Annotated in this window: 49 protein-coding genes; 10 read left to right on the forward strand and 39 right to left on the reverse strand. The window is 41.4% G+C overall.

Annotation, left to right across the window (positions count from 1 at the left end; all coding sequences use genetic code 11):
* Positions 1–197: 197 nt before the first annotated feature.
* Positions 198–1,529 carry a sugar porter family MFS transporter gene (locus P2W73_RS14590; RefSeq protein WP_276502800.1) on the reverse strand — a complete coding sequence of 444 codons (1,332 nt, stop codon included), beginning with the start codon at positions 1,527–1,529 and terminating at the stop codon, positions 198–200.
* A 341-nt stretch (positions 1,530–1,870) separates the two neighbouring features.
* Here P2W73_RS14590 and P2W73_RS14595 point away from each other — a divergent pair, with 341 nt between their 5' ends.
* Together P2W73_RS14595 and P2W73_RS14600 are read left to right on the forward strand one after the other, a co-directional pair.
* On the forward strand, positions 1,871–4,675 hold the full coding sequence (locus tag P2W73_RS14595) for a hybrid sensor histidine kinase/response regulator transcription factor (protein ID WP_276502801.1): 2,805 nt from the start codon (positions 1,871–1,873) through the stop codon (positions 4,673–4,675).
* Positions 4,676–5,171: 496 nt separating this feature from the next.
* The gene (locus P2W73_RS14600; protein WP_276502802.1) at positions 5,172–5,531 is read left to right on the forward strand and encodes a phage integrase SAM-like domain-containing protein; all 360 of its coding nucleotides are present in this window, start codon (positions 5,172–5,174) and stop codon (positions 5,529–5,531) included.
* An 83-nt stretch (positions 5,532–5,614) separates the two neighbouring features.
* Here P2W73_RS14600 and P2W73_RS14605 read toward each other — a convergent pair whose 3' ends face one another.
* The 16 genes from P2W73_RS14605 to P2W73_RS14680 all read right to left on the reverse strand — a co-directional run bounded on the left by P2W73_RS14605 (position 5,615) and on the right by P2W73_RS14680 (position 28,200).
* Positions 5,615–6,835, reverse strand: a complete 1,221-nt coding sequence (locus P2W73_RS14605) for a DUF2264 domain-containing protein (RefSeq protein ID WP_276502803.1) — start codon at positions 6,833–6,835, stop codon at positions 5,615–5,617.
* Positions 6,836–7,063: 228 nt separating this feature from the next.
* Entirely contained in the window at positions 7,064–9,244 is a 2,181-nt protein-coding gene (locus P2W73_RS14610; RefSeq protein ID WP_276502804.1) for a glycoside hydrolase family 43 protein, read from the reverse strand.
* A gap of 9 nt (positions 9,245–9,253) precedes the next feature.
* Complete coding sequence (locus P2W73_RS14615; RefSeq protein ID WP_276502805.1) at positions 9,254–10,045, reverse strand: glycoside hydrolase family 16 protein; 792 nt, start codon at positions 10,043–10,045, stop codon at positions 9,254–9,256.
* Between the two features lie 55 nt (positions 10,046–10,100).
* A complete protein-coding gene (locus P2W73_RS14620) occupies positions 10,101–11,249 on the reverse strand; it encodes a glycoside hydrolase family 88/105 protein (protein ID WP_276502806.1) in 1,149 nt (382 codons plus the stop codon).
* A gap of 18 nt (positions 11,250–11,267) precedes the next feature.
* Positions 11,268–12,584 (reverse strand): BNR repeat-containing protein, encoded by a 1,317-nt coding sequence (locus P2W73_RS14625; protein ID WP_276502807.1) that lies wholly within the window; start codon positions 12,582–12,584, stop codon positions 11,268–11,270.
* Positions 12,585–12,674: 90 nt separating this feature from the next.
* Complete coding sequence (gene iolG / locus P2W73_RS14630) at positions 12,675–13,709, reverse strand: inositol 2-dehydrogenase (RefSeq protein WP_276502808.1); 1,035 nt, start codon at positions 13,707–13,709, stop codon at positions 12,675–12,677.
* Between the two features lie 103 nt (positions 13,710–13,812).
* A complete protein-coding gene (locus tag P2W73_RS14635) occupies positions 13,813–14,730 on the reverse strand; it encodes a TIM barrel protein (RefSeq protein ID WP_276502809.1) in 918 nt (305 codons plus the stop codon).
* 23 nt (positions 14,731–14,753) lie between these two features.
* Complete coding sequence (locus P2W73_RS14640) at positions 14,754–16,226, reverse strand: CoA-acylating methylmalonate-semialdehyde dehydrogenase (protein ID WP_276502810.1); 1,473 nt, start codon at positions 16,224–16,226, stop codon at positions 14,754–14,756.
* Positions 16,227–16,247: 21 nt separating this feature from the next.
* Positions 16,248–17,822, reverse strand: coding sequence for a solute:sodium symporter family transporter (locus tag P2W73_RS14645; protein WP_276502811.1), 1,575 nt, complete (start codon positions 17,820–17,822; stop codon positions 16,248–16,250).
* Between the two features lie 17 nt (positions 17,823–17,839).
* Positions 17,840–19,705: a 3D-(3,5/4)-trihydroxycyclohexane-1,2-dione acylhydrolase (decyclizing) gene (gene iolD / locus P2W73_RS14650; protein ID WP_276502812.1), complete on the reverse strand. Its 1,866-nt coding sequence runs from the start codon at positions 19,703–19,705 to the stop codon at positions 17,840–17,842.
* A gap of 14 nt (positions 19,706–19,719) precedes the next feature.
* Positions 19,720–20,766, reverse strand: coding sequence for a 5-dehydro-2-deoxygluconokinase (gene iolC / locus P2W73_RS14655; RefSeq protein WP_276502813.1), 1,047 nt, complete (start codon positions 20,764–20,766; stop codon positions 19,720–19,722).
* Position 20,767: 1 nt separating this feature from the next.
* Entirely contained in the window at positions 20,768–21,649 is an 882-nt protein-coding gene (iolB, locus tag P2W73_RS14660) for a 5-deoxy-glucuronate isomerase (protein WP_276502814.1), read from the reverse strand.
* Positions 21,649–22,593: a class II fructose-bisphosphate aldolase gene (locus P2W73_RS14665; RefSeq protein ID WP_276502815.1), complete on the reverse strand. Its 945-nt coding sequence runs from the start codon at positions 22,591–22,593 to the stop codon at positions 21,649–21,651. The genes iolB and P2W73_RS14665 overlap by 1 nt, the downstream gene beginning before the upstream one ends.
* Before the next feature lie 55 nt (positions 22,594–22,648).
* On the reverse strand, positions 22,649–23,425 hold the full coding sequence (locus tag P2W73_RS14670; RefSeq protein ID WP_276502816.1) for a PI-PLC domain-containing protein: 777 nt from the start codon (positions 23,423–23,425) through the stop codon (positions 22,649–22,651).
* A 129-nt stretch (positions 23,426–23,554) separates the two neighbouring features.
* Positions 23,555–25,243, reverse strand: a complete 1,689-nt coding sequence (locus P2W73_RS14675; protein WP_276502817.1) for a RagB/SusD family nutrient uptake outer membrane protein — start codon at positions 25,241–25,243, stop codon at positions 23,555–23,557.
* Positions 25,244–25,254: 11 nt separating this feature from the next.
* Positions 25,255–28,200, reverse strand: a complete 2,946-nt coding sequence (locus P2W73_RS14680) for a SusC/RagA family TonB-linked outer membrane protein (protein WP_276502818.1) — start codon at positions 28,198–28,200, stop codon at positions 25,255–25,257.
* 263 nt (positions 28,201–28,463) lie between these two features.
* On the opposite strand from P2W73_RS14680, the gene P2W73_RS14685 reads away from it, so the two are divergent.
* Complete coding sequence (locus tag P2W73_RS14685; protein ID WP_276502819.1) at positions 28,464–29,477, forward strand: LacI family DNA-binding transcriptional regulator; 1,014 nt, start codon at positions 28,464–28,466, stop codon at positions 29,475–29,477.
* A gap of 18 nt (positions 29,478–29,495) precedes the next feature.
* Here P2W73_RS14685 and P2W73_RS14690 read toward each other — a convergent pair whose 3' ends face one another.
* The 8 genes from P2W73_RS14690 to P2W73_RS14725 form a co-directional block, all read right to left on the reverse strand.
* Positions 29,496–29,975, reverse strand: coding sequence for an RrF2 family transcriptional regulator (locus tag P2W73_RS14690; RefSeq protein ID WP_276502820.1), 480 nt, complete (start codon positions 29,973–29,975; stop codon positions 29,496–29,498).
* Positions 29,976–29,990: 15 nt separating this feature from the next.
* On the reverse strand, positions 29,991–30,305 hold the full coding sequence (locus P2W73_RS14695; protein WP_276502821.1) for a DUF59 domain-containing protein: 315 nt from the start codon (positions 30,303–30,305) through the stop codon (positions 29,991–29,993).
* On the reverse strand, positions 30,302–30,739 hold the full coding sequence (locus P2W73_RS14700) for a SufE family protein (RefSeq protein ID WP_276502822.1): 438 nt from the start codon (positions 30,737–30,739) through the stop codon (positions 30,302–30,304). Before P2W73_RS14700 ends, P2W73_RS14695 begins: the two co-directional genes overlap by 4 nt.
* A 2-nt stretch (positions 30,740–30,741) precedes the next feature.
* Positions 30,742–31,986, reverse strand: a complete 1,245-nt coding sequence (locus P2W73_RS14705; RefSeq protein ID WP_276502823.1) for a cysteine desulfurase — start codon at positions 31,984–31,986, stop codon at positions 30,742–30,744.
* A complete protein-coding gene (gene sufD / locus P2W73_RS14710) occupies positions 31,983–33,290 on the reverse strand; it encodes a Fe-S cluster assembly protein SufD (protein ID WP_276502824.1) in 1,308 nt (435 codons plus the stop codon). The genes P2W73_RS14705 and sufD overlap by 4 nt, the downstream gene beginning before the upstream one ends.
* A 19-nt stretch (positions 33,291–33,309) precedes the next feature.
* On the reverse strand, positions 33,310–34,074 hold the full coding sequence (gene sufC, locus P2W73_RS14715; protein WP_276502825.1) for a Fe-S cluster assembly ATPase SufC: 765 nt from the start codon (positions 34,072–34,074) through the stop codon (positions 33,310–33,312).
* Between the two features lie 36 nt (positions 34,075–34,110).
* Positions 34,111–35,595, reverse strand: a complete 1,485-nt coding sequence (gene sufB, locus P2W73_RS14720) for a Fe-S cluster assembly protein SufB (RefSeq protein ID WP_276502826.1) — start codon at positions 35,593–35,595, stop codon at positions 34,111–34,113.
* A gap of 204 nt (positions 35,596–35,799) precedes the next feature.
* On the reverse strand, positions 35,800–36,633 hold the full coding sequence (locus P2W73_RS14725) for an MBL fold metallo-hydrolase (protein ID WP_276502827.1): 834 nt from the start codon (positions 36,631–36,633) through the stop codon (positions 35,800–35,802).
* A 112-nt stretch (positions 36,634–36,745) separates the two neighbouring features.
* Between P2W73_RS14725 and P2W73_RS14730 the strand changes: the two genes are divergently transcribed.
* The 3 genes from P2W73_RS14730 (at position 36,746) to P2W73_RS14740 (ending at position 38,028) form a co-directional block, all read left to right on the forward strand.
* The gene (locus P2W73_RS14730; RefSeq protein ID WP_276502828.1) at positions 36,746–37,240 is read left to right on the forward strand and encodes a CinA family protein; all 495 of its coding nucleotides are present in this window, start codon (positions 36,746–36,748) and stop codon (positions 37,238–37,240) included.
* Between the two features lie 78 nt (positions 37,241–37,318).
* Entirely contained in the window at positions 37,319–37,648 is a 330-nt protein-coding gene (locus P2W73_RS14735; RefSeq protein ID WP_276502829.1) for a four-helix bundle copper-binding protein, read from the forward strand.
* A 113-nt stretch (positions 37,649–37,761) separates the two neighbouring features.
* Positions 37,762–38,028 carry a DUF6496 domain-containing protein gene (locus P2W73_RS14740; RefSeq protein ID WP_276502830.1) on the forward strand — a complete coding sequence of 89 codons (267 nt, stop codon included), beginning with the start codon at positions 37,762–37,764 and terminating at the stop codon, positions 38,026–38,028.
* Positions 38,029–38,126: 98 nt separating this feature from the next.
* Here P2W73_RS14740 and P2W73_RS14745 read toward each other — a convergent pair whose 3' ends face one another.
* From P2W73_RS14745 to P2W73_RS14765, 5 genes are all read right to left on the reverse strand, one after another.
* On the reverse strand, positions 38,127–38,708 hold the full coding sequence (locus P2W73_RS14745) for a DUF4136 domain-containing protein (protein ID WP_276502831.1): 582 nt from the start codon (positions 38,706–38,708) through the stop codon (positions 38,127–38,129).
* Positions 38,709–38,887: 179 nt separating this feature from the next.
* A complete protein-coding gene (locus tag P2W73_RS14750; protein ID WP_276502832.1) occupies positions 38,888–40,291 on the reverse strand; it encodes an MBL fold metallo-hydrolase RNA specificity domain-containing protein in 1,404 nt (467 codons plus the stop codon).
* A 58-nt stretch (positions 40,292–40,349) separates the two neighbouring features.
* On the reverse strand, positions 40,350–40,853 hold the full coding sequence (locus P2W73_RS14755) for a DUF4442 domain-containing protein (RefSeq protein ID WP_276502833.1): 504 nt from the start codon (positions 40,851–40,853) through the stop codon (positions 40,350–40,352).
* A 7-nt stretch (positions 40,854–40,860) separates the two neighbouring features.
* Complete coding sequence (locus tag P2W73_RS14760; RefSeq protein ID WP_276502834.1) at positions 40,861–41,358, reverse strand: thioredoxin family protein; 498 nt, start codon at positions 41,356–41,358, stop codon at positions 40,861–40,863.
* 119 nt (positions 41,359–41,477) lie between these two features.
* Positions 41,478–41,660, reverse strand: coding sequence for a hypothetical protein (locus P2W73_RS14765; RefSeq protein WP_276502835.1), 183 nt, complete (start codon positions 41,658–41,660; stop codon positions 41,478–41,480).
* A gap of 135 nt (positions 41,661–41,795) precedes the next feature.
* Here P2W73_RS14765 and P2W73_RS14770 point away from each other — a divergent pair, with 135 nt between their 5' ends.
* Both P2W73_RS14770 and P2W73_RS14775 read left to right on the forward strand, forming a co-directional pair.
* Positions 41,796–42,665, forward strand: coding sequence for a DUF6263 family protein (locus tag P2W73_RS14770; protein WP_276502836.1), 870 nt, complete (start codon positions 41,796–41,798; stop codon positions 42,663–42,665).
* Complete coding sequence (locus P2W73_RS14775) at positions 42,665–42,826, forward strand: hypothetical protein (protein WP_276502837.1); 162 nt, start codon at positions 42,665–42,667, stop codon at positions 42,824–42,826. Before P2W73_RS14770 ends, P2W73_RS14775 begins: the two co-directional genes overlap by 1 nt.
* 54 nt (positions 42,827–42,880) lie before the next feature.
* Here the strand turns inward: P2W73_RS14775 and lysA are convergent, their stop codons facing one another.
* From lysA to P2W73_RS14795, 4 genes are all read right to left on the reverse strand, one after another.
* Entirely contained in the window at positions 42,881–44,089 is a 1,209-nt protein-coding gene (gene lysA / locus P2W73_RS14780) for a diaminopimelate decarboxylase (protein WP_276502838.1), read from the reverse strand.
* Positions 44,090–44,273: 184 nt separating this feature from the next.
* Complete coding sequence (scpB, locus tag P2W73_RS14785; RefSeq protein ID WP_276502839.1) at positions 44,274–44,969, reverse strand: SMC-Scp complex subunit ScpB; 696 nt, start codon at positions 44,967–44,969, stop codon at positions 44,274–44,276.
* Positions 44,970–45,208: 239 nt separating this feature from the next.
* Positions 45,209–46,090 (reverse strand): ATP synthase F1 subunit gamma, encoded by an 882-nt coding sequence (atpG, locus tag P2W73_RS14790; RefSeq protein WP_276502840.1) that lies wholly within the window; start codon positions 46,088–46,090, stop codon positions 45,209–45,211.
* A 125-nt stretch (positions 46,091–46,215) separates the two neighbouring features.
* Positions 46,216–46,956 carry a hypothetical protein gene (locus P2W73_RS14795; protein ID WP_276502841.1) on the reverse strand — a complete coding sequence of 247 codons (741 nt, stop codon included), beginning with the start codon at positions 46,954–46,956 and terminating at the stop codon, positions 46,216–46,218.
* Positions 46,957–47,262: 306 nt separating this feature from the next.
* Between P2W73_RS14795 and secA the strand changes: the two genes are divergently transcribed.
* Complete coding sequence (gene secA / locus P2W73_RS14800; RefSeq protein WP_276502842.1) at positions 47,263–50,592, forward strand: preprotein translocase subunit SecA; 3,330 nt, start codon at positions 47,263–47,265, stop codon at positions 50,590–50,592.
* 95 nt (positions 50,593–50,687) lie between these two features.
* Here secA and P2W73_RS14805 read toward each other — a convergent pair whose 3' ends face one another.
* From P2W73_RS14805 to P2W73_RS14825, 5 genes are all read right to left on the reverse strand, one after another.
* Positions 50,688–50,948 (reverse strand): Txe/YoeB family addiction module toxin, encoded by a 261-nt coding sequence (locus tag P2W73_RS14805; RefSeq protein WP_276502843.1) that lies wholly within the window; start codon positions 50,946–50,948, stop codon positions 50,688–50,690.
* Position 50,949: 1 nt separating this feature from the next.
* The gene (locus P2W73_RS14810) at positions 50,950–51,204 is read right to left on the reverse strand and encodes a type II toxin-antitoxin system Phd/YefM family antitoxin (protein WP_276502844.1); all 255 of its coding nucleotides are present in this window, start codon (positions 51,202–51,204) and stop codon (positions 50,950–50,952) included.
* Between the two features lie 293 nt (positions 51,205–51,497).
* On the reverse strand, positions 51,498–52,814 hold the full coding sequence (locus P2W73_RS14815) for an amidohydrolase family protein (RefSeq protein WP_276502845.1): 1,317 nt from the start codon (positions 52,812–52,814) through the stop codon (positions 51,498–51,500).
* A 69-nt stretch (positions 52,815–52,883) separates the two neighbouring features.
* Positions 52,884–53,279: a four helix bundle protein gene (locus P2W73_RS14820; RefSeq protein WP_276502846.1), complete on the reverse strand. Its 396-nt coding sequence runs from the start codon at positions 53,277–53,279 to the stop codon at positions 52,884–52,886.
* 58 nt (positions 53,280–53,337) lie between these two features.
* A complete protein-coding gene (locus P2W73_RS14825; RefSeq protein ID WP_276502847.1) occupies positions 53,338–56,421 on the reverse strand; it encodes an amidohydrolase family protein in 3,084 nt (1,027 codons plus the stop codon).
* Between the two features lie 226 nt (positions 56,422–56,647).
* Between P2W73_RS14825 and deoC the strand changes: the two genes are divergently transcribed.
* A complete protein-coding gene (gene deoC, locus P2W73_RS14830) occupies positions 56,648–57,568 on the forward strand; it encodes a deoxyribose-phosphate aldolase (RefSeq protein ID WP_276502848.1) in 921 nt (306 codons plus the stop codon).
* Positions 57,569–57,671 lie beyond the last annotated feature (103 nt).

Raw genomic sequence — 57,671 nt, forward strand, 5'->3', positions numbered from 1 at the left:
AAAAAACAGTTTGCAGGTTTTATATTTTTTATATTTAAAGAGGGTGAAGCGGGTTGTTATTTCTCCTGTTTGATGCCGCAACGGGACCATTATAAACAGTATTCAAAATGCCCATGCTGAAGTTTCATCATGCATCACAGCGAGAATTAACCGCTGCTAGCTTTGAAAATAATGGCCCTGAAAAAAATCAAATAGCTCTAATGCGAAGTCAACCGATTCCCTATCTGCTCCAATGAGCTTCCTTTGGTTTCCGGCATAAACCGCCACACAAAAACCAATTGAATACACATCATTACAGAAAAGAAGAGAAAGATATTTCCCCCCCCCGCATTCTCCGCCAAGTAAGGAAATATGAATGCGATTAATGCGGCCATTATCCAATGTGTAGTACTTCCAAGCGTCTGTCCTTTAGCCCTTACCTGGTTGGGAAAAATTTCAGAAATGAATACCCATATCACGGCCCCCTGCGAAAAAGCAAAAAACCCAATATAGATGAATAAGTAGACGGGTACGGACCAACTATCAAACTGACTTTTATAAAATGAAAATGAAACAAGACTTAATGTTATTATCAGGCCAAATGACCCGATCATCATGAGAGTTCTTCGACCGACACGGTCAATAAACTTCATCGCCAGTAAGGTGAACAGAAAGTTTATAATGCCAATGCCAACTGTTGAAAGCAACGATGAGCCGGTTCCCAATCCGGTCATTTCAAAAATTCTCGGGGAATAGTAGATAATGGCATTGATACCGGATACCTGGTTAAAAAAGGCGAATAAAATTGCCAATAGAACCGGCGTTCTGTGTAGCATTGAAAATAAAATGGCGGCATTCCCGGTTTTTCCCTCATTTTCCGCATTTTGATAAATTGCTTTTACATCTTCCCGAAAAGTAAGCGGGTTGATAAGTTCGAGAATTTTTCCAGCCTGTTCCAGGTCACCCTTTTTTACAATCAGCCAACGTGGACTTTCGGGAACAAACCGCAACATTATTAAAAACAATAGGGATGGTATCGCCTGCACGCCGAGCATAATGCGCCAGGATATTTCTCCAAACTGTCCCAGCAGGTAATTAGAGAAATACGATAATAAGATGCCAAAAACAATGTTGAACTGAAAAAGGGCCACCAGTCTCCCCCGTTTTTCTGCGGGGGAGATCTCGGAAATATAAATAGGAGCAGTAACAGATGATGCACCGACACCTAAGCCCCCGATAAACCTGAATACAAGAAAAACATACCAGTTATCGGTTAATGCAGTCCCTAGCGATGAAAAAAGATATAATGCCCCGATAATATATAGAGTGGTTTTTCGACCTAATTTATCTGACGGAATTCCTCCCAGCAAAGAACCAATAACAGTACCCACGAGGGCGATAGAAATCGTAAAACCATGCTGAATGGAATCTAACTCCCAGTATTTTTGAATCGCCTTTTCAGCACCTGATATTACAGCTGTATCAAATCCGAAAAGAAAGCCCCCTAGTGCTACCACTATGGACCAGAAAATAAATTTGTCCTTTTTCATCTGGCGGTTATTTGCAATTGTTGAGGTGCTAACTTAGAGCCATAGCTGCTGGAAGCTTTGAATTTTTGTACTAATTGTTTGCAAATTTGTTTTTGATTCAGGGTAATTATAAGCACCTTGTTTACAACACCTTAAAAAATACGCTGCCTGCAACTTTTGTCATTTTATAAATTTTGTTTCAGCTTTTTGTACAATCATTTCCCGACAGATGCTTCAGGGTGAATAGTTAGCCTGGTTTTGATAACATACAGAAGAAAAATTTTACTATATAAGGAGGTTGCATAGTAAAATAAAATGCACTCTCATCAATTGTTTCAATAAAAAAATCCAGATTTGTAAGTATGAAGAGATATAGATTGATCATCGGCGGGTTGTTACTTTTACTTACTTTTTTTTTCATCGGATGCACTTCAGATAAAAATAAAAAAGCGGTTGTCATTGGATTTTCGCAAAATAGCGGAACCGCGGCCTGGAGAAAAATAATGCTTGATTGGATGAACCGGGAGCTGACTTTCTATCCTGAAGCTGAACTTATTTACAAAGATGCAAAAGGCAACAGTGAACTGCAGGTTAAACAAATCAGGGAATTACTATCGCAAGGCATCGACATCTTGCTGGTGTCACCAAATGAGCCGTATCCTTTAACACCGGTCATTGAAGAATGTTACAAAAAAGGTATTCCGGTTATAATTATTGAAAGAAAGACTGCTTCTTCCTTTTATTCCAGCTATGTTGGAGCTGATAATTATGAAATCGGCGTATTGGCAGGAAATTACATAAGAAATATCCTTAACGGGCATGGAAACATAGTGGAAATAACCGGTGTACCCCAGACAACCCCTGCCATTGAAAGACATAAAGGTTTGTTGGATGGAATTAAACCTGCGTCCGGTATTAAAATAATCGCCCAAGTTTCAGGTAGTTGGGAAAAAGATTCAGCAGCCCGGGAAATATCTAAAATAACAGCTAAACTTCAGCAGGCAGACCTGGTTTTTGCCCAGAACGATTTAATGGCTTTAGGAGCCCATGAAATTTATAAAAAAATGAAGATTGCCAGGAAAATAAAATTTATTGGGATTGATGGATTGCCAGGCCCTAATGGAGGTATTCAACTTGTTTCAGATAAAATTCTTGACGCCACTCTGCTTTATCCCACAGGAGGCACTGAAGCTATTCAAACCGCTTTCAAAATACTTCACAAAGAACCATATAGTAAAGAAAATAAGCTTCAGACACTGGTTATCGATTCATCAAACGTCCGGCTAATGAGTCTGCAACTGGATAAACTAAATAGCCAGCAATCAGATATAGAAAGACGGCAAAGACTGATTGATAAACAAATTGCTATTACCGAGAATCAAAGAATAATAATTTATATCACCTCTATAACACTTGCATTAGCCCTGATTCTAGGCTCAATTGCCTTTTATTTCCTGAATGAAAACAAAAAAATAAATAAAAGGCTGGAAAAGCAAAATGAGGAAATACTAGCTCAGCGAAATCAGTTAATTGATCAGAAAAATCAATTAATTGAAATGACTGCAAAAGCCAAAGAGGCGACTGAAGCTAAATTCAATTTTTTTACCAACATTTCACATGAATTCAGAACTCCCTTAACGCTGCTTCTTGGACCACTTGAACACTTATTAAATTCAGGTAAAATTCATTTTTCCCAGAAGGGTTATCTTGAAATTGCCCAAAAAAACACCTTTCGGTTGCTAAAGTTGGTGAACCAGTTAATTGATTATAGAAAACTGGAACAGGGGAAAATGAAACTCATGGCTTCAGAAAATGATCTTGTAAGCTTTATATATGAATTAGCCGATTCATTCCAGGAACTGGCCCGCAAACAAAATATAACCCTGCAAGTACGGTCGAAAGAAAGAAAACTAAATGTGTGGTTTGATGTAAACATGCTTGATAAGGTTATTTTCAATTTGCTATCCAATGCTTTCAAATTCACACCGGAAAATGGAACTATAATAATTTCAATCAGCAAATCCGAAAGCGACCAATGTGCGATAGTAAATGTAGAGGACTCAGGTATCGGCATGACACCTGAAACAATAGAGCATGCCTTTGATCCTTTTTTCCAGGGTAACCAGAGCAACTACAGGGGGTCAGGCCTTGGACTAAGCCTGTCAAATGAACTAATAAAACTCCACCATGGTTCAATTGCAGTAAAAAGTGAATTAAACAAAGGAAGCAATTTAGAAGTTCACCTGCCCTTGGGCGAACTGCATTTAACAACTGAAGAAAAAGTCAACAGACAGCAAAAAGATATGACTCCCGCCTATGAGGACCTGAAGATATATACAACGGAACTGAGCAAAATCGAAATGCCCAATACGGAACTTTCTCCAACAGACAAGGAGAATACGTTACTAATCATAGAGGACAATAACGATCTGAGGAATCTGCTGAAAGCAAGACTTGAACAGGAATATGAAATACTGGAATCCGCCAGGGGTGATGATGGCCTGAAGCTGGCTTATGAATCAATCCCGGACCTCATTTTATGTGACATCATACTCCCAGGTAAAGAAGGTATGCAAATAATAAATACGTTGAAAAACGATGTCCGCACTTCTCACATACCCATCATCCTTGTCACAGCAAAGGGAAGCATTGAAGAGCAAATCAAGGGCATGAAACAAAAGGCTGATGCATTTATTGTAAAACCCTTCAACCTGCAGTATCTCGAAGAAACAATAAAAAGTTTGCTGAAAAACAGAGAAATTCTTAAAGAACATTATACGAGTGAATTACCCATAGAGAGCAAATCCGAAACTCCTAAAAAAATTGACAGGAAATTTGTCAATGAATTTGTATCCATTATTGAAAGCAACTTATCAAACGAAAATTTTGGCGTGGATGACATTAGCAGGAAAATTGGAATTTCTCGTGTTCAATTGTATAGAAAAGTAAAAGCTTTGCTGGGTTATAACGTTAATGATTATATTATGACAGTGCGCCTGCAAAAAGCAAAATACCTTTTAGTCAACGAAGATTTATCAATCGCAGAAATAGCTTACCAGGTAGGTTTTTCTTCCCAGGCTTATTTTGCCAGGCTTTTCAAATCCAAATTTGGGACTACTCCCACAGAACACAGAGCCAAAAAAATCAGCGATAAACGAAATGAGTGATATAGGTTAGGGTAAGTATTGAGTAAATTATTATATTCACCCTGGAATTCAAATGAACTTAAATGAGGCGAATTGAAGCTGTTTCACTAATATTTCACCAAACTTTTAGCGCTTTGGTAAAATATTGAAAATGAATTAAAAAATTGCGAGGTTCGAATCCCGTACGGGCTACAAGAACAAATTCAGTACAACCCGGTACGACACGAAATCCCCGCAAACTCAATACAAGCGGGGATTTTTATTTCAATAGCCCCCACTTCGAAACGCTTCACGACCCATTTTGGTTCACCAGAGTTTCACCAAATTTTGTTGTTTCACCTAAAATTTACAATCGATGAAAGCGTCCATCTCTTACTTTCCAAATGAAGCAAAACGAAATTCTAAAACAGGGAAAATACCCGTTTATATAAGAATTTGCGTAAACAGAACCAAAGCAGAAAACAGATTGAAGGCTGAACCTTCCTCTGATCAACTATTAATATGAGATCCAATTACCATGCGCCTGAGCGAGAGAAACTCGCCGGTAAATCATCATCTAAATCGCCTGGATCAAAAATTTTCAGATTTTCTAATCCCTAATACGACATCACTGTCACAATTTACAGCAGGTGATATTCGTGATCAAATAATAGGCATTAGGTCTCAAAAGCCTGAGAAGGTGGCAGAATTCATCGATAACTATTTTGAAAAGACTATCGTGAGTAATATAAATTTTAGACCCGGAACAGTAAAACAATACCGTCGCGCAATCAACCATTTTAACCGGTTTTTAGAAATCAATAGCCAAAAAACTATCACTTTTCCGCAACTGGATTATGTCCTGGCAAGCGCATTTAATGGCTTGCGACCCCATTGAAATTATCACTTGCATTGATCACACAACTTTCATGATCCATCTTTATATTTTTTTTCTTTGCAACCAAATACCTGACGCTATCACTAATGAATATCAACGGCATGATCAGCTGCCACATTTTGGCCGCTCCAAACTTTTACGGCTGTCCATGGTTCAGCTGGCGATGACCAAAATTCATCTGTCTCTGGCAAACCTAGTGGCAGAAAAATATTGGCGCAGATATATAAACTGCCGGTGGTAATATAAAAATCAGCAAGATCCTGTTGGGCGCCATATAATCCTATCGAGAGAAAACCATCCTGATTATAGGTACCGCCAGCGTTCATTGTTTTTTTGATCACCGCCGTCAGCGCCGAACGAACCTGTGAGGGTTTTAATGATGGCGGCAATTGTTTTCTCAATGCTATATCAGCCAGGTGATGAAATGAGCCACCCCGATAAACAATGGACCGGCCAACAACGGGATAGGAACCATCAGCATTAATATTTCTTTCCTGGATCTCAGCATAACGCTTGTTGATCTTGTCAAGATTAGGAGCATACCATTGATATGCTTTATTTTTTGCATTGATGGTAGCGACGATTGTTGCGAGATAAGGATGAATCACTATACTGTTATAATAATCCATATGAAAATTCATTCCGTCTGAAAACAGACCGTCACCCACATACCAATGATTAGCAAATCCCCTTATGGCAAATTCGATCCGCACGGGATCATAATCCAATCCATACTTACAAAAGAATGCTTCGATCATCCCGGTAAATAAAACCCAGTTGGAATAAACAGGTACCGTGTTGCGTGTAGTTTTAAAAACAGCTATCACCTGCTGCTTTACTGTGGTATCAAGATTTTGCCACAACCATGGACAACGCACCAACCCTAAGGCAAAAAAAGAAGCATCCACTAGTGGCTGGCCTCCATTCCATTTCAAATAATCTTTAGCAGAAGGATTGACCGCATTAGCAATTCCCTTCAGGGACCACTGACGATATTGATTACGAAGGTTTATTTCTTCCTTTGAACCACCTTCTGAATTCAACCAGGGTGCAATGCCGCTTAATGTTCTGCCAAATGCTTCAAGATAAGAAACGGCAGTTCTATTGGCAGCATTATCGATATTTTTCGCCAACTCCACGGGCATCTTTTCTTTCAGTTTATTTTCTGCAAGATTGGATAGGATTGGTCTTGCCATTTTATCCATCTCCTTTAACCAAATTTGCCGGTCATTCGGATTTGTTTGCGCTTGTATTGTAACTATCGCAAAAAAGAAAACGGCAATTGCAAATAATTTTTTTATCATAGCTAAAACAATTCTGTAAGAAACATCTTTTCCCGGGATTGATTCTTATTACTGTCAAAGAATGCGCAGGAACAACCTGCTCAAATGATTTACTCAGTGATCTCACTTGTCCACCGCAACCACCACTGCGGTTGCTCAATACTGTTTTTCAAATGAGATGCATCCCATTAAAATTGCTGAGAAAAGAATTCCCTTTTTCATCATCGTTGTTATAAGATTATTTATCATTTATTTCGTTAATCCTGTTCCCTTGTGTGTCGGGATTGTTTGTTTAATGCTTCCATCAGTATTGAATTCCAATTTATCAATACAAACCTCCCGGTTATAACCAGCGGCCCATCCCATGTTGATGCCATTGGGATAATTGAAACGATGATAGACAATATACCATTCATCTTTACCGGGCACCTGGATGACGGAATGATGACCTGTAGCATAAATACCTGAAGCCACATCTTTTGCAATCACCAGGTTATTGGCAGACACCTTTATTTTTCCTGCTGGCGAATCCGAAGTACCATATCGTACCCTGTAATTTTCACTTCTTGTGTCATCCTCTGACCACATAAAATAATATATGCCGTTACGATAAAGGACATGAGTACCTTCTCTGAAAGTAGAATCCGGGGTAATGACCCTCGTGCTACCCTCTTTCAAAGAAACCATATCATCATTCAATTCAGCTACGGCCATATAACCATTGCCCCAATACAAATAATTCTTTCCAGTGGCAGGATCGGTAAAAACATCTGGGTCAATTTGCTGTCCCCTTGTGACGCCTTCAGGAAATTTATCGATTAACGGTTTTCCGGAATCAACGAATGGTCCTGTTGGATCATCCGCCACCGCTACACCGATCTTTTGCGCCGCGGTAAAATAGAAGTAGTATTTGTATTGGCCGCTTACCTTCTTTTCAATGATGCAGGGCGCCCAGGCATTTCTTTTTGCCCAGCTTACGTCTTTGTCAAGATCAAGAATAGTTCCTTCATCTTTCCAGTTGACAAGATCCGTTGATGAAAAAGTTTTGAAATAAGTTCCTGTCCAGTTGGTGAATCCATCACTGGTAGGGTAGATATAGTACTTGTTTGTTTTTTGGGAAGACAGGATATCAGGATCGGCGTAGTAACCATTCAACACGGGATTATTGTTAACATTTGCATACACACGCCAGGTTTCAGGTTGGCTTCCCTTTATGGAAATTTTGTAGGCCACGGGCCCTTTTGAAAAATTCTGCGCCGTAGTTGGATTGATAGTTACACCGGGTAATAAAATAAAAGAAGGATTGAAAGCCGACAAATTAGTTCCGGGCTTTACCGACAGGTAAAGCGACTTCTTCAACGTATCAATTTTCGTGTTTATTTTTTTGATAGCATTTGACGACGCTGAGCTCATGATATCTTCAACAGTTCCCCATTTAGTGATTAATCTTTCCGCTTCCTGCGAAGTAATGGGCATAACCGTTCCATGCCTTGGATGAAAGTTCATTTTTACTTCATGATCGATCACTGAAAAAGTTTTCAAATCCCTGCTTTTTGTAAACTGGTATCTGCCTTTTGTGTACACATCATACATCAGGATATAACCCTCGCCATTATTAAGTTTGAAAACACCGGCCCCTTCAACAGGATCTTTTGTTTGCTGAATGTACCGGTCCTCCAAAACATAACCACTGGTCAGTTTATTGGAAACCGCTATTTTGATACCTGCGCCTTCTCCTTCAGTCTTAAAAAATAAATTATACTTACCCTCTTTAAACACAATATCGCCATCAATACAAGCTCCATTGGTCGGGCTAAAAAAAAGTTGTTTTGGTTCAGTTGCCAGGTCTGTAAAATCTTTATTGACATAGGCATAATAAATTTTATCGGGATCCTTTCCATGCTTCATGGAAAAATAGATCATGTACCTGCCCGTATTCGCATCATAAATTGTTTGTGGCGCCCATACCCGGAGCAGGCTATCCTGGCCGGGATATTTTTTTTGAATGTTTACAATAGAAGAGGTCCAATTAACAAGATCGGTTGATTTCAACAGCACCATGGCACGGTTAGAATCCCAGCCATTAGCGGCAACCATATCGGTTGCCACCATGTAAAATGTTTTTCCATCATGACCCCGTAGAATATGCGGGTCACGAACGCCTCCGGTTTCGCTGATTTTTTCAGAGCTGATTACCGGCTTATTATTGTTTAATGCCCTGAAACTGTATCCATCTTTACTAAGGGCAAACCGAATCTGCTCGTCTTCCTTTGCATTACCCGTAAAATAGGTAAACAAATAGGCGTCATACTTTTCTTTTTTACCCACATATTTTTTTTGGGCCGGTGATGCGGAAGAAATAATAATGCATGTAAATAGCCATGCTGCGTTCGGTACAAATAATTTTAGTACCCCAAAAGAAAATTTCATTTATAGCAATTATTTAAGTTGATACACTCTCACATAATCCACTTCAAACTTACGGGGGAATTTGGTTCTTTCGGGATTACCACCGTTCGTTCCGCCAATAGCCAGGTTCAACAACATATAATGCGGTTGTTTGAAGGGATTGAAACCACTGTCATCTTTATTGATCAGTGAATCAACTGACACCTTGTTGAGCAAAACGTCATCTACATATAATGCGATAAAATCTTCTGTCCAATCCATTCGCCACACATGAAACTTCGACGACCAGTTAGTACCGCCCATCGAATCAACCGGGAATGTATTGCTGTACCATTCGGGCTTCCCGCCTTTTCCAAGGCAGGCAATATTTGCCAGCAATTTTCCATGGTAATATTCCATGATATCTATTTCTCCATTGGCGGGCCAGATTCCATCGTTGATATCAATCCGACCCCGCATTTCAAATCGTCCGTATTGCCAGTTTTTTTTGCCAGCAGTGATTAAACACGATGAAGTGTAATTGATTTCAGGTCTGTTTTTCCGCCAGCTTTTGTTATCTGCTTCGTAGTCTGGGTTTGGCTTGCGTTCCTTTTTTGCCTCAATGACTAAAAGGCCTTTATCACAGTTTGCATTTGAAGGTTGATACCATTGCAGCTCTTCATTGCGTACAAAACCATATTCATAGTTCCAGTTTGCAGTGTCAGGCATTCCCTCTTTATTAAACTCATCTGCCCACACCAATTTGTATTCGTTATTTCTTTCCTGGGCCTGCAAACGAAAAATACAAGTGGCAAAAATTCCTAAGAAAAATAATTTACGCATGTTTGTCGAATAACTTTTTTTCGAATGAAACTAAAGGTATCTAAATCTAAATCGGTTATTTTTTATCAAGGTATCGATACATTTCGCAGGCAGCTAATAGAAAGGCGCCCACGCCAAAATTAGCAGTTGAATTTTTATCAACTACCTGCCCCGGTATAGCTCTTTCACCAATTGGCTGTACATAGCCGATCCTTCCGTCCGGTTGCAATGCTACGTTAACCAGGTAATCCCAACTCTTTTTTACCACCGGCAAATAGTCCTTTTTCTTTAAATAACCATTATTGATCCCCCATAACAGTCCATACGTAAAGAATGCCGTTCCACTTGTTTCAGGACCTGGCGCATGACCAGCGTCCAATATGCTTCTTGTCCAATATCCCTCCTGCTGCTGTGACTTTTTTATTGCTTCAGCCATCCCTTTAAACTTTATAATATACTCATCCCTGTGCAGATCATCTTTGGGTAAATCTTTTAACACCTTCGCCAAACCAGCAAAGACCCAACCATCTCCCCTTGCCCAGAAGTCTTTTTTACCATTGGCACTTTTATGCTTTGGATAAACATATTTTGCATCGCGATAGTATATCTTCTCAACGCTATCATACATGATGCTATTAGCGTAACTGAAGTAATCATGTAATTTATCAAGGTATAATTTATTACCCGTGACTTTATACAACTTTGTCATTACAGGCATCACCATATAAAGTCCATCAGCCCACCACCAGTAATCATTTTTGGAAGTGCTCATTTGATATTCCATTACTTCCCTTGCCCTTGCAACTTTCTTTTCATCTTTTTCCAGTGTATAGAGATCAATATAGGTTTGAAAACAGATTTGCCAGTCACCAAAGAGTACATGATCATCCGTTTCGCCATAATTATATTTCCACGAAGCTTTGTCATTTGATTTAGCGCCCATCCACTGATTATGTTCGGCCCACGCCTCTGAATATTTCTTATAGCTTTCATTCTTTGTCAAAAAATAGGCTTCCATATTACCGGTGTGATATGCAGCATCGTTCCAAAAGGCCCAATCAGGTTGTGGATTTTGCGTTTGCCAATAACCATTAACCTGGCCAATAATATCCAACACCTCCTGCTTAGAATTAACTCCAACCGTTTTACCCGCCTTTTGCGCAGTACAACTGGCAAGAATAAAAGTGATGGTTGTAATATTTATAATGATTTTTTTAATTTTCATGATTCGGTTTGCATTTTATTAAAACGGCGCCCATTCCAACACTTTTACCATCTGCGGTGCAGTGTTAATGATACCTTCTGCATCTGCCTGTTTCACATGTTGTACAAATAGATTTATTCGTTGCGTCTTTCTCCATAACTCCGTATCATAAGTAGGTTCCCAGGCACCTGTATTATCATCGGCCAGATCAAACAGCTTCCATTCATTCCTTTTATAAATGGAAGTATTGATTGCTACTGATACTTTATTATTTCTTTCCGCATCCCTGAAGATTAATGCAGTTGCAACGTGTTTTCTTTTTTTCCAGGTAATCACCTGTGGTCGTGATATTGGAATTTGCCGGGTTCCCGTTCCGCTCAAACTAAAATCTAGTGTACGAAACCCGAGGTTTTGCATTTGCCATTGTCTATTTTTTTTATAAACAATATGATATTGCGGAACACTTTGATCATCCTTTTTCCAATAGCTGGCAATAATGGGATTGCTGCTCTTATCAGCATACATGGATGTTTGATTGATCAATTCACTACTCTGCGGAATGCGCCAGGCATACTCAGCCGTTGCAGCGTTGATCGGCAATTGATATTTTTTGCCCCGGGAATTTTCCCATGTCAGCCCGCCGTCTTTTGATCTTGCATAACAGAGGTCATGGTTACTAGCCACATCGGGACTTTCCCGCCACACCCAGGAAAGATGGATAACATTTTTATCACCGACACAGGCCTGCCAGTAAGCATTTCTTTTTCCTTCACCATCAATTAAATTATCAGACAACTGTATCCACTGTTTAGTGGCAATACTGTATTTGTTGACGACTAAATTTCCTCTGCCCGAACCGCCATCACGATACAAAAAGAGCAAATCACCACCTGGCATTTTATAAAATTCAGGATAGCTGACACTGTTTTCATTTTTACCTGTCATGCTCCTTTTCGCTCCCATCTCCAGCGACAAAGGTTGTTCGCTAATGCTGTAGTTAAGCTGGCCATTGTGATGATCCCAGGCAAGATGCAAATAACCTTCGCCATCAATCATTATGCTGATACTGTTATGAGCATCTTTGATATTACCGGTAAAAGCGGTTTCCTTCAATTGCCATTCGCTTGTTCCTGTTTTTCTTTTGCCGAGTACTACATTTCCGTTCTTATTGTAAAAACTGATGAATTGCCAATCGCTGTGAGTGACCAGTGAATTCTTTCTAAACACAACGGTATTCACAGAATTTCCGGCCCAGCCACTATCAACCTTCGTGATAGTTACTCCATCCATCGGCTGTGCTGTTGCAGTAAGGGCGTTCAACAGGAAAAAAACAATTACTATAGTGCGACAAGCCATCTTTTTTGAAATTTTCGGTTGACTGCAAATTAAAATGGCCGGATCAAAAAACATCCGGCCATTGAATGAATAAATTTGACTTCTCGCTTTCTAATTTACCAGTTCACTAACGTTGGTGGTGATTTCAGCCAGCTTTACGGGACGACCTTCTTCCATCGATAATTTAGCTGCCACTGCTATGCGTGTAGCTTCCAAAGCATCTTCGCCGCCAACCGGCATTGGCTTATTGTTTGCCAGCGCATCAACAAATAATTCTATCTCTTTTAAATAGGATGCGGCATATCTATCCATAAAAAAGTCTAATGGCAATGCGTGGTGAATGCCATTTGCATCATATATCACATTCCGGTTATGCAAATTATTTTCTACCTGTATCATTCCTTTATCACCAAACAACTCCAGCCGCTGATCATACCCATACGCCGCCTTGCGGCTATTATCAATTACCGCATACGTACCATCTTCAAAAGTGAGAGTAGTAAGTGCCGTATCAATATCGTTCGCAGTGCTTACGGCTTCGTCGATCAATACAAGTCCCTTGGCAAACACTTCGATTACTTTTTTATCCATCATGTAACGGGCCATATCAAAATCATGGATAGCCATGTCCATAAATAATCCGCCTGAATTTTTTAAATAATCGATCGGCGGCAAACCAGGGTCACGGCTTGTAATTTTTACAATTTGCACATCACCAATCTTTCCTTCCATAATATGCCGGCGGGCTTGCATAAAATCAGGATCAAAACGACGGTTAAAACCAAGCATCAATTTCACCCCGGTTTTTTTTACCAGGTCTGCTAATGCTGCACTTCTTTCCAGTGACAGATCCATGGGCTTCTCACAAAAAATATGTTTACCTGCATTGGCAGCCAATGTCAGCAAATCCGCATGCGCAGAAGTCGGAGTGCAAATCAGCACAGCATCCACATCAGGTCGCTGAATTACATCTTCGGCCTGCTGACTGAAAAAAACATTTCCAAATTCTTTTCTAAAAGCCTGCTCATTATACTGCGGATCTGCTACTGCTATTACGGCCGCATTGGGCATGTATTGATTAATGTTGCGGAAATGAATCTTGCCGATGCGGCCCATTCCCAACAATGCAATTCTTAGTTCTTTCATCTGTTTATTTTTTTATGGTTTTTAGTCAGATGGAATTCGTCCCGACTGTAAACGTCGGGATTCATTTCATCTTTTAGTTTTTTTTATTTTCATGGATGAAAAATTATAACCCAATTGATTGTAAGTATAGCCGGTTGTTCCTCGCACATTCTTTTGGATTGCCCATGCCTGGCAATACGTCCTGCTCTACGACTATCCAGCCATCATAGTTTTTATTTTCCAAAAACTCTTTTACTTTTTTAAAATCGACAGCTCCTTTACCCAGTTCGCAGAAAACGCCATTTTTTACAGACTCGAAATAGTCCCAATTATTTTCTTCAGACTGCCTGGCTACCTGCGACGAAAAATCTTTGAAATGAACATGCCAAATGCGATCCCAATATTTATTCAGTACATCCAGCGGATCTTTTCCGCCACCAAACAAGTAATGACCGGTATCAAAACATAATCCGAGCAACCCGGGGTCAGTGGCATCCAATAATTTATTTATTTCCGCCGGCGTTTCGATAAACCCGGCACAATGGTGATGAAACACCGTTCGCATGCCGAGCTTTTCTTTAACTGCCTTCGCTACTTTTTCTGCGCCTTTCGCAAATAGTTTCATCTGCTCATCAGACAAACTACCCTGCCCGTTTATTCGTCCGGCATTTTTGGTCCGATAGTCTACGGTGCCATTTTCATCGGCCAACACAATAAAGGCATTTTCGTAGCCGGCTGCATGCATAAGCCCTGCTACTTTCAAGGCCTTGTTTATACCTTCTTCATGCGCAGATTCATTGGCAAGAGCCACTGGTACAAATGCACCGAGCAATTGAAGATTGCGTGTTGAAATTTCTTTCCTCAATTCTGTTGGGTCCGTCGGCATAAAACCCCAATCGCCCAACTCTGTTCCGATGTAGCCTGTTTCTTTTATTTCATCCAATACCTGTTCATAACCCAATGCTTTTCCTTCTAATTCAAATTCGAGGGCACCCCAGGAACAGGGAGCGTTGGCGATTTTTATTTTGGCATTTGTACTCATACTATCGTTATTGTGTTGCTGTATTAAAATTTTCTGGACCATTCTTTTGGCCAGCGTTCTACCACCACTTTTGTTTGGGTAAAAAATTCAATGGCATGTTTGCCCTGGCCGTGCAGGTCGCCAAAAAAACTTTCTTTCCATCCGCTGAATGGGAATTGAGCCATTGGAGCGGCGATACCAATATTCAATCCGATATTACCCGCCATCGCTTCATTACGGAACTTTCTCGCATTGGCGCCACTGCTTGTAAACAAACAAGCCATATTGCCATACATGCCGCGATTGATAAAAGCAATCGCTTCATCAATTGTTTTCATATGCACCAGGCTCATCACTGGCCCAAAGATTTCTGTTTTTATCAGTTCACCATCCAGGGAAATATTTTCAAGAATGGTTGGTTGAATAAAATTTCCCCGTTCATAATCTTTTATCAGTGCGTTCCTTCCATCGAGTAAAACAGAACCACCTTCTTTCACTCCCAGGTCAATCAATTGTTCCACTCTCGTTTTACTTTCTTTCGTGATGACAGGGCCCATATCCACTCCTTTTTCCAAACCATAACCTGTCGATCTTGCTTTTGCTGATTCGTATAACGATTCACGAATCTTATCTGAATCATCAATGGTGATTACCACCGATGCGGCAAGGCAACGTTGACCAGCACATCCAAATACACTATCCGTAATAATTTGTGAAGTCATTTCAACATCAGCATCCGGCAACACCACTACCGGATTCTTAGCGCCGCCTTGTGCCTGCACCCTTTTCCCATTAGCAGTGCCGCGGGAGTAAATATATTTTGCAACAGGTGTGCTACCCACAAAACTGATCGACTTCACGAAAGGATGATCGAGTATAGCGTCTACGGTATGCTTGCCTCCATGTACCAAACTCACTAACCCTTTTGGAAGATCGAGCTGATCGATCAGTTCGAATATCTTCATCATGGTGAGCGGCACCTTTTCGGATGGCTTAATGATCATACTGTTGCCACAGGCAATAGCATAGGGCAAAAACCAAAAAGAGATCATTGCGGGAAAGTTGAATGGAGCAATACATGCCGTAACACCCAATGGCTGACGAATCATATATTCATCTATGCCGGTAGCTACATTTTCTAAAAACTCACTTTGCATCAGCATTGGCGCACCGGTGGCCACTTCGACATTTTCAATAGCCCGTTGCAATTCACCATTCGACTCGGCAAGTGTTTTACCACATTCCATGGTAATCAGTTTTGCTATCTCGTTCCTGTTTTCCTCCAGCAGTTGCTTGAATTTAAAAAGTGGTTGTATTCTTTTTAAAACAGGCACATCTTTCCATTGCCAGTAGGCATCATGAGCATAAATGGCGGCATTCGCCACATCATTGGCGGTCGCTGGTCCAAAAGGCACCTGCGCCAATACTTCGCCCGTAGCCGGATTTAACACATTCACTGATTCTTTTGATTCACTTTGAATCCATGCTCCGTTAATATAATTTTTCAGTAATTCCATTTGGTTTCTTTTAGGTTTGTTTTAGCTTAATAAAATATATACCAATATTGTGATGACGACCAATGTCAGCCCGGCTGGTTTCGCATATTTCCACGGTGTGATATTTACTTCGCCTGTATGTGTAGGCGTGTAAGGATTTTTGTTTTTATAAATAGCCGATACAGCCAGCATTACCAATATGTTCAATACAAATTCAATTCCCCATACATGCACAAAATGTATATCGACCTGGAACACAAAGGAAGTCAGGATATAAAATAACAGGCCAGTGAATATTGCCACTTTTGCGCCTGTTGCCGAAATACTCCTGATAAAAAATCCTCCAATAAGAATAGAGGCGATGGGAATGAAAAATATCCCGTTTAATTGTTGAAGCAACTGGTATAAACCTTCCGGCGCTTTTCCTACCAACGGCGCAGCGACCATTGCAAAGATGGCTATCAATATACTTGTCCACTTGCCAACCTGCACTACTTTTTTCTCACTGGCATTAGGATTGATCTGTCGTTTGTAAACGCCAAGACTGAATAAGGTGGCGGCACTATTTAAGACGGCGTTCAATGTACTCAGCACTGTACCTAATACGACTGCAGCAAAAAACCCGACGAATGAAACAGGCAATACTTTTTTTACAAGGTTAGGATAAATGGTATCCTGCTCATTGTATAAAGAATCCCTGAAGTAGAAATAACCGATCACACCCGGTAATACAATGATGATGGGCATGAGAATCTTAAATACTCCCATCAATAAAAATCCTTTTTGCGCTTCCTTTAAATTGGAAGCCCCCAGGGCTCTTTGAACTATCACCTGGTTCATACACCAGAAATAAATTTGATTGATCACCAAACCAGTGAACAATGTTCCAAAGGGAAGAACGGAATCTTTATCACCGATAGAATTAAATTTTTCAGGTGCAGCATCATATACTTTTTCAAGGCCTTTCACAATATTACTGTCACCAATATTCCACAAGGCAATTACAGGAATCAACAAACCGCCGACGAATAAGCCTACACCATAGATGGCGTCTGAATAAGCAATAGCCTTCAACCCACCGAAAATTGCATACACTGACCCCAGAACACCAATAGCAATGATCAGCCAGATCAATGATTGATTTCTGGAAATGTTCAGCTTATCTGAAACATCAAACAAAGTCTCCATATTTAAAGCTCCCGTATATAGCACCACCGGAAGCAGCGTTATTACAAATGAAACAAGCAACAACAGGTTAACAATGGTATGCGTTGATTTATCAAAGCGCAACTCCAGGTACTGCGGGATCGTCGTCAACCCCATTTTTAAATAACGCGGAACAAAATATAATGCTCCGATGACCAATGCAATGGCCGAGGTCACCTCCCATGCCATCACTACAAAACCATTTTTATAAGAAGAGCCATTCATTCCTACCAGGTGCTCTGTAGAAATATTGGTTAGCAACATTGAAATGGCGATCAGACCAGCACCGAGTGTTCTCCCACCAAGGAAATAACCGGAAGCAGTTTCAAATTTTGAATTTCTCAGTTTGTACCAGGTATAGATTCCAACAAGCAACGTAAAGGCAATAAAACTAAACAGGGATATATTCATTGAAAGGGTTTTGGCTTTTAAAGATGATAGCGTTGTTTTTTCTTATTTTCTTTTAATCTTTCTAAACTTTCTTTTACTGATGCCACCGTTGATATTTCCGCAAGCGGCACTTCCCACCATGCATAGCCATCTACCCTTTGTTCACGATCCGTTTCGATATAGATTACGGTTGTACGATCTGTCTGTTTTGATTTTGCCAGGGCGGCTTTAAATTCATCGATAGTTTGAGTACGCAACACGATAGCACCTAAACTTTCGGCGTTCGTTGCCAGGTCAACGGGAAGAAAACTTCCATCGAGTTGATTTGTTTTCTTGTTCCTGAATTTATATTCTGTGCCAAATCCCTTTGTTCCCAACGAGCCGGATAAGCCACCAATGCTGGCATAGCCATTATTGTTGAGCAAAACAATAGTCAGTTTATAGCCTTCTTGTATGGAGGTAATAATTTCCTGCGCCATCATCAGGTAACTGCCATCACCGACCATGATATAGATTTCACGGGATGGGTCCGCCATCTTTGCACCAAGTCCTCCGGCTATTTCATAACCCATGCAGGAATAACCATATTCCAAATGAAAGCCTTTGCTGTCTTGTGTACGCCAGAGTTTATGCAAGTCACCCGGTAAACTTCCCGCTGCACAAATAAGAATATCTTTCGGCGCTGAATAATTATTGACAGCACCCACCACTTCTCCCTGGCTCACGGGCACTCCATGATTCAAGGAATAAACTTTATCTACAGTCTTATTCCATTCTGCATTGTATTTCTTTACAGCAGTTGAATATTTCTCACTAACCTTATAAGTGCCTAGTAACTTATCCAGTTCTTTTATTGTTTCCCTGGCATCCGCCACAACAGCAATGGCCCCTTGTTTAAAAGAGTCAAATTCTGAAACATTGATATTGATAAACTGAACGGATGGATGATGAAAAGCAGATTGTGAGATGGAAGTGAAGTCGCTGTAACGTGTGCCTATACCAATCACCACATCTGCTTTTTCACAAATGGCAATAGCACCGGGTGTTCCGGTTACACCTGCTGCTCCCAGGTTTTGTGGTTCATCGTAACGCAAAGAACCCTTACCGGCATAAGTTTCTACAACAGGTATCCCGGTCCTGTTCACCATCTTTTTTAATACTGCACAGGCATCACTGTAAATGACACCGCCACCTGCCACAATTACGGGGTTTTTAGCTGCAGAAATAATGGCCGCTGCTTTTTGTAAAACAAACCGATCAGCTCTTGTTCGTTGTATATGCCATACTTTTTTGCGAAATAAATCAACCGGAAAATCAAAGGCTTCAGCCTGCACATCCTGTGGCATCGCTAAAGTGACGGCTCCTGTTTCTGAAGGAGAAGTCAGGATGCGCATTGCTTTTGGTAAAGCTGCAATCAATTGCTCCGGCCGGTTGATACGATCCCAATATTTTGACACCGGCTTGAAGCAATCATTGACAGATATGTCATTGCTATATTGGTACTCCAATTGTTGCAATACAGGATCAACCGAACGGGTAGCAAAAATATCTCCGGGTAGTAATAAGACAGGTATGCGGTTGATGGTGGCCGTTGCAGCACCCGTCACCATATTGGTAGCACCTGGGCCAATGGATGAAGTACATACAAATGCACCCAACCTGTTTTTCACCCGTGCATAAGCGATAGCCGTGTGCACCATTGCCTGTTCATTGCGCGACTGGTAATATTTGAATGATGGATTTTGAAACAGTGCCTGGCCAATACCGCCAACATTGCCGTGGCCGAATATGCCAAAGCAACCGGCAAAGAATTGTTGTTCCACACCATCCCTTTCTACAAATTGGTTTTGCAAAAATTCGATAGTGGCTTGTGCTACGGTTAATCTTTTTGTTTTGTTTGCCATTCTTTTCTTTGCAGTTAAAGAGTAATTGAGTTTTTCATTTCTTCTGTCAACAATCCGCCTCTCGAGTCAACAAATTGCATGAGTTCATCATAGTAAGGCATATCATTGGCGCAGCCGGGTTTTTGCACTACCCAGGCACCGGACGCATTTCCCAACCGGCAGGCTTTATATAAACTCCAGCCCTGCAGGTGGCCGTAAATAAATCCGCTTGCAAAGGCATCACCTGCGCCAAGTACATTTAATATTTCTACGGGGAAACCCGGGACATCCTGTTGCAAGCCATCTTTATGAAAAATCGTGGCGCCTTTAGCCCCTCTTTTTACAATCAACACTTCAGGACCTGATTTTAAAATTTTCTGTATAGCAATATTTATATCACCTGTTATTTCCGGTGCGGAAATCTGTTGATGTTTTATCCTGACCTGGTCGGCGCTTTGCAGAGTAGCAGCCAATATTTCTTCCTCTGTGCCAATGGCAATTTTTACTTTTGGCAACAATGCTCTTACCATCAATCCAAATGAGCGGATATCCTTCCATTGATCAGCTCTGAAATCAATATCGAGCACTACCTCCACATTATTTTCGTTTGCCACTTCAGCAGCATAGAATACAGCGCTGCGGCTCGGTTCAATATTTAAAGCTGTTCCGGATATCTCAAGAATTTTATACTTGCTAATATCTGCTGCCACCACATGATCAATCGTCACCTGGCTATCGGCGGCATTATCCCGGTAATAAACAAGTGGAAACCTATCCGGCGGTTCGATACCTAGCACCACTGCACTTGTCCGGGCATTTGCGATCCGCGGGATCGACTCCGTATTTACTTTTTCTTTTTGTAAAAAATTTAAAATGAAATCGCCGATCTTATCAACGCCCAATGCAGTCAGCAAAGTGGCTTTGGCACCCAGCCTGCTGGCGCCAACAGCTATATTCAATGGCGATCCGCCTACAAAAGCATCGAATCCTTTTATATCAATAAAGTCGGCCCCGATATTCTGTGAATACAGGTCGATGGATGAACGGCCAAAAGTGATCAGATCAAATTGTTTCTCTTGCATATTATTCTTTATTCATTGCTGCTGTTACCATAGGTATTCTTGGATCTTTTCCCTTCCAGGAATGAAAGATCCATTCATGATCAGGATCCGGCGTATTAGCCAATGACTGATCACTACCCGCCAAAAAATTCAGGTAATAACAATTATAACCATGAGCGGCTGCCACGGGGTGATATCCCTTCGGCACCATCACGATATCATTTGTTTTTACCTGCATCAGTTCATTTAAACTATTATCCGATGTATAAACTTGCTGGATAGCGTAGCCTGCTTCTTTATCTATCTTATAGAAATAAAATTCTTCCAGGCAGGCTTCTGTTAAATTCCCTTCAGCATCTGTTTTTCTTTCATCATGTTTATGCGCAGGAAAAGAACTCCAGTTGCCCGAAGGTGTATATACTTCGACAGCCACCAACTGGCTGCTGCCAAAGCCGGGCTCTATCAAACTATTTATCTGTCGGGTAGCATTGTCACCACCACGGATCTCGATAGCTGCTTCCTCGGGTGTTTTAAACCGAGGTGGAAAATCTTTTGTTGCCTTACACCAACCTGCGGCAATATCCAATATATCGGACTCTGCCCTTAAGGAAAATGAAGTGTGTGCCGGCAAATACAAGCTATGTGCAATACCTTCAAAAACACTTTTTCTGCCATTGGTGGTCTGCCATGAACCTTTATTGGTAATAATAGAATAATCCCCACTAAGCAAAATAATCCCGTACTCATTCTCCCCGGTATCTCCCTCCCACACTACATGCTTTTGCATCAGCCGGGCTTCAAAATTCAGGTGTGTCCAACCCGCATCTTCGGCCGTTACTTTTTGATACACGCCAAAGCCTTTCGAAGGGTGACTGACCAGTTTATATTTTTCGCTTTTATGCATTAATTCAAATTGATCGTTGATGATTTGCCTTTTGAACCTAAAATCTCAAATCGCTCTATCATGAACTCTTTATACGCCTTCATATATTCCTTGCCGGGTATAACCGGATCAAATGCTTCCGGCTGTTCATAGAAAAATTTACGATGCACTTTGGCCCAAAGCAGGCGCAGGTCAGTAGCAATATTTACTTTACAAATCCCATAGGCTATTGCTTTCTGCAATTCATCATCAGGAACACCACTTGCATTGGCTGAAAGACGGCCGCCGTACTGGTTTATCGCGGCGATATCATCTATGTTCACTTTGGAACTTCCATGTAATACCAGTGGATATGCAGGTAATTGCTCCTGTATTTTTTGAAGCACATTAAATTGAAGGCCTTGTCCGCCGCTGAATTTATAAGCCCCATGGCTGGTGCCTACTGCTATCGCCAGGCTATCGCAGCCTGTAACTTTTACAAACTCTTTTGCCTGTGCCGGATCAGTGTACTTCGCCTTATTCTCATCTATGCTTAAATCATCTTCTACCCCACTCAGCACACCCAGTTCAGCTTCTACCACAATATTTTTGGAATGAGCTTTTTCTACAACAGCTTTTGTTCGTTTGATATTGGTACTAAAATCATCATGCGATGCATCGATCATCACGGAAGTGTATTGATCATTTATTGCATCATCAATATGTTCTTCGATGCCATGATCTAAATGAACTGCAAAAACTGTTTGAGGATAAATTCTGGCGGCAGCCCCGATCATACCCATCAGCATTTGTGGATGAGCATAGTTTCTGGCTGCAGGTGTTATCTGAACAATGATGGGTGTTGATGTTGCCTGTGCTGCAGAAAAAAGTCCATGCACCTGCTCCATAGTAAACACATTTACCGCTGCAATGGCGTATTTACCATAGCAATGGCTATACAATATGGAAGGTGAAATGGGATTCATTGGCAAGCTGCTTAAGGGGAGGATTTACTCCCATTAAAAATTTAGAAACTTATTTTTACTCGTTCTTTTTATTCAAGAAATCACTCAACTCATTTATTTTATCCGTTCCGATAAAATCCGCTTTCAATTTCATCTGCCAGCTCCACGATAGCTCGGTATCCGGTGCAGCCCAAAATCGAATAGGCTTACCAGCCTGGTGTACGTTATCGATAACAGTTTTTACCGACTTTTCATCTTTCTTAGCCAGGTCATCATTTCCTTTCCACGCTGAAATTTTGTTGAAAGGCAGACTTACCAAAGCCACTCTTTTCCATTCTTCCGGTTCATGCTTACTCTTCAAATCACTGTCAAAAAAAATAAAAGCCGGGTACTCCTTATAATCAGCCGGAAGCGGTCTCTCACCACTGATGATAATCGTGATATAGTTTTCCTGTTCCGGCGTTGACAAATAAGCATTCAATGGTTCCAGTTCTTTGATCAATAACGAAAGACATGTTTTATGATCTTCTTTTATATCAATCAGCAAATTCATTTTTCTCATCTTCTGAGCACTGAACTCCTTTGCAACAGGTTGCAGGTACAACCCTTGCAACGTTCTTTGTGTGTCAATCTCATTTTTACTATGTGCGACAAATAAAGTGCCGTTTACAGGAAACACATCAGCCTCAATAGATCCGAAACCTTTTTCAAACGCCATATAAAAAGGTGACTTTCCCAAATAATCGTTATGTGAATGAGCATTGGATACAGTATAAGTAGCGACCTGCGAAATCGCCACACTAGTAAAACAAGACCATACAACAATAAATGCGATCCTATTCCAATTTTTCATACTGTACCGAACAATTTATTTTATCTGTTTTGTTCTGATCATTCCCGGCAAAAAACTTTACTATTTGCATGCAAGCAGTATTATAGCCTGCATGCAAATAGATTTTTTAGAACTTACTATGAAATAATTTTAATATCCCTCGTTCTGCACTAAATAGCCCGGCAAGTTTGATGCCCCGTCGATCGCTGTTTGAGGAATGGGGAAAATTCTTTTTTTAGGATCAGTATTACTTTTTTCGGTCCACGTGCCCTCATATTTTCCAAAGCGGATCATATCGGTACGACGCTGATGCTCCCAATAAAATTCAAAGCCTCTTTCACGGAATAAAAGATCCAATGACATGGATGTTAATGGCGGTGCAATAATCCTGGCTGTACGTGCAGCTCTCACAATATTTACATCCGCCAATGCTCCCGCAGCGTCATTTGATTTACGAAGTTTTGCTTCAGCCCGCATAAAATACGCATCGGCCAGTCGGAGAATAATAATATCATGTTCGCCAAAGTTTCTTCCGCTCACTGACCCGCGGCTGAATTCATATTTTTCTACACGATAGCCGGTACTGTAATTGCTCCCCGCAACAGTAAAATCTATCAACTCAGTAAACTCAACAGGCAAAGTAGGTTTGCCGCGGGTGTTATTAAACAGCTTACTTACTTTCATTTTTCCATCGGGGCATTTTACAAATGCTCCACTGGCGTCTTTCGTCAAACCATATTGCTGTCCTCTTAAGATGCCGCGATTGATATTGAAATTGGCCGCATCAACACATGAATCAGCTGGATTGGAATAAATGGTAAGATTTTCTTTATAAAAACGCGGATCGGCAACAGCAGGATCTAAAGGAGCATTAGCAGTCACCCAGGTTTGATAAAAATCCGGCGTGATTGCGGGACCATCTGTTCCATTTGCTCCTGTGTAAGCAGGCAGCGGGAACTGGTCACCGGATAAGGAAAAATAGGCCATTCTATTGTGACCATTTAGATCGGCCCGCTGATCAATGGCAAAGATTAATTCCTTGTTTGTATGGTTATTGTCATTGAAGATTGAAAAATATTCAGGCGCTAATGCAAACTGACCTGAATTGATGACCTTATCGCAATACTCGATCACCTTGTCCATATCTTCAGGTTTGAAAGAAGCTGCTCCGTATCTGTCGCGATAAACTGCCGCATTTAAATATAGCCTGGCCAATAAACCCCAGGCGCCAGCTTTTGTCAGCCTGCCGGGACCGGTAGTCGTTTCCAGTTGTGGCTCTACAGCCAATAATTCTGATTTGATATATTCAATAGCCTCTTCACCCCGCAATATGGTTGATGTTTCAGCCGGGCTTTCTTTTTTAAATACCAATCCAAAGAGATCAAGAGTAAGTATTGAATAATAAGCCCTCATCCCTCTGGCTTCTGCCAAAAATAGTTTGGCATTAGGATCTGTATTGGTAGAAAGCGCCGTAATAGCTGTCACAGCCCTTGACAGACCCAGTGTTATATTATTCCACGTATTTCTGACATTTGGATCAGTAGGATTTGTTTCGTGCCGGTGTAGTGATATATAAATACCGTTATCACCCCAATCAGTTCCGCCCCGGTATGGCAGGATTGCTTCGTCAGTAGAAATTTCCTGTAGGGCAAAATATTGAGTATGCTGAAACATTGCAGGCAATACGGCATAGACAGGAGCAATATTACCTTCTGCAATTTGCTTATCTGTAAGACCTGTAACGGAAGATTCATCGAGTATCCGTTCCTCTAATTTTGTACAATTGTATTGAACGGCCACAGATGTAATGAATAAAAGGCCAAATATTTTCTTTTTCATTTTTCTAATTTTTAAAATGAAAGATTTAAACCAAAAATGACGGATCGGGCTTTGGGATAGCTCAAATAATCGATTCCATACGAAGTAACACTGTCAATGTTTCTGTCAGCGTTTACCTCCGGGTCGTACCCATCATAGTCTGTTATCACAAAAAGGTTCTGACCTGTTACTGATAAACGTAGTGTCGATGCCCATTTGTCAATTCCCAGGGCTCTTGTATTGAAGTTATAGCCCAGTGTAAGATTATTCAACCGTAAGTAAGCTCCATTCTTTAGATATCGTGTACTTACTGGTGATGCATTGCTAACAGATTCTCTTGGTTCAGCAATAGCCTCACGGGTAGTATTTACATTTTTGGCCAATCTTACTTTAAGAAAACTTGTATTGGCAGTAAGGTCATAGATCTTATTACCCGACACTCCATTGAAGTTGGCGTTCAGATCAAATCCTTTATACGTTATACCGCCAAAGAAACTATATAACACATTAGGCAGGGCGGTACCAGCGGCCACACGGTCCCTGTCAGTGTCAATACCATCTTTATCCAAATCCAGGTATTTGCTCAGGCTGTCAGGACCTATACCAAGAAACTCCTTGAGATAAAAAGTTCCGATCGGTTCACCATTGATATATCCATTAATGGTGGCGGAGGTAAGCCCGGCACCGGAAGCAGAACCAGAAGCTATAACCGAATAGGGTGAATTTTTCACTTTGTTCTTCATGTATGTGATGTTACCACCAACATTAAAGCCTACGCCATTCTTTGGAGAATGCCTGTACTCAACATCCAACTCCACCCCATTATTAGTAATGGTCATATCCTTCACATTGGTAAAATAGCTGGCAGCTGGTTGCACAGGATCTGTTGGTGGCAAAGACAGCAAAATATTGCTGGAAACTTTATGGAATGCATCGATTGTACCGGATAAAGCGCCATTTAACAACCCGAAATCAAGCCCAATATTCGTTTGCTCTGATGATTCCCATTGCAAATCGGGATTGGCTAATCTTGCATATACAGTTCCGGCGGGATAAGCTCCGGTAGGATAAAGCGGATAACTTAAACTTCCCGAGGTTGATGAAATAAATAAAGCCTGTGTCAATTTTGAAGGAATTTCCTGGTTACCAGTTTTACCCCACCCTGCTCTTAGTTTTAAGTTGGAGAAGGGAGAACTGCCCATGAAATTTTCTTCAGATATTTTCCATCCCAGTGAGAATGAGGGGAAGTATCCGTATTTATTATTTTCACCAAATTTTGAAGAGCCATCTGCACGGAAGTTCACTGTTGCCAGGTATTTATTTGCATACTGGTAAGTCACCCTGCCAAAAAACGATTGCAATTCATTAATCACCGCGTAACCGCCGGGCCTGTTATTTGCCAGGTCTAACAATTGCCCTTGTCCGGGATTGTATTGTGGCTCTACAGGATTGACAGGAAAATTATTGATGCTGTTACTTCTACCCTGTATAAAAATCCGTTGATAAGAATGACCAGCCAGGGCTGATAGATTGTGATCGCTTTTAATCCAGGTATAAGTAAGATAATTTTCTACCAACCTGTTCCTGTTATAATTGTATAAGGTTTCCAACCGTCCCAGTCTTACAGGTACAGTGCTTGGCTTCGATTGAATATCATTGGTTCCATTTGAATTATCTATGCCAAAATTGAGTTTGTACACCAATCCTTTTACTATCCTTAGGGAAGACGAGATACTACCCACCACCCTATTAATAGTGCTCATCTCTTTTTCAAGATCAAACAAGATTATCGGGTTGCTGAAGTTTTGATAAATCGCAGGATTTCCCTGGGCATCATAAGCCGGATAGGTAGGATTATTGGAAATAGCATCGCCGATAATGGTTGAAAAAGGTGGACGATCATTTTTGGTGGTCGTTACACTTAGATTGGCCTCAATAGTCAAACGGTCATCCCAAAATCGTTGAGTAGCGTTGAACCGGCCGTTGTACCTGTCTAACTGGCTGGCCTTAATGATCCCCTGTTGCTTTTGCATACCAAAAGAAGCATAATAAGTCAGTTTGTTTGCCCCACCGCTTAAAGAAAGATTATAGTTTTGTGTAAGCGCTGTTCTGGTAACTTCTTTCTGCCAGTCGGTCGAACCACCTTTATCATCTAAAACACCTCCCAGTTTGGGGACTTCTGCTCTAAATTCATTAGCAGAAAGTACAGGCAAAGCTCTTGCTATTCTTGAAACACCAAGACTAGATGAAAAATTTAGCACTGATGCTCCTGCTTTTCCCTTTTTAGTAGTAATAATGATAACTCCGTTTGCACCTCTTGCACCATAGATTGCAGTGGCTGATGCATCTTTCAACACATCCATTGATTCAATATCCGTTGGATTAAGAAAGTTAAGGGGATCGCCGCGACCTGTCGCTGAATTATCCAGTGGTATTCCATCGACGACAAATAATGGTGTACTGGTTGATCTTACGCTACCAGGACCTCTTATCGTAATTCCCATACCTACACCCGGCTCGCCACTTACAGAGGTAACATTTACACCAGCTACTTTTCCCTGTAATAATTGCTGGGGAGAGTTGATAATCCCTTTATTAAAGGATTCATTTTTTAAAGATTTGACAGAACCTGTCACATCTTTTTTGTTTTGCGTGCCATAACCAACCACTACTACTTCCCCGAGATCGGAAGCACTTGGTTGTAATAACACTTCAATGACATCGCTGTTTCCCACCAGCACTTCTTTGCTGGCATAACCAACATAACTAATCACCAGCACCGAGTTAGCATCTGGAACTGTAATAGAAAAAGCTCCATTTAAGTCGGTTAGTGACACCGTATTGGTTCCTTTAAGCGTAATGCTGGCGCCTGCCAGGAATTTGCCATTGACGGCATCTTTGACCGTACCTCTCACGGTTTGTTCGATAGCAATTTTTTTACGATGGATTTCCCCCGCATAGGCAGGCCGTGAATCCAAAAAACAAAAGCAGGTTAGCAGCGTGACGAAAAATAATGTGAAAGATCGTTGAGCAGTCTGAGTTTTACACATTGGAAGAAGTTTAGTCTTTGGTTATAAATAATATGGCAAGGATAACCAAACCCTTTTACCAGAATGTTAAATGCACTGCCAAATTGCTTTTTTTTGAGAAAATTTTTCCATATTGTCTTAGCTTTATTTACGAAACCGTTTTCGCCAAATAAGGTTTTTTGACTGCTTAACTAACTGCTGACTGCTTGCCCATGAAGAATATTAATATTAAAGAACTTGCGAGTGAATTGAAACTTTCTGTGTCAACGATCTCAAAAGCGCTGCATGATAGCTATGAAATTAGCGACGAGACCAAACAACGTGTACTCGAAACAGCCTCCCGGCTTAACTATGTTCCTAACCCTTATGCCAGCAGCCTGCGTGGCAGAAGAAGCAAGAATATCGCCCTTGTAATTCCTGAAGTAGCCGATAGTTTTTTCTCCTTAGCCATTAATGGCATAGAGTCCATTGCGAAAGAAAAGGGCTATCACGTGCTGATTTGCTTAACGCATGAAGATTTTGAAAACGAAAAAATGATCTTAAAGGAATTTCAGTATGGCCGGGTGGATGGGGTGCTGATGTCTGTGTCGAGCGAAACAATCCAAAACGATCATATCAACGACCTGATCTCAAAAGGCGTTCCCCTGATCTTTTTTGACAGGGTATGTGAAGATGTAGCAACAGCCAGGATCACTACCGATGATTTTGAAAGCGGGTTTAAAGCAACAGAACATTTAATCGAACAAGGCTGTAGTAAAATCGCATTCATGGGAATTTCAAGAAGCCTGTCAATCAGCAACGCACGACTGAAAGGCTACCTGCATGCACTTGAAAAATACAACCTGCCTGCCGATGAGAAACACATCCTTCTTTGCAGCAATGATACCCGGGCCAATTACGAGTTGACAAAACAATTAATGAAAAAGAAAAGCCGGCCCGACGGTCTTGTGGCATCGGTAGAAAAACTAACAACACCTGTGTACCAGGTTTGCAGCGAATTAAAAATAGCAATCCCGAAAGAGCTGAAAGTAATATGCTTTTCCAACCTTGAAACAGCTGCCATTTTAAATCCATCATTGACCACCATTACACAACCGGCTTTTGAGATGGGAAGACAAGCCGCATCGCTATTATTTAAATCACTGGAAAAACCCAATTTTAATTTAAAGCAGGAAAATGTCGTGCTACCATCCGTACTGGTGGTAAGAGACTCAACTAAAAACTAATTGGAAAAAGTACTGGCTTTATTTTTCAGCCATAGCAACATTGCTTTCAAGCAGGATGGTGTTCAGAATCTTCGTCGACTCTTCTTCGGTATTCACCAGGTCATAGAGTGTCACCTTTTCAAGTAATTTATCAACGGTAAACTGTATCATTTGCCAAAGGGAACGGGAGGAGCAGTCAACTGAATTTGTACAGAGTTTGACTGTGCCGGCATGCAGGCCACAAAAATCTTTATCGAAAAGGGAACCACTCAGGGCTTTTATCACCTCCTTAATATTTATTTCTTTCGCTGCTTTAGCTAAAATATAGCCGCCCTTATAACCAGGCGTACTATTAATAAAGCCCTGCAAACGGAGAATCCTGGTCAACTTGGCAATATAATGACTGCTCAGGCCCTCAGCTTCGCTTAGCTGGGGGATGCTCATTCCTTCTTTAGTGGGACATTTTGCAATCCTCACTAAAATGCGCAAACCGTATTCTTCCTGTGCGGTGATCTTCATAATTTTTTACTCCTATTACATCCAGCCCAACTCCAGTTGAGCAGTTTCTGACATCATCGTTTTATTCCACGGCGGATCCCAGGTAACCACCACATGTACATCATTGACTCCTTCTATTTGTCTTACCTTCTGATCCACTTCTACCGGCAAGGATTGTGCGGCCGGACAACCCGGTGCTGTCAGCGTCATGGTGACCTGCACATTGTTGATCGGCAAAATATCAATGCGATAGATCAGGCCCAGTTCGTAAATACTGACGGGTATTTCCGGATCGTAAATTGTTTGCAAACACGCAACCACCTGGTCTCTCAATGTTTCTTCGTTCATCATCCCGCATTTTTAAGTTTATAAGCCAATGCGTAGTTCTTAATCTGCTTCACCATGGCCAGCAACCCATTTGACCGGGTTTGTGCGAGGTGTGACATCATCCCTATTTCTTTAATAAAATCCAATCTCGCATTTACAATATCATCGGGTGTTTGACCTGATAACACACGGATCAATAAACTGATCAAACCTTTCACAATAACAGCATCACTTTCCGCTTCATAAAACATTTTTCCATCCCTGTAATCTGCTACCAGCCACACAGTGGATTGGCAGCCTCTTACTTTATTCTCATCCTTTTTATATTGATCTTCCAGTGGCGGAAGCCTTTTTCCCAGGTCAATGATATATTCATATTTGTCATCCCAGTTGTCAAACAAGGAAAACTCTTCTATGATCTCCTTTTCTATTTCTTCTATCGTTTGATACTCAATCATTATCAGGATAGCATTTTGATAGCCTTATTAAGCCCGGTTATCAACTCATCAATTTCTTCCTTTGTATTGTACATCGCAAAAGAAGCTCTTGTCGTGCCGGGAATACAGAAATGATCCATCAAGGGCTGTGCACAATGATGACCTGTGCGAACGGCGACACCGCGGTTATCTAACAAAATTCCAAGATCCTGCGGATGCACTTTATCTACCACAAAAGATATAACACTGATCTTTTGCTTTGCCTGGCCTATAATTTTTACTCCCGGTATTTCTTCCAACTGCGCCGTTGCATAAGCTAATAATTCATTCTCGTGCTGGCGGATCTTTTCTTTGCCCGTGTGCTTTGTAAAATCAAGTGCTGCTTTGAAAGCTACGGTATCAGCTATGTTGGGAGTGCCCGCTTCATATTTATAAGGCAGGTCATTGTATGTGATCCTGTCAAAATAAACTTCTTTGATCATTTCACCCCCACCCTGGTAAACCGGCATGGACTCGAGCAAATGTTTTTTGCCATACAATACACCGACACCAGTTGGACCATACACTTTATGGGACGAAAAAGCAAAGAAATCACAATCCATTTCCTGCACATCAATATCCAAATGCACGCTGGATTGTGCGCCATCTACCATCACCACCGCGCCAGCCTCGTGTGCTTTATCAATAATCGTCTTTACAGGATTAATTGTTCCCAGCGCATTCGATACATGCACAATGGAAACTAATTTTGTTTTCTCGCTGATCAATTTGTGAAACTCATCCAGTAATAACTCACCATTCTCATTGATGGGAATGACTTTTAATACAGCTCCTTTTTCCTGGCAGAGAACATACCACGGAACAATATTGGAGTGGTGTTCCATATTCGATACGATGATCTCATCACCCTGTCGAATATTTTGCCGGCCCCATGTTTGTGCCACCAGGTTGATGCCTTCCGTGGTTCCTCCTGTGAAAATGATCTCCTCACGGGATGGAGCATTGATAAATTCTTTTACCGTATCTCTTGTAGCTTCAAAGGCCGCGGTAGCTTCTTCAGCCAACGTGTGAATGCCCCGATGAATATTGGCGTTGTAGCTGCTATAATAGTCAACCAATGCATCAATAACAGCCTGTGGTTTTTGGGTAGTAGCCGCATTATCAAAATATACCAATGGCTTACCTTTCACCTCCCGGCTTAATGCTGGAAAATGGCGGCGAATCGCCTGTACATCGAGGGTATCCTTTATGGTTATAGTTTCAATCATGTTAAATCAAAATCAAATTCAAGTCTATCGGAGATAAGCTGATCGACATAATCCCGGATCGGCTCCAGTTTGATGTGTTCGAGTATGTCGATAGCAAATGCATGTACCAATAATGATTTGGCGGCTTTCTCACTAATGCCTCTTGAACGGAGATAAAACAAACCCTCTTCATCAAGCTGGCCAATGGTACAACCGTGAGAGCATTTTACATCATCAGCAAAGATCTCCAGCTGCGGCTTGGTGTTGACCGAAGCTGAATCCGATAACAAAATATTTTTATTGGATTGAAAGGCATTTGTTTTTTGCGCCAAAGGCTCTACAAAAATCTTTCCATTAAAAACAGCTGTGGCGCTGTCGTCGATGATGCCTTTGTATAATTCATTGCTCAGGCAATGAGGTTGTATATTATCAACGACCGTGTGATTGTCAACATGCGTTTTACCTTTCAAAAAATACAAACCATACAAATGTGCTTCATTGTATTCTGCTTCAAGCGACACGTTCATATTGTTCCGGACAATGCCACCATTCAGGGAAATAGTAACGGCATTCACTACGCTCTTTCCAACCTGCCTGAAATGAGTAGTGCTAACCTGGCTGCTGTTTACACCATCGTTTTGAATCTTATAATATTCAACGAGGGCATTTTTTTCCACCACCAATTCCATTACCTGGTTGGTAAAGCTTTCAGACTGACCAATTGTTGAATAGCTTTCTACAAATTTCACCTGTGCGTTTTCCCCGATATAAACCAAGCTCCTGGGTTGTGCCAACGTATTAACCGAACGTGCATCTGAGATATTATAGATATAAACCGGATGCTCAATAACCACAGACTTTTTTACAAAAAGAAAAACACCTTCCTGTAAAAAAGCGGTATTCAATGCATGAATACCATCTTTCAGGTATTTATTGCTTTTACCGAGGTTCTGTACAACAATGTCTTTATAGTCGTTCGCCTCCGCAGCCTCTTTCAAAGGCAACACTACCAATCCGGACGAACGTACTATTGAAAGCGATGGGGAATAAAGGCCATTTACAAATACTAACTCATTTGCTTCCTCATGACCTGGCAAGCGAATGCCAGCCATTTCTTCTTTCGAGAAGGTAACCGGCGCCTGCACCAATGCATAATCCTTATTGAATAAACTACTGATGCGGGTATATTTCCACTCTTCGTGCTTAGCAGTAGGCACACCCAACTTAGTGAACGTATCGAAAGCTTTTTGTTCAATGCTTGTCAATACGCTGTCGCCATTTTTTGCCTGCAACTGCTGATATTGTTCTTTTATAGTGTCGATCATTTTCTTACTTGTTTAAGCCTCAGGCCTCCTGTTTTTCGTTCGCCTCATTTTTAATGAAATCATATCCTCTTTCTTCCAGCTCAAATGCCAATTCCTTTGTTCCTGATTTTACGATACGACCGTTATACAATACATGCACAAAATCCGGAACGATATAATCCAGCAAACGCTGGTAGTGTGTAACCACCAACACCGCATTGTCTTTACTTCTTAATTTATTTACACCATTAGCCACGATACGAATCGCATCGATATCCAACCCTGAGTCTGTTTCGTCAAGGATCGCCAGTTTCGGTTGCAACATGGCCATCTGGAAAATTTCATTTCTTTTTTTCTCACCACCTGAAAAACCTTCGTTCAGTGAGCGGCTTAACAATGATTGACCGATTTCCATTAAAGCCATTTTCTCTTTCATCATTTTCAAGAATTGCACGGCATCCAATGGCTCTTCACCACGGTATTTGCGCACTTCATTCACAGCGGTCTTTATAAAGTTGGTGGTAGTCAAACCTGGAATTTCAACCGGATACTGGAAAGCGAGGAAAATTCCTTCACCCGCTCTTTCTTCCGGCGAAAGATCCAGCAGATCTTTTCCTAAAAACTCAACCGAGCCTTTTGTTACTTCGTAATCTTCACGTCCTGCTAATACAGAGGCTAAAGTGCTTTTACCCGAACCATTAGGTCCCATGATCGCATGCACTTCACCGGGGTTTATGGTTAAATTGATACCTTTTAAAATTTCCCGCTCCTCGATCCCAGCATGTAAATTCTGAATAGTCAGCATTATCTTACTTATTTGATGATTGATTATGAATTATAGTTATCCAACACTTCCTTCCAGGCTAATTGCTAAAAGCTTTTGTGCTTCTATTGCAAATTCCATTGGCAGGTGATTCATTACTTCTTTTGCAAAACCATTAACGATCAGGGCTACCGCAGTTTCGGTGTCGATACCCCGCTGGTTGCAATAAAATATCTGGTCTTCACCGATCTTGGAGGTAGTGGCTTCATGCTCAACTACAGCCGTTTTATTTTTTACCTCGATATACGGGAACGTATGTGCACCACATTTATCGCCGAGAAGTAAAGAGTCGCATTGTGAAAAGTTCCTGGCATTGCTGGCATTTTTGCTCACATGTACCAGGCCACGATAACTATTATTACTAACACCGGCAGAGATACCTTTTGATACAATACGGCTCTTGGTATTCTTCCCAAGGTGTTGCATTTTGGTACCGGTATCAGCCTGTTGATGATTATTGGTAACGGCTACTGAATAAAATTCGCCGATCGAATTGTCGCCTTTTAAGATCACACTGGGATACTTCCAGGTAATGGCCGAACCAGTTTCTACCTGTGTCCAGGAGATTTTGGAGTTCTTACCCTGGCAAATACCTCTTTTAGTTACGAAGTTGTAAATACCACCCTTGCCTTCCTTATCACCGGGATACCAGTTTTGCACTGTAGAGTATTTGATCTCGGCATTATCCATCGCTATCAGCTCTACTACTGCGGCATGCAACTGGTTTTCGTCCCTCATCGGGGCCGTACAACCTTCCAGGTAGCTCACATAACTTCCCTCCTCGGCCACGATCAATGTTCTCTCGAATTGTCCCGTGTTTTCGGCATTGATCCGGAAATAGGTTGACAATTCCATGGGGCAACGTACACCTTTGGGTATATAGCAGAACGAACCATCACTAAAGACAGCAGAGTTAAGGGCTGAAAAATAGTTGTCAGTAATGGGAACTACTGAGCTCAAATATTTCTTCACTAATTCCGGGTGCTCCTGGATGGCATCACTGATCGAACAAAAGATAATCCCCAATTCGCCAAGCTGTTCTTTAAATGAAGTACCAATTGATACACTGTCAATTACAGCATCAACCGCCACACCGGAAAGCCTTTTTTGCTCGTCCAGGGAAATACCCAGCTTTTCAAAAGTTCGCCTCAGCTCCGGGTCGATCTCGTCCAAACTGTTCGGCTTTATTTTTTGCTTGGGAGCTGAATAGTAAATAATGTCCTGGTAGTCGATGGGCTCGTACTTGATGTTGGCCCACTTAGGTTCTTCCATCTTCAGCCACTGCCGGTAGGCTTTTAACCGCCAGTCCAGCATCCATTGTGGTTCATTTTTTTTGGCAGAAATAAAACGAACGATGTCTTCGCTAAGTCCCTTTGGCGCTTCATCTGCTTCTAAATCAGACACAAAGCCATACTTATAATCGCTTAAAACGGTCCTTTCGATCGTGGTCCGGTCATCGTCCATCACACTCACCTCTTTTAGTTGATCTATTTCGGGTTTCATATTTTGCAAAGATACCAAATGAATTTCTACAAAAAGGTATAAATAATGTTAGTTAGTTGTTATTCAGCAAGCCTAATCACTTTTGAACAACTCCAACGAATTGGTAACAAGTTTTGTATTTGAAGGTTTGACCGCAAGCAGGCAAAAGAATATTTCCGGAAATAGTAAATAGCAGGATCCCTGCAACTCTGCTTAATGGAACCATTAGAACAGCGACAACTGCTGAATGACCGGCTGACTACTATTTTGGTAGGAATAGCGGGTTTCACTGCCGGCTTCAATGCAAAAAACCGGAGTTTCTTCATAACGGGAAGCCACTACTATTTTAGTAGCCCCGGCTATTGGGCTAAATAGTCGTTCCACTAACTCGGGAGTATTGTTATGCTTTGAAAGGTGGGACAAAATCAGGTGACTTAACCGGCTGCTGCGATGCTTGGTGAAAAGCTCCAATGCCTGCCCGTTGGAAAGATGGCCGTTATCACTGCTGATCCGCTTTTTTAAAACATAGGGATAATTGCCATTCATTAGCATATCCTCGCAATAATTGGATTCCAGGAAAGCGGCATGGCATTGCTTGAAATGATTAATGACCTGTTCACAACAATTTCCAATATCGGTAAACACCCCAATATTGACTCCACCGGCGGTGATCATAAAACTATGCGGATCGGCTGCGTCATGTGATTTTTGAAAGGCCTTTATTAAAAGCTGACCAATTGCGATTTCCTGCCCAGCGGTAAAACTCCTGATCAATTCCTTTTCCAAAATTCTGCCGGCCGACCGCAACGTGCCGGGTGTAATATAAACGGGCAGCTTGTATTTTTTGGACAACACCCGAATCCCCGTAATATGATCCGCATGTTCGTGTGAAACAAAAATTGCTTTAACCAGCGACATGGACAATCCAAGCCTGCTCATTCTGCGTTCCGTTTCCCGGCAGGAGATACCAGCGTCTATCAATACGGCTTCTGTTTTGTTACCGATATAATAACAATTACCGTTGCTGCCAGAATTAAGTGATGAAATGAAAAGCGACATCCGGTGGTAAAAATAAATTAAAGGCTTTAGAATTGGCCCAGGATAGTTATTCACAATCTTAAAAATGGTATGGCAGGCAATTTGTTTTAATTGAATTCAAACAAATTCTGCATTGGACAACGAGCTACTAAATAAAAGTATTACCGACAAAATAGGTGAAGCTCTTATTACCTCGAAGCAAACAATTGCTGTAGCTGAAAGTGTTACGGCCGGACATCTACAAACCTGCCTGTCACTGGCTGATAAGGCACTGGAATTTTTCCAAGGTGGTATAACCGCTTATAATATCGGTCAAAAAACAAAACATTTAGGCGTTAACCCTATACATGCTTTGGCTACCAACTGTGTTTCCGAAAAAATTGCCAGCGAAATGGCTAAAAACGTCGCTATTACCTTCAACAGTGATTGGGGAATTGGAATTACGGGATATGCATCACCGGTACCTGAAAAAAATATTGAGGAATTATTTGCCTGCTTTGCCATTACCCGGCATCAACAAATCATCATATTGGAAACCGTGAATGCTATAAAACAATCGGCTTTAAACGTCAGGCTGTTCTATTCTAAAGTCGTTTTAGAAAAACTTTTGGCAGCTCTTCAACAATAGTAAAAGGTTGAACGGCCATGGCAGGAAAATTGAGGTCATGACTTAGACCAACGATTTTTTAATTCTAAAAACCTCAATATGCATTCAGCTTATCAAACTTGCATAGATGCCTGCCTTCGTTGTGCAGCAGCTTGTGATCATTGTATGGCCACCTGCCTTCATGAAGAAGATGTTGAAATGATGGCTCTCTGTATTCAGCTCGATATTGAATGCAGCACTATTTGTAAAGCAGCGGTGCAATTAATGCAATTACAAAGTAATCATGCCAATGCTATCTGTCAGCTCTGTGCCGACGTCTGCAATGCCTGTGCTGAAGAGTGCAGTAAACACAACAACGAGCATTGCAGGGATTGCGTTGCTGCCTGTCATGAATGTGCTGCAGAATGTATGAGCATGGCAGCTGCGTAATAAAGTTTCAGAAGTTTGAGAGGTTCAACATGGTTAAAGGGTTAATCAGGACTTCTGAAACTTCTTAAACACCTTAAACTTTTTAAATCTTTTAAACTTTTTAAACTTTTTTTATGGCAAAGTATTCCAAAAAAGCACAGGACAAAGTAGAGAAAGCCATGCATGAACGAAAAGCCGGCACATTAAGAAGCGGACGGAGTGGAAAAAAAGTAACAAGTCGTAAACAAGCGATTGCAATAGGATTATCCGAAGCGAGAGAAGCTGGCGCCAAAGTGCCAAACCCGCCTGCCGGACGAGGAGGGAAAAAAACGGCAACAAAGAAAACAGAAACTAAAAAGAAAGCTGTTAAAAAAACTGCCAGGAAAAAAAGCAGCAGGTAAATTTAAGAGCATTGCACTCAAAAAATCTTTCCAGAAAAAGTAAGCCCCGGAACTTTATTGTCCGGGGCTAGTCCTTCCAACCGTCCTTGATCTAAAAATTAGTTTTTCGCAATATCGAATTTCCTGAAAATGGCTTTTACACTATTCTGGATTTCTTTTGTGGTCATGTGTCTGCTACCGACTTCGTCTGTAGCCCAACCCTGCCAAACTGTTTTTTCAGTATTGGCATCGATCATAGATATTGTTATGGTTCCTTCACGGGTATTCACATCATAATTATCATATCCGACGAAACGGGAAGGATAATATACCCTGTAGAATCGACGTGAATAAGGGTTGTAAAATGTACGGGTAAAGGGATTCGAATAAACTGGCTCTGATTCCTGCCTGACGGCTCTTTCAACCAGCACGTCATAACTCAGCAATACATCGGGATCTTTTTTTGATTCTCTCCAACCCGCTGTTTTTTCTAATTCTTTATTCACAGCATCCCGAATTTTTTGTTCTGCCAGGTCATTTTTCCGATCCTTTTTAGTTCCTTCCTTTTCTACCCAGGCATATGTTTTATACTTCGTAAAATCTGTGTTATCGTCTTTTTCAATATGAGCTGTGGAAGCACAACTTGCAAGCAAGAAGACGATACCGAGAACTCCGCTCCACAGTTTCAAATTCCGCATCATGGCTTTACTCCTTTTTATTAGTGATTTATTTTCTTGTTATCACATAATAAACGATAAAATCTATGCCGGGATTATTAACGAGATGTGAAAGTTAAACGTGTAACTATGCAGAAAAGTGCTGCACTCTGAGCTACAACAACTGAATTAACAAACCAGTAACGAATGGCTGTCAAAACGACCTATCCGAGGCCTATTTCATAATGACGTGGAGGTATTTCTATGTCGACAAAGCCTTTTCGAACAAGCCTGTCCTTAAAGGCCTGCTGCACATCATATTCCCCATGAACGAGAAATAATTTCTCCACTTCCCGCGGGTTTTGACAGGCGAGCCACTGACTCAGGTCTTCATAATCACCATGTGCACTCATACTGCGGATTGCTCCAACCTCCGCATGCACTTCGTGACGAACGCCAAATATAGAGACTTCTTTGGCTCCTGCTATTAAACGGCCGCCAAGCGAATTGGGTTCGCAATAACCGGTGAGCAAAATTGTGTTGCGGCTATTTTCAATATTATTACTGATATGATGTTTTACCCGGCCTGCCTCTGCCATTCCACTCGCAGAAATAATGACACAAGGCTCGTTTCTGAAATTGAGCATCTTGGATTGTTCCACTGTTTTTACAAATTTCAACCCGGTAAAAGAAAAAGGATCGGCATCTGATTTTAAGATTTGCTGGATATATCGGTTGAAATACTGCGGGTATCGCTTCACCAATTCAGTAGCCTCCTGGCTCAATGGGCTGTCTAAAAAATAATCCAGTTTGGGTAACCTGTTTTCGTTTTCCAGTTGATTCAGTGCATATAAAATTTCCTGCGTTCTGCCCACACTGAAAGCCGGCATGATCAGCTTTCCTTGTTTTTGCAAGCAGGTTTTGTTGATCCATTCCAGCAAATGGTCGGGTGTAGTCACCATTTCCTCGTGCAGGCTGTTGCCATAAGTTGACTCTAAAAGAATAAAATCAGCCTGCGGAAAAATTTCCGGTGATTTTAAGATAACGTCGCGGTAACGCCCTACATCACCACTGAATGTGAGCTGCCGTTGTCGTCCATTTTCGTTTATTCTTAAATGTACACAGGCACTTCCAATGATATGTCCTGCATCCGTGAAGAATACTTCTACATCTTCAATCACCGGAAACCATTCATTATACTTCACCTCTATAAAATGGTCGAACGTATTCTTTGCATCTTCAATGGTATAAAGTGGTCGCAACAAAGGTTGACCTTCTACCAATCTTTTTTTATTGGTATACTTCACATCACTTTCCTGTATCTCGCCCGAGTCCTCTAATAAAATTTTTGTCAGCTCCCTGGTGGCGGAAGTGCAATATATTTTACCTTCAAAACCATCTTTGACCAATTTGGGTATTAAACCGCTATGATCGATATGGGCATGTGAAAGGATCATAACATCAATTGAAGATGGCTCAAACCCGAAATCCCTGTTAAATGCGTCCGTCTCCGCTCCCATTCCCTGGAACATGCCGCAGTCGAGTAAAACTCTTTTACCATTTTTTAAAGTCAGTAAATGCTTGGAACCGGTAACAGTTCTTGCTGCGCCGTGAAATGCTATTTTCATACCCCTGTCCCCTAAAGGGGAATTTTGTTTATTGAATTAATACAATTTGATACCTCCTTTACTCCCCTTTAGGGGCTGGGGGTTTCGCCTTAAACGACCATGTAATATAAAACTCTGCAACAATTTCACCGGCTGCATTTTTACCCACTGATTTTGCCCTGAAGATTTTTCCTTCGCCGGTTGAAATACTTTCCTCAATTGTTCGGTGCAATGCATCTCCGTCTTCACAAATAAATGTTGTTTTGCCAACTGCTTTTTTAAAGTATTCAGACTCTACTTTTACTACCAGCATGGAGATTGACGGATTACGTTTGTATACATGCGCCATAGCCAATACACCTGTACTCATTTCTGCCGCCATCGACAAGCAGGCAAAATAAGTGGAACGAAAAGGATTTTGTGAAAACCATTTATATGGTACTGCCACTACGCAATGTTTTTCATCCATTGCACGAACCCGGACACCGCAAAAAAAAGCACTTGGCAACCTGAATAATAAAAATATCCTGAACTTAAGAGGATGATTGATGAGTTTGATAAAGGATGGAGTGCCGGGATTCATTAATTCATTATTGTTCCTTATACTGTTTTGGATCCAATGCCTTGGATGACCAGTCATTTAAAAAACCGATCACCGTTTTTGTATTATAACCTTTGCCTTCCTCAAGGTAAACAGAATTTTGAGTATGTATCAGCTCTCCTTTTCCGTTTAAAATAAGAAATACAGGAAAGCCGAAGCGCTGCGGAAAAGCATATTTTGCCAACAATTTTTCATTCCTATTTTCTTTACTATAATTAAGATGATATACAACGTAATTGGCTTTAATCACGGAATCGATCGACTTATCTGTGGTAGCAATGTCATTAAATAGTGCACACCAGATACACCAGTTACCACCGATCTGAACAAATACATTTTTACCCTCTGCTTTAGCTTGTTTTACCGCGTCAGCAATTTTTTTCTCCGCATTTTCTTCCGGCTTATACAGCTTGAAGGATTTCATGTCCTGGGAAAAGGAAACACCTGTAAAGAAAACAGCGATCCAAAGAATAATGATTTTTTTCATATTGTACTTAGAATATTAAAAGAATAAACATTTTTATTCGTCATTGTTCGGCGTCTGAATACAAATCTAAGCCTCTCATGTGGCAAATTAACTTCTGCGCCGATCAATGCAGGATGAACTTAATTTATTTTATCAAACGCTACAATTGTTGCTACCCGCCCCGAAAAGCCCAAGCAACCTTGGCAAAAAAGAGAAAAGACCTCCATCGTCCTGAAAATTTGGCCGGTTACCGCCGCCACCCGGCCGTCATTAAAATCATCCGGGTTTTGATCTTGCGGATCGTCAGTCACCCTGATACGCATAAACAGCTAATTTTAGTATTTAAATGTAATAAGTTCATTTGATATACGAATCGCCATCACAATTACTTATTTTTTTGACAAGACCCACCATTTTCAAATAAGTTTCGTCACTTTTGATAAATGAGATATTACCGGATGGAAAAGGTTTTCTTGTATCTATTCCTGCTTGTATCAGGTACTGTTACCTATGCACAAAGTGTGCAGGGTAAGTTACAATTCACAGAAGGGCAAAAGCTGACGATTCAAATAGATTTAAAAACTGTCGTTACCCAACAAGCGATGGGTAAAGCCATCGATTTCTCTAGTGAAGGCTCCGCTGTACATTCATATAAAGTTTCAGCTGCCAGTGACAACAGCACTACTCTGCTTCATGAAAATGAAAAATTGAATTTTGATTTTGAAGGTATGGGTCAGAAGCATTCTTTCAATTCAGAAAACCCGGATGATACAGCCAGCCAGTTTGGCGAGTATGTAAAAAATATCCTGGGCAAAAAATATGAATTAACCATTGATGGAACTGGTATAGTACTACAGGCAAAACCTGTAAAAATAGAAGTTGTTAACCCCGATGAAAAAACTACCATGGTAGCAGGTATGATTAAGGATATTACCGCCATGACTTATCCCCCACGAAAAGGTGATCCCAGTTTTTTTAAAGTTTTACCAGCAAAAGAAATAAGCCGCGGTGAGTCATGGACCGATTCGATAAAAACTGAAACCGGCAATTTAAAAACGACTTATACATTGTCTGATATTACCGACTCCACCATTGTTGTAACATTCACCAGCACGGGGTCAAGCACATCCAAAACAATGATGATGGGTAGAGAAGCTGTTACCACCATGAATAACAACAGCTCCGGGAACATCGTTATAGAAGGAGCAACAGGAATTCTCATCCGCAAGACAATCACTACCGAATCAAACGGTACAATGGAAGCAATGGGTGGAACCATGCCTGTGACATCCAGAAGCTCCATCACTATTCAAGTAAAATCCGAGTAGTGGATATTTCCATCATACTTATAATCGTTGTACTGGGCGTTTACCTTGTATGGAAACTAATGGGCAGTGGGCCAAAGAAGAAGCCACGAGATCGGCGGTTTAATATTCGCAAACATCGTCAAAGCAGAAAGCAGGATGACGAGGACGATCTTATTCCTTAAATTTTCTTTAACACGGAAAATAATTTGCTATCGATAAATTCTATGTGAGGCTTTTTATTCAGCGATAAGTTGGTTACGTAACAGGTCGGCAAACTCATCTCTTTTCCTGATCAATGAAGCTTTTCCATCTTTCACCAACACTTCAGCAGGTTTATATCTTGAATTAAAATTAGAAGACATTTCAAAGCCATAAGCACCGGCATTATAAAAAACCAGATAATCGCCTTCCCTTACTTCATGCAATTGCCTGTCCCAGGCAAAAGTGTCGGTTTCGCAAATATTACCAACAACGGAATATTTTCTTTCTGAACCAGATGGATTGCTGATATTTTCAATGCGATGATAGGAGTCGTAAAACATCGGCCTTATCAAATGATTAAAACCGCTGTTGATACTTACAAATGTAGTAGCCGCGGTTTCTTTCAATACGTTGACCTGCGCCACGAAATAGCCACATTCACTTACTAAAAACTTACCGGGCTCAAACCATATTTGCAGATTTTTTGCCTGTGGATGACTATCGAAGTCTTCTTTTACTTTTTGTGCCAGCAGTTCAATGTCCGTTTCCGCATCACCTGATTTATAAGGCACTTTAAAACCTCCGCCCAAATCAATTGATCGCAGCTCTTTAAAATGCGGAATAATGTCAAACAACACTTCGATGCCTTTCACAAAAACGTCCACATCCTTTATTTCACTTCCGGTGTGAATATGCAGGTTATTGATATAAATGTTTTGTTGTTGAATGATCTCAAGCAATTGATCCAACTGTTCTACCGGGATGCCAAATTTGCTTTTATCATGACCGGTTGAGATTTTTAAATTACCTCCGGCCATGATATTGGGACGCAAGCGAATGCCCACCGGGTAACTGTGCCCATAGGCTTTACCAAATTTTTCAAGGTTGGATAAGCTATCGATATTAATATTTACGCCCAACTCTTTAGCCTCTGCGATTTCATCAAATCCAATTCCATTGGAGGTGTATAAAACATTCCTTGGAGCAAAGCCTGCGTGCAGCGCTAACTTCACCTCATTTACCGAACTGCAATCAATACTGGCGCCGAGTGAACGAATATGTTTAAGAACACTAATATTGGTTAGTGCCTTACAGGCATAAAAAAATACAGTATTACTGCTGTTAAACGCATCGGTCAGCTTTTTATATTGAGCTGAAATCTTTTCAGCATGGTAAACATAAACCGGCGTTCCAAAATCCCGGGCAATTTGTATTAACTCTTTCGGTGTTAGTTGTTCGGACATAGTTGGCGAAGATACGGTTCGGTAAAGCCCCTTCCAAAGGGAGGCCACCTAAACACAATTCAGGTTTTTGAAATTTTTTATTATTGGTCTTGCTACAAGATAGTTTGCTTGTTGTGCTGGGTATTCGATTATCGGGGCTGTGTGTTGCAAGTCCTCCCGATATGTCGGGAGAATTTAGGGGGGCTTATTCCTGGTTCTCCGATTTATCGACCAATTCACCGTCCTCTGTTACGGAAAGCATTACCACCTCCTCGCCACCTTCTCCTTCTGAAGTTTTTGTTTCTTCATCGGTAATTTCAGCATCCTTTATAACAGTGGGCTCCACTATTTGATCGGCCAACACCTCTTTGATCTTTGGCAGATCGTCTGCTGAATTAATACCAAAATAATCCATGAAGTTCTTCGACGTAGAATATACTAATGGATGGCCGGGCAATTTTTCATTTCGGCCACTAATGATGATCAGCTCTTTTTCCAATAACTTCTGAACAGCATAGTCGGAGCTTACACCACGGATAGCCTCTATTTCACCCTTTGTTACCGGTTGCTTATAGGCAATGATCGACAAAGTTTCCAATGCTGCAGACGATAACCGTTTTAAAAACTTTTCACCATTCAGCTGCGCGATGGTTTTATGATAGTCTTTTTTTGTCAGGAATTGCCATCCACCACCGCTTTGGCGCATTTCGAAAGGATAAAACTCCGAACTATATTTTTCTGTGATTCCGTCTACGGCAGCTTCCACCTGGTCCAATGAAATTTTATCTTCCATAAAACCAAAAGCATTATTCAAAAGCTCTGTTACTTCCAGGCTGGTCAACGGCTTATCGCTGGCAAAGATCAATGCTTCAATATGCGGTATCAGATTTGTTATTTCCATAAAACCCCAAACCCCTAAAGGGGCTTTTAGAACTTCACTATGTTTGAAAAATCCAGTTCAATAGTAGTAAAGTGATTATTAAAATTTATTAAAGCGCTCAATAATAATACCAAGGGTCGAAAATACACTTACGGCGTTGCAGATGAAAACCCAGTTATCAACATTTCAATTCGATAAAACAACAATTGGGTAAAACATTCACGACCTAAGTTCTCCGCCGCGGCGGAGGACAGGAGGCTTTATCCCTGGAGTGCCGCCGCGCCACTTACAATTTCTGTGAGCTCTGTCGTAATGGCTGCCTGCCTTGCCCTATTATAAGAAATCTTGAGAGTCCGCAACATTTCATTGGCATTTTCGCTGGCCTTATCCATTGCCGTCATACGGGCACCATGTTCAGATGCATTGGAATCAAGAACGGCTTTGTATAATTGCGTATTAAGAATCTTCGGCATCAACTCAGCCAACAGCTCTTCCTTTGAAGGATCATAAATGAAATCAGCTTTCTTATCTCCTTCTTTTTTCTGCACTTTAGGTATTGGCAGAAACCGCTCCACCTCAAATCGCTGCGTGGCGGCATTTTTAAACTGGCTATAAACAATTTCTACTACATCATATTTTCCTTCTTCAAAAGCCTTCATGGCTGACCGCGATGCTTTTTGAACATTTTCAAAAGTGAGGTGGAGAAAAATATCCTTATGTGTCGCGTCGGTTTTAAAGTTGTTCTTGGTGAAATGCTCGTAGCCTTTTTTACCAATGTTCCAGATAGTGACATTACCTTTTTGAAACTGGTTGGAATACTTTTCAGTAATGGTTGCTTTTGTCAGCTTGATCAGGTTGGCATTAAAAGCACCGGCTAAGCCGCGGTCACTGGTAATAACAATCAGCAGCACTCTTTCGACCGGTCGTTCTGTTGCCAGCTTCATTCCTACTTCACCTTCGCTATTGCTGACGATGTTGCTTAATAATTCCTGCAGTTTCTGTGCATAAGGCCGCATTTGAATGATAGCATCCTGTGCCCGGCGCAATTTAGCGGCACTTACCATTTTCATGGCTTTGGTGATTTGCTGCGTACTTTGAACTGATTTGATGCGGTTACGAACCTCTTTTAACTGACCGGCCATTCTATGTATTTTGAAATTTTACGGCCCTGCCTACCGGCGGGCAGGCGCAAAGGTATGGGCTGATTACTGATTTTCCATATTCCAACTGAAAATCCGGACACCTGTGGATAAAGCCTGAAAACAAACTATTTGCCTTCTAAATTGACGCTGTCTTTCAGTTCAAAAACCCTTTTCACCACGTAAGTCAGGGTAAAACGGCCACCTGCCGACTTCGTTTCTTTCAACGGCCACCCCTCTTCTTTATAAAATTCCAGGTAAACAGGCCCGTTTCTCAAATTTTTCAAAGCAGCCCGGCTAATGGTGACCAAACCGTTGCGAACCGTGTCCACCCGGTCAATTCCCCGGCCATAAAAAGTAGTATCGGTAACTATTGTTCGCACAAAATCGAGTGTGTCAAGACCCGCCAATTCAAAATTGAGGTCTTTCCGGGTTATTATTTTTGGAAGCTCCGTCTTCAATGAGATGACTGGAAACTCAAATCTCTCTTTGTATTGCCGGCCTTCCATATCAGTATATAATATCTCGTGGGGCCCGGCAAAATCCTGCACCGGGATATTAAGCTCGTAATAAACGCCATTCATTTTTGAGCTGTCAGGCTCGATCTGGTAACCATCCAGGGTGACATTGGCCGGCGGTACTAAGCTCACCGGTATGCCTTCATTGCTGCCGGGGCGATATTGCAAATTCAGCGTAATCATGCCCGACTCTTCATCACCCCAAATTTTGTAATCAAAATAAAGGGATTTAGGATTGGGAATCTTGTCGACAGGCATCTTTCCATTATTATTGCAGGCCGCAATACAAACAAGTAAAGGCAGAAATCCTATCAAACCGCGGTCTATCCCAAAAATCTTCCGATTATTCATTATAGTTTCTTGTAATGGCTCGTTAAAACCTGGTTTTATATCCCATTGGCTTATTTATCGTTCAAATCCCGTAGCCACAAAAAGGCACTGCAAAATAAGTACTTATGAAAAATATCAGCCCGGAGTTTCCACGACCGGCAAAGTCATTTCCCTTATCATCCCTCCTTCATTTCCATTATCTTTGCTCCCCTCCGAACATCGGAGCAGGCTCTGTCAAATTGGCTTATAGAAAATAATAGCATTCTTTTTGACCGGGTAATATTTCTCAAATAGTTGAATTTCTACAATACTCAATAACACATCAATATGATTGGTTTTCTCTCAAAGCTGTTTGGTGGTAACAAATCAGATAAGGACGTAAAAAAAATTCTTCCTGTTGTTCAAAAAATCAACCAGCATTTTGCAGGCTTCGCTACATTAAGCAACGACCAGCTTCGACATAAAACGCAGGAGTTTCGCCAGCGTATACAATCACATTTATCATCCATCGATGAAACTATTGCATCAAAAAATAAGCAAGCTGAAGAACTTCCTTTTAGTGACTTACTGGGAAAGGATGCTATTTACCAGGAAGTAGATAAATTAAAAAAAGACCGGGATAAAAAGATTGAAGAAGCGCTGGAAGAAATTCTTCCCGAAGCCTTTGCCGTTGTCAAGGAAACAGCCCGCCGCTTTAAAGAGAGCACCGAAGTAATTGCAACAGCTACACAATTGGACCGCGACCTGAGTGTAAAAAAAGATTATATCACTATCGATGGCGACAAAGCTATTTATAAAAATACCTGGACCGCTGGTGGTGGACAGGTTACCTGGAACATGTTGCACTACGATGTGCAATTGATTGGTGGCGCAGTATTGCATTCCGGAAAAATTGCAGAGATGGCCACCGGTGAGGGTAAAACCCTTGTATCTACTTTGCCTGCTTATCTGAATGCATTGCCCGGAGAAGGAGTTCATATCGTTACAGTGAATGACTACCTGGCCCGTCGTGACCAGGAATGGAATGGCCCTATCTTCGAATGGCTGGGGTTAAAGGTCGACTGTATTGATAAACACCAACCCAACACTGAAGAAAGAAGACAAGCCTATCTCGCTGACATTACCTATGGCACCAACAACGAATTTGGTTTTGACTATTTGCGTGATAATATGGTGCATACACCGGAAGAAATGGTGCAACGCAAACACCATTTTGCCATGGTGGATGAGGTGGACTCGGTGTTGATTGACGACGCCAGGACGCCATTGATCATTTCAGGTCCTGTAGCCCGCGGTGAGGACCAGCAATATCATGTTCACAAACCAAGAATTCAACAAATAGTTCAGGAGCAGGAACGTATTGTTCGTAATGCTTTGAATGAAGCCAAAAAGTTGATCGAAAAAGGAGAAGATGATCCTAAAACGGGAGGTCTTCATTTATTCAGGGCATTTCGTGGTTTACCTAAATATGGCCCGTTGATTAAATATCTCAGCGAGCCCGGTAATAAAGTAAAACTGCAAAAGGCAGAAAATTATTACCTCCAGGACCAGATGCGTAATATGCATATCGTAGATGCAGAACTACTTTTCCATATCGATGAAAAAAATAATTCAGTTGACCTGACCGATAAAGGATTAAACCTAATCACTAAAACAGGAGAAGATCCTGAGTTTTTCGTTTTACCTGATATTGGGGTAAAACTGGCGGAAGTAGAAAAGAGTGAAGCCGCGGCTGAAGAAAAATTACAACAGAAAGAATCTTTGTTGAATGATTACGCTCAAAAAGCAGATCGTATTCACACCGTTCAGCAATTGCTGAAAGCTTATACTTTATTTGAAAAAGATGTTGAATACGTCATCATTGATGGGGCTATCAAAATTGTTGACGAACAAACAGGCCGTATCATGGAAGGCCGTCGTTATAGTGACGGCTTGCACCAGGCACTGGAAGCAAAAGAGAACGTAAAGATCGAAGCAGCTACGCAAACCTATGCTACCATCACTTTACAGAACTATTTCAGGATGTACCACAAGCTGGCCGGTATGACCGGTACAGCTGAAACCGAAGCGGCTGAATTGTGGAGTATTTACAAACTGGATGTTGTCAGCATTCCCACCAATCTTAAAATGATTCGGGATGACAAGCAGGATCTTGTTTATAAAACCAAACGGGAAAAATATAAAGCTGTTATCGACGAAATTGAAAACCTGCGCAATGGCGGTCGTCCCGTGCTGGTTGGTACTACTTCCGTTGAGATCAGTGAGCTGCTTAGCCGGATGCTGCAACAGAAAAAGATTCCGCATAATGTATTGAATGCAAAACAACACCTGAAAGAAGCACAGGTGGTGGCTGAAGCAGGTTTCGCCGGAGCAGTGACGATCGCTACCAACATGGCCGGTCGTGGTACTGATATCAAACTCGGGCCGGGTGTGAAAGAAGCAGGGGGGTTAGCCATTATTGGTACGGAAAGACATGAAAGCCGCCGTGTAGACAGGCAGCTGCGTGGTCGTGCAGGGCGCCAGGGCGACCCAGGTAGTTCACAATTTTATGTATCACTGGAAGATGATCTGATGCGGATGTTCGGTAGCGAACGTATCGCTTCTATGATGGACAAGCTTGGTTATAAGGAAGGCGATGTGATCCAGCACAGCATGATCAGTAACAGCATTCAACGGGCACAGAAGAAAGTGGAGGAAAACAACTTCGGCATCCGGAAGCGTTTGCTGGAATATGATGATGTAATGAACAAACAACGGAATGTGATCTATGGCAAACGCCAGCATGCCTTGTTTGGCGAACGTTTAGCACTCGATATTGATAATGCCTTTTCAGTAGTTGCCGAAGGTTTGATCAGTGGCTTCCGGGAACAGGAAGATTTTGAAGGCTTCAAAATGGCCTGTATCGTCAACTTCGGATTGGATACAAAGATCACAGAAGATGAATTCAAAAAAGGCGACCTGAATACAATCATTGATCAATTGTACACTGAAGCCACAGATAATTATACCAAACACAAGGATGCGCTGAAACATCAGGCTATTCCTGTTTTCAAAAATATCCGGCTTACACAGGGAAGTCATATAGAAAACGTAGTGGTTCCTTTCTCTGATGGCCGCAAAGGTTTGAATGTGCTGGCCTCACTTGATAAAACACTTAGCACAAACGGAGAAGAGTTGGCTGGCTCTTTGGAAAAAACCATCACCCTGACTGTTATTGATGAGGCCTGGAAAGAACACCTGCGGGCTATGGATGATTTGAAGCAAAGTGTACAGACTGCTTATTTGGAGCAAAAAGATCCGTTGGTTATTTACAAGGTGGAAGCCTTCCAGCAGTTTAAGAATATGGATGCGGAGGTCAATAAAGATATTGTTTCATTCCTTAGCCATGCCGCTATACCAGTGCAACAGGAACATGCTCCGCTAAGAGAGGGACGTCCTGAAAAAACGGATTACAGTAAGATGAGAGCCAATAAAGAGGAAGTGGAAACAGCCGGTGAAGATTATGCAGCCAATGAAAGAGACCGTTTTGAACCCGGTGGCGCCGGACCAGCGGTGAAACAGGAGCCTGTGAAAGTAGGACCTAAAATAGGAAGAAACGATCCTTGTCCTTGTGGTAGTGGTAAGAAGTACAAAAATTGCCATGGAAAGGATGCTTAACAATTTTTCTTTTAATAGAAATCCCGGGCATTTGTCCGGGATTTTTTTATTAGTAAGTAGCAATGGCCTATGCTTAGATTCATCTTAACCCTCCATTACTTTTCATAATGAAATCTACACTGTAAAATGTGAATCCTCTTATCTCTGACTGCATATACCAAACGATGTTCATCAGTGATCCTACGGCTCCAGCAACCCGAATAAGGACCTTTCAATGGCTCAGGTTTACCAATACCTTTAAAAGGATTGCGCAAAGTATCCTTTATCAAATCATTGATCCGCTCCAACACTTTTTTATCGGTTTGCTGCCAGTACAAATAATCTTCCCAGGCGTGGGTTTGCCAGACTAACTCCATCTCACCGGTTAATAAGTTTGTTTTTCAGGTGCTTTCCGGTATTCATTTCGGCAATAGCCTCATCGAGTCTTTTGCGGTTGGCTTTGCTGCTACCTAAATGCAGCGTTTCCTGGATGGCATTATATTCTTCAAGCGACATTACCACTACATTCTTCCCTTTGCTCCTGGATACAATCATGATTTCGTTGTCTTCATTAACGAGGTTGAGATTTTCTGCCAGCTTGTTTCTAAATTCAGTATAGTTCACCACCTTCATAAAAAAAGTACTTAATTAAGTACGAATTTAGGCATTTACATTTGACTGCTTTGCTTATCCACCAATTATTAACTTTCTCCAATTAAAGTATTTTTACTATTGTCTAGTCGTAAACCCAACATTAGATTTGTGGCAGATTACGAAGTGAGAGCAAGGCAATAGATGGGAAATCTACGAAACAGAAGATCAGCGAATCAATAATATTCAACAATGGACGGTTGGAAAAAGAACGGCCCCGGGGTTTCCGGGGCTGTTCTTATTTTAGGCCAAGGGCTATTAACCTAATACTCCTCTTAAAACGGTTTTTTCAAATTATACTTTTGATTGTAGCGTTCATTCAGCAATTTCTGCTTATCGGTCAAATCAATTTTGCGGCCCTGTATAAAGGCATCGGTCACCACACTTGTCCGCATATCAAGAATATCACCTTCGCTTACAATAATATTCGCATCTTTTCCTGGCTCAATGCTACCCGTTTTATCTGCAACACCCAAAATCTTAGCAGCATTTAAAGTAATGGCTTGCAAAGCCTCTTCTTTTGTCAAACCATAAGCAGCTGCTGTTCCCGCGTTAAACGCCAAGTTACGACCACGGGTTTGTCCATCATCATCAGCTATTGAAAAAAGAACTCCGGCCTTCTGCAGCATCGCTGCTGTTTTATACGGTTGATCAACATCGTCATCATCCAGTGTCGGCAGATTATGCGGTTGAGTTAAGATAACAGAGACATTATTCTGTTTCAGCAAATCGGCAATTTGCCAGCTGTCACTACCTCCTACTATGACAAGATCGAAGGAAAATTCCTTTGCCAGATCCAGTGCTACCAGCATTTGCTTAGTGGTATTGGCATGAACATATAGCTTTTGTTTTTTACTGAACAGCCCTTTCACCGCTTCAAACTTTAAATTGGTTTGCTCTTTTACCGGAGAAGCCAGGTAAGCCTTTGCTTCCTTAAAAAAAGTTTTTACCTGGTCCATTTTTTCCAACCCTTCCTTCACCGGATCGGTTTCGGGTTGTTGTGAGCGGCCTCCTCCGGATCCGCCAAAACGTGGACGAGGCATCAGGGATGGCATATACAAATGCATGCCCTCATCGGTTGCATAAGCTGCATCCTGCCATGTCCATGCATCCAGTTGCACAACAGACGATGAACCAGCAATAAGGCTTCCTTGTGGTACTATACTCGCCAGTAATATTCCATTGGAACGAAGTGTATTGATCACTTTTGAATCGGTGTTATAGGCCACAATACTGCGAACACCCGGATTCATATCCCCTATTTCCCTAACATCATTACTGGCCCGAACAGCAGAAATTTCAATCAAGCCGAGACTGCTGACAGGTAATATAAGTCCGGGATAAACATTTTTGCCTTTGGCATCGACAACAGACACATCGCCTGCCGGAATTACAATGTTGGTTCCTACTTCTTCAATTTTACCGTTACTTATTTTAATGGTCCCGTTTTCGATCACTTTGCCATTGCCCGTATGAATGGTCGCATTTTTTATAAATGTCAGGCCTTTATTGTCCTTGGCCGGGTAAACTGTTTCCTGTGCGAAAGAAACTATCGCAGTTATTAAAAAGGTTATTAAAAAAAACTTTCTCATTTTATAAGTTTAATAAGTTTACTGGTTCCAGAGGTTCACAAGTTCTTTAACTCCGGAACTCACTATTGTTTACCGGTTCTTATATTTTGCGCCTTTTAATTCCGATTCTTCAAGATAATTGATCAGCTTTTGCAAGAGTACTATTGTTTCCATGGCCATATCATACAACTCTTCAAACTCGCTTTGGGAAAGATATTCTCTGTCCATTGCCCTATATAGCTGTGACCTGAATTCTCCGCATGAACCTTTTGAGATATAAAGGAACTGAATAAATTCTCTATTGCCTCCTCTTTCAAAACCTTCTGCAACATTATCCATAATGGAACCTGCAGAACCTTCAATCTGGCTGATCAGTTTATAACTCTTCTTAAACTTTCCGCCATCAATATGCTTTCCAAGAATTTTATTAAGCTCTCTTGCTTTTTGCCAGGAAATTATTTCTTCGAACCTTTTGAAAGTAGCCATAAAATTGATTTTCGATTTAAAACAACATGTGAACCACTGGAACAATTGAACTGCTGAACTATTCTTCTGCATTTACTGTCAACAAACCGTGGCTATGCTGGTGATCACTGCAGGTGTGCATGATCCTGTAAGTCGGCTGAGCAGGCTGAACCGGACTACCGCTTTTCTTTTCGCTGTTCATTTTACGGATAATGCGGTCTCTTTCTACGTCTACTATCTTTTGCATTTGCTCATCCTTTTGACGGTCAAAATAAATGGTTCCATCAACAATGGTATATAATGATTTGGCGTAAATGCTCAGGGGGTTATCACTCCACACCACTACGTCGCCATCTTTACCATTCTTGAGGCTACCCACTTTATCATCCACATGCAGCATCTTCGCAGGATTTAACGTAACCATTTTAAGGGCCTCCTCTTCGGATACACCACCATATTTCACAATTTTTGCCGCCTCCTGGTTTAGCCGGCGGGCCATCTCTGCATCATCAGAATTGATAGCAACATTCAACCCCATTTTTTGCATGATAGCTGCGTTATAAGGAATAGCATCTTCCACTTCAACTTTGTAGGCCCACCAGTCAGAAAAAGTTGATGCATTGGATCCGTGTTCTTTCATTTTATCGGCCACTTTATAACCTTCGAGGATATGCGTAAATGTATTGTACTTATATCCCATTCGGTTGGCGATCTCTATGGAACTGGTTATTTCACTTTGCACATAGGAATGGCAGGTGATAAAACGCTTGTTTTCTAAAATTTCGACGAGAGCATCTAATTCGAGATCACGTCTTGGAGCAACTGCTGTTGATCCCTGCCCGACTGCGCCATTCAGGCGGGCTTTTTTACTTTTTCCGGCTTCATATTCTTTCCATGCTTTTTGATAGTCTTTCGCTCTGGTAAAGGCATCTACCAAAACCTGCTCCACTCCCATTCTCGTATCAGGGTAACGATTGTTGCCACCTGCTGCACTAAAGTTGGAACGCTTTACATTTTCGCCAAGGGCAAACTTGATCTGGCCAGGCCATCCCTGGAATTTTAGGCCCTCGGTATTAGCTCCCCAACGCAATTTGATCAACTGGGTTTGCCCGCCAATTACATTAGCTGAGCCATGCAAAATATGTGAACTTGTAACGCCACCGCTTAACTGGCGATAAATATCAACATCATCCGGATTGAGGTTATCTGCAATACGAACTTCAGACGTTACACTTTGTCCGCCTTCGTTGATTGATGCAGCCGCTATATGTGAATGCTCATCAATAATTCCCGGTGTAACATGTTTGCCTGTTCCATCTATCACTTTAGCACCGGCATCTGAAAGGTTTTTTCCTACAGCCGATATCTTACCTGCTTTGATCAATACATCACTGTTTTGCAACACACCTTCTTTTTCATTGGTCCATACAGTTGCATTTCTGATAAGAATAGTTTCCTGTTTGGGAGCTTGTTCTTCTTCCCAGCCGAATGGCTCAAAGGGATAAGTGACTTTGCCAATCGGGCTCTGTTTTCTTGGACGAACACTGTCTGGTTTGGCAACACCGGCTTTATCAAAACTGGCGGTCCAGGTAATATTGTTACCAGCGGTATCAACACCATAGCCTATCCATCCATCGCTGCTTACAAAACCACTCAGCCGATAATCATTCCCCTTTCTCTCCGGTGAGAAATTTAATTTCACTTGTGTACCATCGAAGAAAAATTTTGTATTGATCGTGTCTTTAGCAAGGATACTCGCACTGCTGTTCGATTTAAAGTCAAGTGTATAGTTGACAGAACCGGTGGTTGTATTCAAAACAAGTTTGTACAAACCTTTAGCATCGCCCCAGGCATCATCCTTTACGGTATGCTTAATTCCCTGCACCCAGTTTTGCCAAATGATTGTTTTCTCATTAAAAACGGGCCCGGAAGTAATTAAAAAATTCGCCCATTTACCGGGGTCGAGACTACCCACCTGGTCGTAAATTCCTAATGTAGTAGCTGGTGTTTTTGTCAACGCAGTCAAAGCCGCCGCCTCTGATAATCCATAATTAAATGCTGTTCGGAGATCTGTCAAAAATGTTTTTACCTCACGCAAATCAGCGGTTGTTAAACAAAAAGGTATGGCTGCTTTTTCAAATGCCGCAGCATTTGTCGGCGCCATTTCCCAATGCTTCAAGGCAGATAAGGAAACAAATCTTGCATCGGTGGGATCTTCCACATCTTGTGCCTGCGGATAATTAAGCGGAATAATAAATGTGGCATTGGAAGCTTTCATCTCTTTAATACGTTGGTATTCGTTGCCACCGCCTTTAATAATATATTGTACCCCGAATTCATCACCGATCTTATCGGCACGCAGGTCATTCCATTTGTCATTTGCTTCAAACACCTGCGGCAAATCCTGTGTTTCGTTCCATGATTTTAAGCTTAGATTAAACCCTTCCAATGCTGGTTTGTTTTTATACCATTGTGCATCGAGATATGTCTGACGCAACAAGGCAATCATACCCATCATAGAGCCGGGATAACTTTGTGTGGAAGTTCCTTTGTTAAATGAGTAATGAGCGGAAGCTCTTTCCTTAATGATCACCAGGTTTTCTTTTTCGTTCGCCAAAGTAACAACTGCACCCGTTCCTCGGGCAATTCCATCTTTTACATGCGAAAGAACGGCACCGAAACCGGCATCCCGCAAAGTGTTTGCTTTGGCCTCGTCAACAGCAAACACTTTGTAGGCGTCTACATCGCTTTTAATAGCCTGGTTCCATCCATAAGGACCCTTTGCGGCAGTGGTTAATTGGGGTTGCTGACCCGGTGTGAATCCGGTTGTCGTTCGCTGGGGAACAGGAGTGCCATAATCGGCATAGATGTCAATGAACGAAGGATAAATGTATTTGCCTTTACAATCTACCTCAACGGCACCCGGCGGCGCTTTGAGGTTAGCACCAACGGCTACGATTTTTCCATCTTTAATGATCATTGTAGCATTTGATAAAGTAGTAGAAGCATCTTTTACGATGCTGGCATTGGTAAAGGCGTAATGTCCGTGTCGTGCATCGGCAACGCCATTTTCCGGAAACGTTGACTGGGCCCTGAGATTGGCTGTCGCCAAAAAAAAGGCCACTGCAAAGCCGAGCTTACAGCATAGCTTAGTTTTTCTCATTACAGTAAAATTTTTCAATTAGATGATTTTTCTCTGTGATTCTTGCGAAAAGGGAATTTCGAATATAAAGAAATAATGAAACCACCGGGCACACCTCTCTTATAATTGCAAGTTTTAAGTTGAAAAAACGTGGTAATCTTTGCACGATGTCCGATAACAATCTCCATTGCTTAGATAAGCGATAAGGGTTTATCTTTAACTACCTTTGCTTTCTTAAACATATACTATGGCGATTGCCAAAACGCTACCAACAATTCCTGATTTTGCCTTGTCGCCCCGCATAGACCAGGTAGGCGCAGAAGAACGGGCAGCCCGCTTCACCACGAGAAGCATTAAAAAAGAAACTAAGATGAACGGGTTGAAGCTTGTGCTGAATATGATCGACCTGACTACCCTGGAGGGCAAGGACACAGAAGGTAAAGTGAAACAACTTTGTTACAAAGCTATTCACCCGCATGACGCAGTTCCGGGCCTACCAACAGTTGCTGCTATTTGCGTATATCCATCCATGGTTAAAACAGCTAAGAAAGCATTGGAAGGTTCAGGAGTTAAAGTTGCTTCTGTAGCTACAGCTTTCCCCAGCGGGCAGGCTCCACGTGAAGTGAAAATCCGTGATACAAAATATGCTGTTGGCGAAGGAGCTGATGAAGTAGATATGGTGATCAGCCGTGGCAAATTTCATGCAGGAGAATACAATTTTGTGTTTGATGAAATAGCCGCCATCAAAGAAGCTTGTGGTGACGCCAGGTTAAAAGTAATATTAGAAACAGGTGAGCTGGGAACTTTTGATAAAGTAAGACGAGCCAGTGATATCGCTATGTATGCAGGTGCTGATTTTATAAAAACATCAACCGGTAAGATTCAACCAGCGGCTACGATGCCGGTAACATTGGTGATGCTGGAAGCCATTCGGGATTTTTATTACAAAACAGGAACCATGATTGGAATGAAACCTGCCGGCGGTATTTCTAAATCTAAATTGGCACTACATTATTTAGTGATGCTAAAAGAAGTATTAGGTGAAGCATGGATGAATAATGAATGGTTTCGTTTTGGCGCCAGCAGTTTGGCCAATGATGTGTTGATGCAGATTGTGAAAGAAGAGACAGGTTTGTACCAGAGTGGGAATTATTTTAGTGTGGATTAGAAACCCCCTGTCCCCCTAAAGGGGAGACTTAGGTCGTATTTGCATTATGAATTGCAAATTGGTTTTAGAGAAAAAGCATAAAAAGTGATTTTCGAAAAGCGTG

It is taken from the genome of Terrimonas pollutisoli (genome assembly GCF_029360765.1).
Classification (GTDB): domain Bacteria; phylum Bacteroidota; class Bacteroidia; order Chitinophagales; family Chitinophagaceae; genus Terrimonas_B; species Terrimonas_B pollutisoli.

Coding starts and splice junctions, on each gene's coding strand:
- P2W73_RS14590 (WP_276502800.1), bottom strand. CDS start 1,529: ATGAAAAAGGACAAATTTATTTTCTGGTCCATAGTGGTAGCACTAGGG.
- P2W73_RS14595 (WP_276502801.1), top strand. CDS start 1,871: ATGAAGAGATATAGATTGATCATCGGCGGGTTGTTACTTTTACTTACT.
- P2W73_RS14600 (WP_276502802.1), top strand. CDS start 5,172: ATGCGCCTGAGCGAGAGAAACTCGCCGGTAAATCATCATCTAAATCGC.
- P2W73_RS14605 (WP_276502803.1), bottom strand. CDS start 6,835: ATGATAAAAAAATTATTTGCAATTGCCGTTTTCTTTTTTGCGATAGTT.
- P2W73_RS14610 (WP_276502804.1), bottom strand. CDS start 9,244: ATGAAATTTTCTTTTGGGGTACTAAAATTATTTGTACCGAACGCAGCA.
- P2W73_RS14615 (WP_276502805.1), bottom strand. CDS start 10,045: ATGCGTAAATTATTTTTCTTAGGAATTTTTGCCACTTGTATTTTTCGT.
- P2W73_RS14620 (WP_276502806.1), bottom strand. CDS start 11,249: ATGAAAATTAAAAAAATCATTATAAATATTACAACCATCACTTTTATT.
- P2W73_RS14625 (WP_276502807.1), bottom strand. CDS start 12,584: ATGGCTTGTCGCACTATAGTAATTGTTTTTTTCCTGTTGAACGCCCTT.
- iolG (WP_276502808.1), bottom strand. CDS start 13,709: ATGAAAGAACTAAGAATTGCATTGTTGGGAATGGGCCGCATCGGCAAG.
- P2W73_RS14635 (WP_276502809.1), bottom strand. CDS start 14,730: ATGAGTACAAATGCCAAAATAAAAATCGCCAACGCTCCCTGTTCCTGG.
- P2W73_RS14640 (WP_276502810.1), bottom strand. CDS start 16,226: ATGGAATTACTGAAAAATTATATTAACGGAGCATGGATTCAAAGTGAA.
- P2W73_RS14645 (WP_276502811.1), bottom strand. CDS start 17,822: ATGAATATATCCCTGTTTAGTTTTATTGCCTTTACGTTGCTTGTTGGA.
- iolD (WP_276502812.1), bottom strand. CDS start 19,705: ATGGCAAACAAAACAAAAAGATTAACCGTAGCACAAGCCACTATCGAA.
- iolC (WP_276502813.1), bottom strand. CDS start 20,766: ATGCAAGAGAAACAATTTGATCTGATCACTTTTGGCCGTTCATCCATC.
- iolB (WP_276502814.1), bottom strand. CDS start 21,649: ATGCATAAAAGCGAAAAATATAAACTGGTCAGTCACCCTTCGAAAGGC.
- P2W73_RS14665 (WP_276502815.1), bottom strand. CDS start 22,593: ATGAATCCCATTTCACCTTCCATATTGTATAGCCATTGCTATGGTAAA.
- P2W73_RS14670 (WP_276502816.1), bottom strand. CDS start 23,425: ATGAAAAATTGGAATAGGATCGCATTTATTGTTGTATGGTCTTGTTTT.
- P2W73_RS14675 (WP_276502817.1), bottom strand. CDS start 25,243: ATGAAAAAGAAAATATTTGGCCTTTTATTCATTACATCTGTGGCCGTT.
- P2W73_RS14685 (WP_276502819.1), top strand. CDS start 28,464: ATGAAGAATATTAATATTAAAGAACTTGCGAGTGAATTGAAACTTTCT.
- P2W73_RS14690 (WP_276502820.1), bottom strand. CDS start 29,975: ATGAAGATCACCGCACAGGAAGAATACGGTTTGCGCATTTTAGTGAGG.
- P2W73_RS14695 (WP_276502821.1), bottom strand. CDS start 30,305: ATGATGAACGAAGAAACATTGAGAGACCAGGTGGTTGCGTGTTTGCAA.
- P2W73_RS14700 (WP_276502822.1), bottom strand. CDS start 30,739: ATGATTGAGTATCAAACGATAGAAGAAATAGAAAAGGAGATCATAGAA.
- P2W73_RS14705 (WP_276502823.1), bottom strand. CDS start 31,986: ATGATTGAAACTATAACCATAAAGGATACCCTCGATGTACAGGCGATT.
- sufD (WP_276502824.1), bottom strand. CDS start 33,290: ATGATCGACACTATAAAAGAACAATATCAGCAGTTGCAGGCAAAAAAT.
- sufC (WP_276502825.1), bottom strand. CDS start 34,074: ATGCTGACTATTCAGAATTTACATGCTGGGATCGAGGAGCGGGAAATT.
- sufB (WP_276502826.1), bottom strand. CDS start 35,595: ATGAAACCCGAAATAGATCAACTAAAAGAGGTGAGTGTGATGGACGAT.
- P2W73_RS14725 (WP_276502827.1), bottom strand. CDS start 36,633: ATGTCGCTTTTCATTTCATCACTTAATTCTGGCAGCAACGGTAATTGT.
- P2W73_RS14735 (WP_276502829.1), top strand. CDS start 37,319: ATGCATTCAGCTTATCAAACTTGCATAGATGCCTGCCTTCGTTGTGCA.
- P2W73_RS14740 (WP_276502830.1), top strand. CDS start 37,762: ATGGCAAAGTATTCCAAAAAAGCACAGGACAAAGTAGAGAAAGCCATG.
- P2W73_RS14745 (WP_276502831.1), bottom strand. CDS start 38,708: ATGATGCGGAATTTGAAACTGTGGAGCGGAGTTCTCGGTATCGTCTTC.
- P2W73_RS14750 (WP_276502832.1), bottom strand. CDS start 40,291: ATGAAAATAGCATTTCACGGCGCAGCAAGAACTGTTACCGGTTCCAAG.
- P2W73_RS14755 (WP_276502833.1), bottom strand. CDS start 40,853: ATGAATCCCGGCACTCCATCCTTTATCAAACTCATCAATCATCCTCTT.
- P2W73_RS14760 (WP_276502834.1), bottom strand. CDS start 41,358: ATGAAAAAAATCATTATTCTTTGGATCGCTGTTTTCTTTACAGGTGTT.
- P2W73_RS14765 (WP_276502835.1), bottom strand. CDS start 41,660: ATGCGTATCAGGGTGACTGACGATCCGCAAGATCAAAACCCGGATGAT.
- P2W73_RS14770 (WP_276502836.1), top strand. CDS start 41,796: ATGGAAAAGGTTTTCTTGTATCTATTCCTGCTTGTATCAGGTACTGTT.
- lysA (WP_276502838.1), bottom strand. CDS start 44,089: ATGTCCGAACAACTAACACCGAAAGAGTTAATACAAATTGCCCGGGAT.
- scpB (WP_276502839.1), bottom strand. CDS start 44,969: ATGGAAATAACAAATCTGATACCGCATATTGAAGCATTGATCTTTGCC.
- atpG (WP_276502840.1), bottom strand. CDS start 46,090: ATGGCCGGTCAGTTAAAAGAGGTTCGTAACCGCATCAAATCAGTTCAA.
- P2W73_RS14795 (WP_276502841.1), bottom strand. CDS start 46,956: ATGAATAATCGGAAGATTTTTGGGATAGACCGCGGTTTGATAGGATTT.
- secA (WP_276502842.1), top strand. CDS start 47,263: ATGATTGGTTTTCTCTCAAAGCTGTTTGGTGGTAACAAATCAGATAAG.
- P2W73_RS14805 (WP_276502843.1), bottom strand. CDS start 50,948: ATGGAGTTAGTCTGGCAAACCCACGCCTGGGAAGATTATTTGTACTGG.
- P2W73_RS14810 (WP_276502844.1), bottom strand. CDS start 51,204: ATGAAGGTGGTGAACTATACTGAATTTAGAAACAAGCTGGCAGAAAAT.
- P2W73_RS14815 (WP_276502845.1), bottom strand. CDS start 52,814: ATGAGAAAGTTTTTTTTAATAACCTTTTTAATAACTGCGATAGTTTCT.
- P2W73_RS14820 (WP_276502846.1), bottom strand. CDS start 53,279: ATGGCTACTTTCAAAAGGTTCGAAGAAATAATTTCCTGGCAAAAAGCA.
- P2W73_RS14825 (WP_276502847.1), bottom strand. CDS start 56,421: ATGAGAAAAACTAAGCTATGCTGTAAGCTCGGCTTTGCAGTGGCCTTT.
- deoC (WP_276502848.1), top strand. CDS start 56,648: ATGGCGATTGCCAAAACGCTACCAACAATTCCTGATTTTGCCTTGTCG.